This window comes from Candidatus Edwardsbacteria bacterium, assembly GCA_031082425.1.
Classification (GTDB): Bacteria; Edwardsbacteria; AC1; order AC1; family EtOH8; genus UBA2226.
Map to the genome: position 1 here is coordinate 115,343 of JAVHLB010000004.1, position 57,671 is coordinate 173,013.

The 57,671-nt window shown below is 53.6% G+C and carries 53 protein-coding genes, 5 tRNA genes and 2 riboswitches (1 of these 60 cut by a window edge); of the genes, 22 read left to right on the top strand and 36 right to left on the bottom strand.

What is annotated here, in order from left to right:
* Window positions 1–88: 88 nt before the first annotated feature.
* From kbl to RDU76_05385, 15 genes are all read right to left on the bottom strand, one after another.
* Window positions 89–1,336 carry a glycine C-acetyltransferase gene (kbl, locus tag RDU76_05315; protein MDQ7798347.1) on the bottom strand — a complete coding sequence of 416 codons (1,248 nt, stop codon included), beginning with the start codon at window positions 1,334–1,336 and terminating at the stop codon, window positions 89–91.
* A gap of 63 nt (window positions 1,337–1,399) precedes the next feature.
* The gene (locus RDU76_05320) at window positions 1,400–1,657 is read right to left on the bottom strand and encodes an acyl carrier protein (GenBank protein MDQ7798348.1); all 258 of its coding nucleotides are present in this window, start codon (window positions 1,655–1,657) and stop codon (window positions 1,400–1,402) included.
* Between the two features lie 266 nt (window positions 1,658–1,923).
* Entirely contained in the window at window positions 1,924–3,624 is a 1,701-nt protein-coding gene (gene acsA, locus RDU76_05325; protein ID MDQ7798349.1) for an acetate--CoA ligase, read from the bottom strand.
* A gap of 11 nt (window positions 3,625–3,635) precedes the next feature.
* Window positions 3,636–4,001 carry a holo-ACP synthase gene (gene acpS / locus RDU76_05330; protein MDQ7798350.1) on the bottom strand — a complete coding sequence of 122 codons (366 nt, stop codon included), beginning with the start codon at window positions 3,999–4,001 and terminating at the stop codon, window positions 3,636–3,638.
* A gap of 335 nt (window positions 4,002–4,336) precedes the next feature.
* Window positions 4,337–4,924 carry an acetate uptake transporter gene (locus RDU76_05335; protein MDQ7798351.1) on the bottom strand — a complete coding sequence of 196 codons (588 nt, stop codon included), beginning with the start codon at window positions 4,922–4,924 and terminating at the stop codon, window positions 4,337–4,339.
* Window positions 4,925–5,263: 339 nt separating this feature from the next.
* Window positions 5,264–5,632 (bottom strand): hypothetical protein, encoded by a 369-nt coding sequence (locus tag RDU76_05340; GenBank protein MDQ7798352.1) that lies wholly within the window; start codon window positions 5,630–5,632, stop codon window positions 5,264–5,266.
* Between the two features lie 127 nt (window positions 5,633–5,759).
* The gene (locus RDU76_05345) at window positions 5,760–6,125 is read right to left on the bottom strand and encodes a hypothetical protein (protein MDQ7798353.1); all 366 of its coding nucleotides are present in this window, start codon (window positions 6,123–6,125) and stop codon (window positions 5,760–5,762) included.
* Window positions 6,118–6,405: a hypothetical protein gene (locus RDU76_05350; protein MDQ7798354.1), complete on the bottom strand. Its 288-nt coding sequence runs from the start codon at window positions 6,403–6,405 to the stop codon at window positions 6,118–6,120. The genes RDU76_05345 and RDU76_05350 overlap by 8 nt, the downstream gene beginning before the upstream one ends.
* A gap of 259 nt (window positions 6,406–6,664) precedes the next feature.
* Window positions 6,665–7,780: an alcohol dehydrogenase catalytic domain-containing protein gene (locus RDU76_05355; protein MDQ7798355.1), complete on the bottom strand. Its 1,116-nt coding sequence runs from the start codon at window positions 7,778–7,780 to the stop codon at window positions 6,665–6,667.
* A gap of 41 nt (window positions 7,781–7,821) precedes the next feature.
* Window positions 7,822–8,982, bottom strand: a complete 1,161-nt coding sequence (locus tag RDU76_05360; protein MDQ7798356.1) for a tetratricopeptide repeat protein — start codon at window positions 8,980–8,982, stop codon at window positions 7,822–7,824.
* Between the two features lie 20 nt (window positions 8,983–9,002).
* Window positions 9,003–9,452 (bottom strand): D-aminoacyl-tRNA deacylase, encoded by a 450-nt coding sequence (gene dtd, locus RDU76_05365; GenBank protein ID MDQ7798357.1) that lies wholly within the window; start codon window positions 9,450–9,452, stop codon window positions 9,003–9,005.
* Window positions 9,453–9,515: 63 nt separating this feature from the next.
* Window positions 9,516–12,047 (bottom strand): aldehyde ferredoxin oxidoreductase C-terminal domain-containing protein, encoded by a 2,532-nt coding sequence (locus RDU76_05370; GenBank protein MDQ7798358.1) that lies wholly within the window; start codon window positions 12,045–12,047, stop codon window positions 9,516–9,518.
* A 104-nt stretch (window positions 12,048–12,151) separates the two neighbouring features.
* A complete protein-coding gene (locus tag RDU76_05375; GenBank protein MDQ7798359.1) occupies window positions 12,152–12,535 on the bottom strand; it encodes a 4Fe-4S binding protein in 384 nt (127 codons plus the stop codon).
* A 135-nt stretch (window positions 12,536–12,670) separates the two neighbouring features.
* A complete protein-coding gene (locus RDU76_05380; GenBank protein MDQ7798360.1) occupies window positions 12,671–13,246 on the bottom strand; it encodes a hypothetical protein in 576 nt (191 codons plus the stop codon).
* 12 nt (window positions 13,247–13,258) lie between these two features.
* Entirely contained in the window at window positions 13,259–13,870 is a 612-nt protein-coding gene (locus RDU76_05385; GenBank protein MDQ7798361.1) for a hypothetical protein, read from the bottom strand.
* 165 nt (window positions 13,871–14,035) lie between these two features.
* On the opposite strand from RDU76_05385, the gene RDU76_05390 reads away from it, so the two are divergent.
* Window positions 14,036–15,217 carry a pyridoxal phosphate-dependent aminotransferase family protein gene (locus RDU76_05390; protein ID MDQ7798362.1) on the top strand — a complete coding sequence of 394 codons (1,182 nt, stop codon included), beginning with the start codon at window positions 14,036–14,038 and terminating at the stop codon, window positions 15,215–15,217.
* 92 nt (window positions 15,218–15,309) lie between these two features.
* A riboswitch (SAM riboswitch) is annotated at window positions 15,310–15,422 on the top strand.
* A 97-nt stretch (window positions 15,423–15,519) separates the two neighbouring features.
* Here RDU76_05390 and RDU76_05395 read toward each other — a convergent pair.
* Window positions 15,520–15,969 (bottom strand): hypothetical protein, encoded by a 450-nt coding sequence (locus RDU76_05395; GenBank protein ID MDQ7798363.1) that lies wholly within the window; start codon window positions 15,967–15,969, stop codon window positions 15,520–15,522.
* Here RDU76_05395 and RDU76_05400 point away from each other — a divergent pair.
* From RDU76_05400 to RDU76_05415, 4 genes are read left to right on the top strand one after another with little or no spacing between them, the layout of a single operon-like run.
* A complete protein-coding gene (locus RDU76_05400) occupies window positions 15,952–16,914 on the top strand; it encodes a methylenetetrahydrofolate reductase (GenBank protein ID MDQ7798364.1) in 963 nt (320 codons plus the stop codon). The two genes, RDU76_05395 and RDU76_05400, sit on opposite strands and share 18 nt — an antisense overlap.
* Window positions 16,911–20,159, top strand: coding sequence for a homocysteine S-methyltransferase family protein (locus RDU76_05405; protein ID MDQ7798365.1), 3,249 nt, complete (start codon window positions 16,911–16,913; stop codon window positions 20,157–20,159). The genes RDU76_05400 and RDU76_05405 overlap by 4 nt, the downstream gene beginning before the upstream one ends.
* 56 nt (window positions 20,160–20,215) lie before the next feature.
* The gene (locus tag RDU76_05410) at window positions 20,216–20,746 is read left to right on the top strand and encodes a ferritin family protein (protein MDQ7798366.1); all 531 of its coding nucleotides are present in this window, start codon (window positions 20,216–20,218) and stop codon (window positions 20,744–20,746) included.
* A gap of 18 nt (window positions 20,747–20,764) precedes the next feature.
* Entirely contained in the window at window positions 20,765–21,268 is a 504-nt protein-coding gene (locus RDU76_05415; protein MDQ7798367.1) for a ferritin family protein, read from the top strand.
* A 57-nt stretch (window positions 21,269–21,325) separates the two neighbouring features.
* Here RDU76_05415 and tpiA read toward each other — a convergent pair whose 3' ends face one another.
* From tpiA to RDU76_05440, 5 genes are read right to left on the bottom strand one after another with little or no spacing between them, the layout of a single operon-like run.
* Complete coding sequence (tpiA, locus tag RDU76_05420; GenBank protein ID MDQ7798368.1) at window positions 21,326–22,075, bottom strand: triose-phosphate isomerase; 750 nt, start codon at window positions 22,073–22,075, stop codon at window positions 21,326–21,328.
* Window positions 22,076–22,107: 32 nt separating this feature from the next.
* On the bottom strand, window positions 22,108–23,319 hold the full coding sequence (locus RDU76_05425; protein MDQ7798369.1) for a phosphoglycerate kinase: 1,212 nt from the start codon (window positions 23,317–23,319) through the stop codon (window positions 22,108–22,110).
* Between the two features lie 52 nt (window positions 23,320–23,371).
* A complete protein-coding gene (locus tag RDU76_05430) occupies window positions 23,372–24,004 on the bottom strand; it encodes an MBL fold metallo-hydrolase (GenBank protein MDQ7798370.1) in 633 nt (210 codons plus the stop codon).
* Window positions 24,005–24,029: 25 nt separating this feature from the next.
* Window positions 24,030–24,560 carry a hypothetical protein gene (locus RDU76_05435; GenBank protein ID MDQ7798371.1) on the bottom strand — a complete coding sequence of 177 codons (531 nt, stop codon included), beginning with the start codon at window positions 24,558–24,560 and terminating at the stop codon, window positions 24,030–24,032.
* 21 nt (window positions 24,561–24,581) lie between these two features.
* Window positions 24,582–26,204, bottom strand: a complete 1,623-nt coding sequence (locus tag RDU76_05440) for a hypothetical protein (protein MDQ7798372.1) — start codon at window positions 26,202–26,204, stop codon at window positions 24,582–24,584.
* A 155-nt stretch (window positions 26,205–26,359) separates the two neighbouring features.
* On the opposite strand from RDU76_05440, the gene RDU76_05445 reads away from it, so the two are divergent.
* Together RDU76_05445 and RDU76_05450 are read left to right on the top strand one after the other, a co-directional pair.
* Window positions 26,360–26,503, top strand: a complete 144-nt coding sequence (locus RDU76_05445) for a hypothetical protein (GenBank protein ID MDQ7798373.1) — start codon at window positions 26,360–26,362, stop codon at window positions 26,501–26,503.
* 115 nt (window positions 26,504–26,618) lie between these two features.
* The gene (locus tag RDU76_05450) at window positions 26,619–27,341 is read left to right on the top strand and encodes a hypothetical protein (protein ID MDQ7798374.1); all 723 of its coding nucleotides are present in this window, start codon (window positions 26,619–26,621) and stop codon (window positions 27,339–27,341) included.
* A gap of 1 nt (window position 27,342) precedes the next feature.
* Here RDU76_05450 and RDU76_05455 read toward each other — a convergent pair whose 3' ends face one another.
* Entirely contained in the window at window positions 27,343–28,179 is an 837-nt protein-coding gene (locus RDU76_05455; protein MDQ7798375.1) for a hypothetical protein, read from the bottom strand.
* A gap of 61 nt (window positions 28,180–28,240) precedes the next feature.
* Entirely contained in the window at window positions 28,241–29,518 is a 1,278-nt protein-coding gene (gene larA / locus RDU76_05460) for a nickel-dependent lactate racemase (GenBank protein MDQ7798376.1), read from the bottom strand.
* 183 nt (window positions 29,519–29,701) lie between these two features.
* Between larA and RDU76_05465 the strand changes: the two genes are divergently transcribed.
* Window positions 29,702–29,777, top strand: a tRNA-Lys gene (locus RDU76_05465).
* A 105-nt stretch (window positions 29,778–29,882) separates the two neighbouring features.
* On the opposite strand, the gene RDU76_05470 is transcribed toward RDU76_05465, so the two are convergent.
* Window positions 29,883–30,428 carry a hypothetical protein gene (locus tag RDU76_05470; protein ID MDQ7798377.1) on the bottom strand — a complete coding sequence of 182 codons (546 nt, stop codon included), beginning with the start codon at window positions 30,426–30,428 and terminating at the stop codon, window positions 29,883–29,885.
* 245 nt (window positions 30,429–30,673) lie between these two features.
* Window positions 30,674–31,666, bottom strand: a complete 993-nt coding sequence (locus RDU76_05475; protein MDQ7798378.1) for a hypothetical protein — start codon at window positions 31,664–31,666, stop codon at window positions 30,674–30,676.
* Between the two features lie 167 nt (window positions 31,667–31,833).
* Here RDU76_05475 and RDU76_05480 point away from each other — a divergent pair.
* The 11 genes from RDU76_05480 to RDU76_05530 all read left to right on the top strand — a co-directional run bounded on the left by RDU76_05480 (window position 31,834) and on the right by RDU76_05530 (window position 41,273).
* Window positions 31,834–31,910, top strand: a tRNA-Arg gene (locus RDU76_05480).
* Window positions 31,911–31,917: 7 nt separating this feature from the next.
* Window positions 31,918–32,379, top strand: coding sequence for a tRNA adenosine(34) deaminase TadA (gene tadA / locus RDU76_05485; GenBank protein ID MDQ7798379.1), 462 nt, complete (start codon window positions 31,918–31,920; stop codon window positions 32,377–32,379).
* A 27-nt stretch (window positions 32,380–32,406) separates the two neighbouring features.
* Window positions 32,407–32,500, top strand: a tRNA-Ser gene (locus tag RDU76_05490).
* A 430-nt stretch (window positions 32,501–32,930) separates the two neighbouring features.
* A riboswitch (cobalamin riboswitch) is annotated at window positions 32,931–33,128 on the top strand.
* Between the two features lie 91 nt (window positions 33,129–33,219).
* Complete coding sequence (locus tag RDU76_05495) at window positions 33,220–34,119, top strand: cobalamin-binding protein (GenBank protein MDQ7798380.1); 900 nt, start codon at window positions 33,220–33,222, stop codon at window positions 34,117–34,119.
* A complete protein-coding gene (locus tag RDU76_05500) occupies window positions 34,109–35,074 on the top strand; it encodes an iron ABC transporter permease (protein ID MDQ7798381.1) in 966 nt (321 codons plus the stop codon). Before RDU76_05495 ends, RDU76_05500 begins: the two co-directional genes overlap by 11 nt.
* The gene (locus tag RDU76_05505; GenBank protein MDQ7798382.1) at window positions 35,071–35,835 is read left to right on the top strand and encodes an ABC transporter ATP-binding protein; all 765 of its coding nucleotides are present in this window, start codon (window positions 35,071–35,073) and stop codon (window positions 35,833–35,835) included. Before RDU76_05500 ends, RDU76_05505 begins: the two co-directional genes overlap by 4 nt.
* A 15-nt stretch (window positions 35,836–35,850) precedes the next feature.
* Window positions 35,851–36,054: a winged helix-turn-helix domain-containing protein gene (locus RDU76_05510; protein MDQ7798383.1), complete on the top strand. Its 204-nt coding sequence runs from the start codon at window positions 35,851–35,853 to the stop codon at window positions 36,052–36,054.
* Between the two features lie 19 nt (window positions 36,055–36,073).
* Complete coding sequence (locus RDU76_05515; protein ID MDQ7798384.1) at window positions 36,074–37,990, top strand: TonB-dependent receptor; 1,917 nt, start codon at window positions 36,074–36,076, stop codon at window positions 37,988–37,990.
* 99 nt (window positions 37,991–38,089) lie between these two features.
* Window positions 38,090–38,716 carry a phosphoribosylglycinamide formyltransferase gene (gene purN / locus RDU76_05520; GenBank protein ID MDQ7798385.1) on the top strand — a complete coding sequence of 209 codons (627 nt, stop codon included), beginning with the start codon at window positions 38,090–38,092 and terminating at the stop codon, window positions 38,714–38,716.
* 1 nt (window position 38,717) lies between these two features.
* Window positions 38,718–40,292, top strand: a complete 1,575-nt coding sequence (gene lnt, locus RDU76_05525; GenBank protein MDQ7798386.1) for an apolipoprotein N-acyltransferase — start codon at window positions 38,718–38,720, stop codon at window positions 40,290–40,292.
* 384 nt (window positions 40,293–40,676) lie between these two features.
* A complete protein-coding gene (locus tag RDU76_05530; protein ID MDQ7798387.1) occupies window positions 40,677–41,273 on the top strand; it encodes an energy transducer TonB in 597 nt (198 codons plus the stop codon).
* A gap of 63 nt (window positions 41,274–41,336) precedes the next feature.
* Here the strand turns inward: RDU76_05530 and RDU76_05535 are convergent, their stop codons facing one another.
* The 11 genes from RDU76_05535 to RDU76_05585 all read right to left on the bottom strand — a co-directional run bounded on the left by RDU76_05535 (window position 41,337) and on the right by RDU76_05585 (window position 53,285).
* Window positions 41,337–42,170: a zf-HC2 domain-containing protein gene (locus tag RDU76_05535; GenBank protein ID MDQ7798388.1), complete on the bottom strand. Its 834-nt coding sequence runs from the start codon at window positions 42,168–42,170 to the stop codon at window positions 41,337–41,339.
* A complete protein-coding gene (locus tag RDU76_05540) occupies window positions 42,167–42,703 on the bottom strand; it encodes a sigma-70 family RNA polymerase sigma factor (protein MDQ7798389.1) in 537 nt (178 codons plus the stop codon). Before RDU76_05540 ends, RDU76_05535 begins: the two co-directional genes overlap by 4 nt.
* 103 nt (window positions 42,704–42,806) lie before the next feature.
* Window positions 42,807–42,900: transfer RNA gene (locus RDU76_05545), tRNA-Ser, on the bottom strand.
* Between the two features lie 228 nt (window positions 42,901–43,128).
* A tRNA-Ser gene (locus RDU76_05550) sits at window positions 43,129–43,216 on the bottom strand.
* Between the two features lie 149 nt (window positions 43,217–43,365).
* Complete coding sequence (locus RDU76_05555; GenBank protein ID MDQ7798390.1) at window positions 43,366–46,230, bottom strand: M28 family peptidase; 2,865 nt, start codon at window positions 46,228–46,230, stop codon at window positions 43,366–43,368.
* 57 nt (window positions 46,231–46,287) lie between these two features.
* Window positions 46,288–47,142 (bottom strand): zinc metalloprotease HtpX, encoded by an 855-nt coding sequence (gene htpX, locus RDU76_05560; GenBank protein MDQ7798391.1) that lies wholly within the window; start codon window positions 47,140–47,142, stop codon window positions 46,288–46,290.
* Window positions 47,143–47,166: 24 nt separating this feature from the next.
* Window positions 47,167–47,529, bottom strand: coding sequence for a response regulator (locus tag RDU76_05565; GenBank protein ID MDQ7798392.1), 363 nt, complete (start codon window positions 47,527–47,529; stop codon window positions 47,167–47,169).
* A 41-nt stretch (window positions 47,530–47,570) separates the two neighbouring features.
* A complete protein-coding gene (locus RDU76_05570; GenBank protein ID MDQ7798393.1) occupies window positions 47,571–49,196 on the bottom strand; it encodes an ATP-binding protein in 1,626 nt (541 codons plus the stop codon).
* A 19-nt stretch (window positions 49,197–49,215) separates the two neighbouring features.
* Window positions 49,216–50,178: a radical SAM protein gene (locus RDU76_05575; GenBank protein ID MDQ7798394.1), complete on the bottom strand. Its 963-nt coding sequence runs from the start codon at window positions 50,176–50,178 to the stop codon at window positions 49,216–49,218.
* A 60-nt stretch (window positions 50,179–50,238) separates the two neighbouring features.
* Window positions 50,239–52,389, bottom strand: a complete 2,151-nt coding sequence (locus tag RDU76_05580; GenBank protein ID MDQ7798395.1) for a UvrD-helicase domain-containing protein — start codon at window positions 52,387–52,389, stop codon at window positions 50,239–50,241.
* 47 nt (window positions 52,390–52,436) lie between these two features.
* A complete protein-coding gene (locus RDU76_05585) occupies window positions 52,437–53,285 on the bottom strand; it encodes a hypothetical protein (GenBank protein MDQ7798396.1) in 849 nt (282 codons plus the stop codon).
* 192 nt (window positions 53,286–53,477) lie between these two features.
* Between RDU76_05585 and RDU76_05590 the strand changes: the two genes are divergently transcribed.
* The 3 genes from RDU76_05590 to RDU76_05600 all read left to right on the top strand — a co-directional run.
* A complete protein-coding gene (locus RDU76_05590) occupies window positions 53,478–54,980 on the top strand; it encodes a sigma 54-interacting transcriptional regulator (GenBank protein ID MDQ7798397.1) in 1,503 nt (500 codons plus the stop codon).
* Between the two features lie 261 nt (window positions 54,981–55,241).
* On the top strand, window positions 55,242–55,511 hold the full coding sequence (locus RDU76_05595) for a hypothetical protein (GenBank protein ID MDQ7798398.1): 270 nt from the start codon (window positions 55,242–55,244) through the stop codon (window positions 55,509–55,511).
* Between the two features lie 44 nt (window positions 55,512–55,555).
* Window positions 55,556–57,671, top strand: partial view of a T9SS type A sorting domain-containing protein gene (locus tag RDU76_05600; protein MDQ7798399.1) — the 5' portion only. The gene runs 1,457 nt beyond the window's last position; 2,116 of the gene's 3,573 nt are visible here — the first part of the coding sequence; it begins with the start codon at window positions 55,556–55,558; its stop codon lies beyond the right edge, outside the window.

Consider the following 57,671-nt stretch of genomic DNA (forward strand, 5'->3'; position numbering starts at 1 on the left):
GCTCTCCCCTTTTTAGGGGAGACTCGGGCCAGCGCAGGTTAAGTTATAAGAAAACCCTTTGTGTCTTTGTGCCTTTGTGGTAGAAAGTTTACAACCCGTACTTGGCTATGATCTCGTCTTTCTTCAGCCCCAGTATCCCGTACTTCTGGCCGATCTTGGTGAAGGCCGCCAGGGCCTTGTCCAAATGCTCCATCTCGTGCCCGGCCGAGATCTGGGTCCTTATCCGGGCCTGGCCCTGGGCCACCACCGGGAAGAAGAAGCCCGTCACGTAGATGCCCTCGTGGTACAGGTCGCGGGCGATGTCCTGGGCCAGCTTGGCGTTGTACAGCATCACCGGGACGATGGGGGTGTCGCCCTGCTTCAGGTCTAACCCGGCCTTGGTCAGCCCCTCGCGCCAGTACTTGGTGTTCTTCTCCAGCTTGTCCCGGCGGTCGGTGGACTTGGAAAGAAGCTCTAAGACTTTTATTGATCCGGCCACCACCGCCGGAGGCATGGTATTGGAGAACAGGTAGGGACGGGCCCGCTGCCGGCACATCTCGGCGATCTCCTTGGGTCCGGAGACCGAGCCGCCGGTGGCGCCGCCCAAACCCTTGCCAAAAGTGGTGGTGATGATGTCCACCCTTTTCATCACGTTGTGGTACTCGTGGGTGCCGCGGCCGGTCTTGCCGATGAACCCGGTGGCGTGGGAATCGTCCACCATCACCATGGCATCGTACTTGTCGGCCAGGTCGCAGATCTTGTCCAAGGGCGCGATGTCGCCGTCCATGGAGAACACCCCGTCGGTGATGATCATCCGCAGGCGGCAGCTCTGGGCCTCCTGCAGTTTCTCCTCCAGGTGGGACATGCTGTTGTGCTTGTAGTTGAACATCTGGGCCTTGCACAGCTTGAGGCCGTCCACGATGGAGGCGTGGACCAGCCGGTCCGAGATCATGGCGTCCTCCGGGGTCAGCACCACGTCGAACAGCCCGGCGTTGGCTTCCATGCAGGAGGGGAACAGGCAGGTGCCCTCCATCCCCAGGAACTCGCTCATCTTGATCTCCAGCTCGTTGTGGATGTCCTGGGTGCCGCAGATGAAGCGGACCGAGGACAGCCCGTAGCCCCGGGAATCCAGGGCCTCGTGGGCGGCCTTGACCACCTCGGGGTGGCTGGACAGGCCCAGATAATTGTTGGCGCAGAAGTTCAGCACCTGCTTGGGTTCGGCCCCCTTGGGGTATTCCACCTTGATGCTGGCGGCCTGGGGCGACTGGATGTATCGTTCTTCCTTGAAGATCCCCTTGTCCTTCATCCCCTGGAGCTCTCCGGAATAGAAATCCCTGGCTTTGGAACTGTAGGCCATCTTACCTCCCTTATGATCTGAATACTGAATATCGAATTCAGAATTTTGAATTAGTAATTTAATTTAGACCTTGGCTCCGAATTTCTTGATCAGCTCGATGATGTTGTTGACCGAGTCAAAGGCCTCGGGGGTGGCGTCCTCGTCCGGCAGCTTGATCTGGAATTTCTTCTCCAGGTAGGTCTTCAGGGAGACCATGGAGAACGAATCCACGATCCCGCTGGAGATCAGCTTGGTGTCCTCCTTGACCTCCTGGTCGGAATCCTCGTCCAGGTATTCTTTTTTGACGTATTCGATGATCATTTTCTTGATTTCGTCGGACATTGTAGTCTCCTTAGGTTATTTATTATATTCTTTGATTTGATCGTTTTGGTCTGTCATTCCCGCGCAGGCGGGAATCCATACTTTTTAACCTGGATCCCTGCTTTCGCAGGAATGACCCTGGCCTGAATTATTTTCGCGCTTTTTAGCGTGTTTCGCGGGAGGGTTTCCTTTGCCCACTAAAAGAACTAAAAAAGAACTAAAAATTCTAAAATAAATTTGAACCAAGAATTTTTCGTGTTCTTTAGTGTATTTCGTGGGGAAGGTTCCTAGTCGTTTTCCAGGGTCGAGATATCTCCGATCTCCTCGCCCCACTCCTTGGCCCGCAGCATCCGGCGCATGATCTTTCCGCTCCGGGTCTTGGGCATCGAGGCCATGAACTCTATCTCCTGTGGCATGGCCAGCGGCGACAGCTTCTTGCGGATGAAGTTCATGATGTCCATCTCCAGGTCGCTGGAAGGCTCGAAGCCCGGCTTGAGGGCGATGAAGGCCTTGACCACCTCCATGTTCAGGGGGTCGGGCTTGCCCACCGCGGCCGACTCGGCCACCGCCGGGTGCTCCAGCAATGCCGACTCGATCTCGAACGGACCCACCAGGTGGCCGGCGGTGTTGATGACATCGTCATCGCGGCCCACGAACCAGTAGTAACCGTCGGCATCTATGCTGGAGCGGTCGCCCGAGAGGTACCAGCCGTTCTTGAACTTGCCGTCGTAGGTCTCCTGGTTGTTCCAGTAGGCCCGCATCATGGAGGGCCAGCCGGGCCGGAAGGCTATCAGCCCCACGGTGCCGGGCTTGTCCACCGGCTCGAAGGTCTTGGGGTTGACCACGCTGGCGGTGATGCCGGGGAAGGGCTTGCCCATGGAGCCGGGCTTGACCTTCATCCCGGGATAGTTGCAGATCATCATGGCCCCGGTCTCGGTCTGCCAGAAGGTGTCGTAGAATGGCTGGCCGAAGGCTTTCTCCGACCAGATCACGGCCTCGGCGTTGAGCGGCTCGCCCACGCTGCACAGGTGGCGCAGGGAGGAGGTGTCGTGCTTTTTGACCGCCTCCACCCCTTCCTTCATCAGCATCCGGATGGCGGTGGGGGCCGAGTACCACATGGTGACCTTCATCCGCTCGATGAAGGCGTACCAGTTCTGGGCGCTGAAGCCGGCGTCCAGCACCACCTGGGTGACCCCGTTGGCCCAGGGCCCGATGATGCCGTAGGAGGTGCCGGTGACCCAGCCGGGATCGGCGGTGCACCAGTAGATGTCGTCGTCCTTAAGGTCCAGCACCCACTTGGCGGTGATGTACTGGGCCACCAGGGAATTGTGGACGTGCTGGGCCCCCTTGGGCTTTCCGGTGGTTCCCGAGGTATAGTGCAGCACCGACGGGGTCTCCCGCTCGACCTTGACAATGTCGAACTTTTCCACCCGGGGCAGCTTTTCCATGGCAAAGGCGGCCTCGCCGGCGTTGAGCGGCTTGTCATCGGCGTCAACGATGATGATGGTGGCCAGCTCCGGCAGGTCCTTGCGGATCCGGCGCACCTTGCCCGCATGTTTTCTGGTGGTCAGCACCGCCCTGGTCTTGGCGTCGTCCAGCCTGGTGATCAGCGATTCTTCGCCGAAGGCCGAGAACAGGGGCTGGGCTATGGCCCCCATCTTCAAGATCCCCAGGAAGCAGATATACAGTTCGGGGATCTTGTCCATGAACAGGCAGACCCGGTCGCCCGGCTTGACCCCCTGGTCCTGGAGGAATTTGGCGGTGGTGTTGCTGTAGGCCCGGATGTCGTCATAGGTGTACTTCTTGACTTCGCCGGTGAATCCCTCCCAGATCAGGGCCGGCTTTGAGCCCAGGCCCCTTTCGCAGATCCGGTCGCTGCAGTAATAACCGATGTTGTACTGCCCGTTCTTCCCGTACTCCAGCTCCTGTTCCGATATCTTCCAATCGAAATTTTTATAACGCTCCTCGTATGACCCTATGTTGCTCATGCCGATCTCTCCTACTTGTTTATATTTTCAATTATTACATAGGCTACTGCGTATTCACCGGTCTCCGATACCGAGACATGGATGGAATGGCCGCCTACATCCGGCAGGAATTCTAGCAGCCGGCCGGAGAGGCTCACCCGGATATCCTCTGTCACCCGGATATCATGCCAGTAAGACCCCCGGCTGAGGCCGCACCCCAGGGCTTTCAGGGTGGATTCCTTGACGGCGAACAGCGAGGCATAGAACAGGTCCCGGTTCATCTTGGGAGCGCGGGACAGTTCATCGGATGAGAGGAACTGAGCTAAAAATTCCTCCTTATCCTTGAGCTTTTTGAACCGTTCCACGGCCACGATGTCGGCCCCGATGCCAAGAACCATCTTACTCAAATCCTAAGCGAAATTCCAAGCCCTAAACAATGTCTAAATGCGAAGGGATAATTCCCAAAACTGTTTTGAGTTTGGGATCTCGGTATTTGCGCCTGTTTAGTATTTAGGGATTAGCCTTTAGATATCATTCCCCCTGCTCCTGGGGCGACTGTGGCCGGAAAAGTATAGCATCTGTGGATTTCAAAGTCAATGCGCATTTAACCTGCCACGCCAGACAGATAGAGTGACTACTGGGCACCAAACCACAGAAGCACTGAAAAAATGAATCCACGAAAATATCTAAATATTATCCCCTGTTACTTTTCGAAAATTCCGTGTTTCCGTGGTTAAGCGGCTTTCACCGGGCCCAGCGGCAGCACTACTTTCCCGTGCATCTCATTATAGACCTGGGCGATGGCGGCATACATGGCCGAAGCGCCGCAGATGATGCCTTCATATCCGGCGATCTTCATTATGCCTGCATTGCCGGTGGCCTTGCCGGCCGCCAGCAGGAAGAACAAGATGACCAGCGTTCCGAATACGAACTGCAGGGCCTTGTTCAGCCTTAAGGTGCCGATGAACAGCAGCAACGAAAAGAATCCCCAGACGAAGAGAAAGCTGGCCCACGAGGCCGGGGACGGGGCCTCGGTCCAACCCAGCTTGGGCATTACCATCAGGCCCACCAGGGTTATCCAGAAGGCGCCGTAGGAGGTGAAGGCCACCGTGCCGAAGGTGTTGCCCTTCTTCCATTCCATGATGCCGACTATCAGCTGAGTGATGCCGCCGTAGAACAGGCCCATGGCCAGAATGGCGCTGTCCAGGCCGAAGAACCCGGCATTGTGGAGGTTCAAAAGGATGGTGGTCATGCCGAAACCCATCAGGCCCAGCGGTGCGGGATTGGCGGTGGTATCCTGGATCTTGGTGGCGTTGTCCATTCAGTTTCTCCCAAGAAGTTTGGTTTTATGGTTTTATGTTGTCGGTGATTTTACCATTCGGGGACGCAGACTTCAACGTTGGCTCAGTCGAACGATAAACGCAGATCGTTATATTTTTAATTAAATTTTATCCTGTTGATCTGCGTGAATCCGCGTCCAAAATAAAGGGCTGCCTGGTTTTAAAAAACCCGCCGAACACGCGAAAATCATCGTTAAGATGAGAATGAATATACGGTTTTCGTGTATCAGGCGGATCAGATATATCCGTTAACGGCTATAATGATACCAAAAATCACCTGCTTTATGCAATACGAAAAGAACCTTTCTTTTGCATCGTTTTTATTTAGATGTGCCCCTGCCCGACCGGCAGATGACGCAGTTGCAGAATCCGTGATAGATGGCGCAGACACCGCCGAACAGGCAGAACAGCCCCCAGAACAGGGGCAGGCCCAGGATATGGGCCAGGTCCGGCTTGGCATGGGGCAGCAGGTAGATGCCGTAGGTGATCAGGAAGCATCCGCTGGTGACGATGATATGGCCCATTATGATCGTGGCCCTCCGCCCGCCCCGCCAGCCCAGGTAGACCAGGGAAAAACCGATGACCAGCGGGATGAACTTGGCCGGGTTCTCACTGGCGATGATGCCCCAGGCCCCGAAGGCGGCCAGCAGGATGCCCAGGGTAAAGCTTATCGGCGATTTGATCTTCATGATTATAAACCTTTATAATTATATAACATACGTTATGGTAACAAAATTTAATAACTGCTCAATAAGTGTAACAAAAAAGCGCCCTAAACTCACAGGACGCTTATGATTATTACATTATAGTAACCCCTTAAAAAGCAGCATCACCAATTATATCATCCAATATTTTATCTAATCCATATTGTTTTTCTTGTATAATAAGATATAAATTAGAAAAGGATTCGTACGCTTCCCTTGTTTTTATTTCACTTGTCTTATATGTTATAAAATCAATTGATTCCCAATCTCCCCCGTCTATCGCAGAAAGTTCATAGATATCAAATTCCCCTGGATAAAAATGCAAAATATAGTCGTTTGTTTGCTTAACGATGGACCAATAGTATTTACCATCGTATACAAAATAATATTCTTCTTGATTTATATTTGATTTTACAACCGTACCAATTTTATCGGGCCGTGATACCATAGCATTTATTGCAGTTATTATTTTACTCATGATCGCCTCCTACTAAATGACCTATATCGTCAATGGATATAAATTTTAATTGTTCCCGTATTTGTGATACTATTGCCCTTTTTTGCGGTTCGGTTATTTGTTTTTTCCCATTTATAATAGAGTTGATTTTTTTGATAATTTGAACAAATCGTTTATACAAATATGGATTACCATTTAATTGCCCAATAATTTCACTAAAAACATTTATTGCTTCTCTTTTACCAGAATCCTCATCAGCATTTATATCATTAAGGCGATCAAGTTTTCTATTTATTTCCAAGACCACTATCTGCGAAGAAAAATTTAATAAAACCTGAATTGCGGATTTAATAGTTTTTCTTTTTGTCCAAAAAATATAAATCCCGATCAGCGATATTATTATCGTAAATAGGTCAGATAGAAGTGTCGTATATTGTGAGACTGTATCCATCAATAAATTATAAATAGTTTGTATGTCTTGTACTGAATAATAGCAGATATAAATTCATTATGCAACAAAAAAGGCATAAAATTATTTATGCCTTTTTATACTTAATTACCTATTTTATCTCCATTCTCTTCCTGGCCGCCTCCAGCTCCTTGGGATCCGGGAACAGCACCGCCTTGCCGCACTGTCTTGGGTTTCCCATGGCCGCGTCAAAGCCCTTGGCATAGTCCTTGAGCTCGAACAGATGTGTGACGATGGGCTTGATGTCTATCCGCCCCGAGGCCAGGAAGTTCTTGACCCGGTACCAGGTGTCGAACATCTTGCGGCCGGAGATGCCGTTGATGGTGATGCCCCGGAACACGATGCCGTTGGTATAGTCCACCGGCAGCGGCGAGATGTTAGGCACCCCAAAGGCGCTGTAGCGGCCGCCCTTGCGGATCGCCTTCATCCCCTCCTCGATGGCCGAGGGCGCACCCACCATGTCCAGCACGATGTCGGTGCCGTAGCCTCCGGTGTGATCCCGGATGAACTCCAGTCTGTTGACGGTCTTGTCGCTGATGTTCAAAATATGGTCGGCTCCCATGATCTTGGCGATGTTCAGGGCGAACTCCGACATCCCGACCACAAAGATCTGGGTGAGCCCCGAGGCCCGGGCCAGTCCCACCGAGAACAGCGCGGTGGGGCCGTCCCCGAAGATGGCCACGCTCTTGCCGGCCACGTCGGCGGTCTCGCCCAGCAGGGCGTAGCAGGCGTTGCCCATCGGCTCCTGGACCGCGGCCAGCTCCGGCGGAATGCTCTTGTCGTTGACCCAGCAGACCGATTCCGGCAGGGAGAAGTACTCGGCAAAACAGCCGTTGTGGTCCACCCCCAGTATCTTCATCCGCTCGCCGATGTGCAGCTGACCCAGCATGGCCTGCAGGTCGCCGGGATCGTAGATGTGGGTCTCGGCCGAGATGTAATCACCCACCTTGATCCGCTTGCAGTGCGACCCCACCTCCACCACCTCGCCGGCCACCTCGTGGCCCAGGATCTGGGGAAGGTTTTTCGACCCGATCCGGTCCTGGGACCATTTGTTCCATTCGTAAATGTGGACGTCGGTGCCGCAGATGGAGGTGGCCAGAACCTTGACCTTCACCCAGTCGGGCTTCGGCTCCGGGATCTCGACCTCCTGCCACTCCGCCCCCAGCTGGGGCCTGGTCTTGACCACCGCCTTCATTTTTTGAGGCATGAAATGAACTCCTTGATTGTATATTTTATTGTTTTTGGTGGTCAGCTTATGCCGGAAAGGGTCCGGGCTATTTCCGAATCCACCGCTGCCTGGTCGGCACCCTGCTCCAAGGCCACCCGGGCATAATTCTGGGCCGCCTGCCGGGCCGATTCCATCTGGCCCAGACGGGAATAACATTCCATGAGATAGGCCCAGCTGTCCTTCAGTTCCAGTGGCAGGTTCCCGGCCTGGGCCAGTTCTATCCCCTTTTTGATATCGGCAATCCCTGCCAAGGTCCCGTCCCTGAAGACCCTGGTCCTGCCCAGACAACTGTAACCCCGGGAAAGAAAAGACGACTCTTTAATCTTTTGCGACAGTTCGATCAGCCTTAGTAAGCAGGCCTCGGCCCGATCGTATTCCCCGGCGGCAAAATGGAATAATCCTGCCTCGCCGTCCCGGTAGGCCCACAGGTGAGAATCAGTGATTTTACGTTCCTTCATGATCTGATCGGTCTGGCGGAGCTGCTCCCTGGCCCCGTTATAATCACGTTCATCGGTCAGGATCCCGACCTGCATCAACAGATTGTTGATTATGCCGCGGTAGTCCTGCACCACCTGACGCAAGGCCAGCGAACGGTTCAGCAAGTCCTTGGCCTGGGCGGTGTCCTTGAGAGCCAGCACTATCTGTCCCATGGAATACAGCACATGGGCGGTACGGAAGAGGTCGTTTTGCCGTTCGAAACATTCCAGGGCCTGCCGGTATAACTCAAGCGCCCTGGTGTAATTGCCCTGAATGTTATGGATATTTGCCAGATTATTCCGGACGATCCCCACCGATGTTTCCATTTCCATTTTTTGATATTGGTCCAGGGCCCGTAGGAACGAATGCTCGGCCATTTCAAAACTGCAGCACCGCAAGTGAATGTTTCCCGCTGTATTCCAGGCGCTGGCCAGAATTTCGGCGTGCTCCGCTCCGCCCTCCGATATTACCGCCCGGGTCAGTTCCAAACCTTCATCGAGTTTGCCCCAGAGATAGTAAAGAGATGCCTTTTCGGATAAGGCCCTATGTTTCAAATTTCCCTGCTCGAACCTTTCGGCCAGGCCTATTGCCCTGTCCAGCCGCGATTCCGCCTCCGGATAGTCAACCAAAAGTTTAAGGACCAAAGAGCTGTTTACCAATAGTTTTACTACTTCTTCGGCAGTTATTTTGATTCTGACTCGCATCTGCTTGATTGATATATGGCTCAGCAAATATCCCGGGAATCTATGATGACGGTCACCGGGCCGTCGTTGTTGATGCTGACCAGCATCCTGGCGCCGAACACCCCGGCCTGCACCTCTATACCGGAAGACTTAAAAGCATCAATAAGTCTTTGATAAAGCGATTGGGCTTTTTCCGGAGCGGCCGCATCGGTGAAGGAGGGGCGCCTGCCCTTTCGGCAGTCGGCATACAGAGTGAACTGGGAGACCAGCAGGATGCCTCCCCTGACATCCTGCAGGGAAAGGTTCATCTTTCCGGCATCATCCTCGAACACTCGAAGATTTACCGCCTTTTCGGCCAGCCTGGCGATGACCGTCCCGTCGTCCAGATGTGAAAATCCGGCCAGGATAACTAGACCCTGGCCGATCTTCCCGGTAAGATTATTTTCGACGGTTACCGAAGCCGAAGAAACGCGCTGTATGACCAGTCGCATGATTTCACAAACTTAAATATAAAAAATCAAATACAAAAACCCAAGTCAGTTGATAAAAGCCCACTACTTCTTGGAATTTTTCACCGGCTTCCTGGCGGCTGCTTTTTTAACGGCCTTTTTAACCTTCGCCTTTATTTTTCTGATGATCCTCGTGGCCGCTTTTTTCTTGGCAATGACCTTTTTAGCCGGCTTCTTTTTCACCTGAATCTTTTTGATCGTTTTGACCTTCTTGGGGGATGGCTTGGTTTTTTTGACCGCTGCTTTTTTATTTTTGGTCTTTGGTTTAAGATTTTTTGCAGAAGCCTTCTTTTTAATCTTTGATTTTTTATTTTCCTTCGGCTCGGCCTTCTTTGTAGCCACATAGGCCGTCCGGACCTCTTTGACCTCCGCCTCCGACAGGTGCGGCAGCACCGTGGCCACCACCTCCGGAAAATCTATGCCGTTGCGCTTTAAAGTCTCCAGGGTGGGGATCCCGTTGGAGGTCCAGCCCCGCCGCCGGTATACCGCATCCACCAGTTTTTGATAACGGTCCTCCCGGTATTTGCGGTGCAGGGCCATTTTCTCCTCGATGGACTTTCCGGCCGGATCTATGTTCATCCATTCCTTGACTTGCTTGTCGTAGCGTTCCTGGCGGGACTCATATTCCTCCCTGGTGACCGGACCCATGGCCCGGTAGGGCGGCTGGTCGTATTTCCGGGTTCCCTTGCCCATCCGCAGGTCGAACACCCGCTGGAACTGGTAGACCCGTTCCGACATCTTGATGATCTCCTCCTTGGTGATCTCCCGGCCGGTGACGCCCGAGAACAGGTCGACATAGTTCTGGACATGCTCCGGCACCTTGGCCGCGTCCATGGGGGCGTTCTTGGTGCGGTTGTCGCCCGGCTCGATGTCGTTCCAGGGCAGCTTGCACAGGCCGTTCAGCCCGAACCAGGTGCGGAACATGGGGAAATAATACAGGGCCTCGGCCTTGTCCTCGAAGCTGGGGATCTGGTTGTTGACCATGTCCATGAAGATCACCCAGGCCTCGTCGTGCTGGGGCCCCTTGTTGGTCAGGTAGTAGCCGCCCTGCTGGGCCAGCGATTCCTTGGACATGTATTCCGACTGCTCCAGCCCCTTGCCCTCCAGGCCGATGTCGTTGAGGAAGGCGTAGTCCCCCCAGCCCTGGTCGGAGAATATCTTCTTCATCCGCTGCACCCCCTGACCGGCGATCAGACCAAAGCCCTCGCCCCGGGCCATCTGGTGCATCAGCTCCAATTGGGATTCCCCCTTGCCCCAGCTCATGTCCAGCCCGCCGGTGCGTTCAGGCGTCAGGATGCCCCTCTGCCAGCACTCCATGATGAAGCCGGTGATGGTGCCGAAGCTGATGGTGTCGATGCCGTAGGTGTCGCAGTAGAAGTTGCATTCGATGACCCACAGAGGATCGAATATCCCGCAGTTGGAGCCGCAGCCGGCCGCGGTCTCGTATTCCGGCCCGTCCACCACCACCTTGTGTCCTTTATAGGGGCCGGTGCGCAGGGCGAACTCGTCCACCCCGTGGGCGCAGGCCATGGAACAGCCGTACCAGCAGCCATCCGGGATGCCCTGGGTGAACTGTTTGATCCACGTCGTCTTGTCTATGTTCTTGGTGTCGGGATGGCTGCCGTACTGGAAATTCATCACCGGCAGCAGGTCGTAGGCATCCATCACGCTGACGATGTTGGTGGTGCCCACCTTGCGCATGGTGCACATCTTGTCGTCGAAATCGTGCATCTCCTTGTGCAGTTTGACCCCGGCCCGCTGGATCCGCCCCAGGTCGGCCGGATGATTCATGTCGCCCTTGACCTGCGGCCCGTGAACGACCAGGGCCTTGAGACCTTTGTCGCGGAACACCGTGCCGATCCCTCCCCGTCCGGCCTGCTTCAGCCTGGTCACCTTGCGCCGCATGTCGTAATAGGAGAAGTTCAGGCAGCCGATCAGGCTGTGGGCCGCGGCGGCCCCGGCGCTGACCACCGAAACGTTGCGCAGGTCGGCCTCATCCGAGGCGTACTGGTGGGTGAACTGTTCGGCCGCCACGTGGGAGTCCAGGGATTCCCGGGGCGCGGTCTCGATGGTGACCTTTCCCTTGACCCCGTCGATGACCACGATCACGTCCTCTTTGGCCTTGCCCTGGATCTCCAGGGCGTCGAAGCCGGAGAACTTTAACAGCGGTCCGAAGTAGCCGCCCACGTTGGAATCGATGGGGATGTTGGTGATGGGCGACAGGGCCACCACCAGGGACTTGCCGGCCCCCGGGTACTGGGTGATGCCGCAGATCGGGCCGGGCGAGATGATGATGTCGTTCTCCGGGTCGTTCCACTTGGTGGTGGGCTTGATGGCGTCCCACAGGTATTTCAGGCCGAAGCCCCGCCCGCCGGTGAAGGTCTTTTTCATATCCTCGCCGATCTTCTTCTCGGTGAACTTCAAAGTGCTCAGATCGATGTGCAGGGAGCGGTTGTTGTAGCCCTTTTGCGGCAGGCTGGGGGTGAAAACATACTCGGCCAGCACTTTATGGGCTGCCTTCATCGTTTCGATGCCCTCGGTGTATCTGGTATATTCAAAGACCTTGTTCTCGTCCATGGTTCTCTCCTCGTTATCTGTTGGGGCAATTCATGAATTGCCCTTACTGGTTGTTGGGGCCGGTATACCGGCCCATACGCTACCGGACGGGGTATATCGCGTCCCTACCGTTCCGCTATCTCCAGCGCTTTCTCCGGGCAGGCCCTGGCGCAGATCCCGCAGGCCACGCACTTGAAGGGTTCCCGCTGATCGGGGTGGGTGCGCATGGACAGGGTGGGGCAGTAGCCCACGCACATCAGGCAGCCCACGCACAGCTTCTTGTCCAGCATCACCACGCCCTGGCTGTTGCGCTTGAGGGCCAGCACCGGGCAGACCGCAATGCACTCGCCGCACTGGTTGCAGACGTTGATCTCGAAGCCGCTGTCGGTCTGTTTGACCCTGATGGCCGATTTTCCCGGGTCCTCAACCTTGAAAAAGGCTTTGGAACAGGACTTTTCGCAGGCCTTGATCCCCTTGCACAGGGATGGATTGGTCTTCAGATACTTCATACCCGCATCCTTTATATTTTTAATGTTTTATTATTGGCCCGAGGGGTAATTTTAGCACCTATAAAAGTCAAAATCAAGGATAAAAAGGACAAATAAAAAAGGAGCGGCAACTCCGCTCCCTGAAATGACTTGCGCTTATGGCGTTTTTGCCGTATCCGGCAACTCTTCGGAGAAAATATAATACGCCGCTGTTGAGGTTATGGGAGCGAAGGCAAATGTGATTAGGGTTGGATTTTCATTGAATCTGGAACTATTAGAAAATAACACTGTGGGCCCAGCCACTGTCAATACCGGTAAAACCGTTCCTGCCAAAGCATGCCAATATGAGCCTTTTCTATACTTTCTGCCAATTATGTATGTGCCCATACTGCATCCGAAAATGGCACCAGATCCGCCGCCAACAATAACAGCACCTATAGGATCCCCCAATAAGCACCATCCAATACCCAGACCTGCAAGAAATCCGCCGCCACTACATAATGCACTACTAAGTGTGGTTTTAAAGATCGATGACTTTTTAGGTTGACTTTTTCTATGTGCCGGATTTTCGCTGTTAAACATTTTGCTTGGGCTAATCTGCGAATCAATGGCCGTATCCGTCTGGGCATACTGCCGGCTGAACAGCTCGGCATTTCTCAAGGTGGTCACCGGCTGGGTAAATGCGACTGTTGCAAAAGTTGACAAACCAAATAGCAATAAATATCTTCCCATTAAATTCATCCACTATTTTTGTTTTGCCGTATCCGGCAATTCTTCGGAGAAAATATAATAAGCCGCTGTAACCGACAAGGGCGCCAGGGCATACGGCAATGCAGCTAAAGTTGCCGATCTTTTCGAACTGTATAAATCCTTTGCAATTTGCCCGGCTATCATGTTATGGATAAAAGTTGCTCCCAAGGCAACCCAAAAAGATCCTTTTTTATACTTGCGGCCCGAAAGGTGTACACCATAGCTACAGCCCAAAGCGCCGCCCGTTAATAGTCCTATGCCGGTAAAGGCGGCCGTTGCTAAGCCGTAAAATTCCTCTCCGGGTTCCATCTCCAAAGCTCTCCCGATCCCATATCCTATAGTGCCAAAGGCTGTTGCCCCTATAGCCATGCCCGCATATCCGCTCCCGATGGTCCTAAGCCTGCCCCTTGGTACGCCTTTGTTTTCTTTTGCTACAAATGAAAAATTACTGTTATCCATCGAGATATTGTGAATTGCAGGATCTGTCTGGGCATACTGCCGGCTGAACAGCTCGGCATTTCTCAAGGTGGTCACCGGCTGGGCCTGGGCGGGCAGTGAGACAACTGCGAAAAGCAAGCCGCATAAAACGGAAACCGATATTCTCATGGATTCATCCTCAGGATCATTTTATAGTTTACATGATATTACAGCACTATATTGCTTGTCAATAAAATAATCTGTGCCCCTGCCTTGCCGGGGCTTAAAATGCTTGCCATAACAATGCCGTTTCGTGTATAATTAAACGTCACTAAAATTACTCAAGGAAGCAAAATGGATATATTCAAAAAATGTTACGATTTTAAAGAGGCCCAGCTGGCCCGCCAGGCCGGGCTGTACCCTTATTTCCACCCCCTGTCCTCGGCCCAGGAGCCGGAGGTGATAATAGACGGCCAGAAGATGATTATGATCGGCTCCAACAACTATCTGGGACTGACCACTCATCCCCGGGTCAAGGAGGCGGCCATCAGGGCCATCGAAAAATTCGGCACCGGCTGCACCGGCTCCCGGTTTTTGACCGGCACCCTGGACATGCACAATGAGCTGGAGGCCAAGCTGGCCAAATTCCTCAATAAGCCGGCGGCCCTGGTGTTCTCCACCGGCATGCAGACCAACCTGGGCGTCATCTCCTGCCTGGGCACCAAGGATGACATTCTGATCACCGACAAGTTCGACCATGCCTCAATATTGGACGGCTGCCGGCTATCATACTCCATGATGCGCCGCTTCCAGCACAACGATATGGAGAGCCTGGAAAGACTGCTGAAAGGGCTGGACCATCATAAGGGCAAGATGATCATCGTGGACGGCATCTACAGCATGGAGGGCGACATCGCCAACCTGCCGGAGCTGGTCCGCCTGGGCAAGAAATACAACGCCCGGGTGCTGGTGGACGACGCCCACGGCCTGGGAGTGCTGGGAAAGCACGGCCGGGGCACCGCCGAGCATTTCGGCCTGGAGAAAGAGACCGATCTGATGATGGGCACTTTCTCCAAGAGTTTTGCCGCCATCGGCGGAGTGGTGGCCGGCGATTTCGAGGTGGTGGATTACGTCAAGCATTTCGCCCGCAGCATGATCTTCTCGGCCGCCCTGCCGCCGGCGTTGACCGCCGCCGTCTCGGCCGCAGTGGACGTTTTGCAGGACGAGCCGGAGCTGCTGACCAAACTGTGGCGCAACGCCGACAGGATGCTGGCCGGCTTCAAGGAGATGGGCTACGACACCGGGGTGGCCTGCACCCCCATCATCCCGCTGATGATCGGTTCGCGCGAGAAGGCCTTCGCCCTGTGGAAGCACCTGATGGCTCACGGCGTCTTCGCCAATCCGGTGATGTCCCCGGCGGTGCCCGAAGGCCGGGAGATGATCCGCACCAGTTTTTCGGCCGCCCACACCGAGGCCCAGCTGGACAAGGTGCTGGAGGAGTTCCGCACCGCCGGCAAGGAACTGGGTCTGATCTGAATATCTCTTGGTTATTTTGGAGGGCGCCCTGGCGCCCTCTTTTGCTTTAGGCTTGACAAACAAAACTATTTTTGTTAATATCCCAATTGACATTATCATCAAGAGAGGTGGAGGGACAGGCCCGGTGAAGCCTCAGCAACCTGCGGATGAAAGATTCCACAAGGTGCTAATTCCTGGAGTGATGCACAATCACTGAAGATGAAACAGAGGTTTAAAGACCCTTTTCTGAAGTGCATTCGCTCCAGAAAAGGGTTTTTGTTTTAAGGCATCCAGATTGCCTTCTTGAGTCCATCGAATGAAACTCATCGTTGTGTAACTCCCGGCGGGCTCCGAATAAAAATCCAACCCCGGTCTTTGTTGCGTTGTCTGGATGCCAGATTGGGAAAGTCTGATAGTTCTGCGGCCAGCTCCAGGGTCGCATCAGCGCTGTTGCTTGGCAAAAGCTGCCGTGAAAAATGTTTTGCCTGCGAGTGCCCTGTTTCGTGGTCAAGACATTTAGGCAGCAGGATATCATAAACTTCCGGGCAACGGTGCAGCGACAGTTCTTCCGCCACCGCAGGTAAATCCATATAGGCGGATCCGCCTTTGGCGTGACTTTGTAGCTTTCTCTTCAAAGAGAAAGCGGGGGAAAGGCTAACGTGACTTACCGGGCCAACATACTTTGGAAACAATATACAGATCAACCTACGCATTTCTTTAAAATCAGAATATTCACTACTAATAAGAGAACTTACATGCACGTAACCCAGCATCTGGAACAGCGAAAGAAGACCCTGGTCTCACTGGAGATCACCCCGCCCGAGAAGGGCCACAGCATCCAGGTGATCTACGATGCCATCGACCGGCTGATGCCCTACAACCCCTCCTTCATCAATGTCACCTACCACCAGCAGCGGATCGTCTACGAGGAGGTGAACGGCGTCATCGTCAAGATACCCAAACGCAAGAAGCCCGGCACGGTGGGCATCTGCACCGCCCTGGCCAACCGCTACCGGGTGGAGACGGTGCCCCACCTGATCTGCGGGGGATTCAACCGTTACGAGACCGAGGATGCCTTGATCGACCTGCAGTACCTGGGCTTCGAGAACCTGTTCGTCATCCGGGGCGACCCCCCGCCCGATTACAAGGGCTTTCTCCCTGAGCCTGAGGGGCACCACCATGCCTGCCAGCTGGTGGAGCAGATTTCGCAGCTGAACCGGGGCCAGTATCTGGAGAACCTGGACGACGCCATCCCCACCAATTTCTGCGTGGGCGTGGCCGGGTATCCCGAAAAGCATTACGAGGCCCCCAACCTGGCCGATGACATCCGGAACCTCAGGGCCAAGGTGGACAAGGGCGCTTCGTATATATTGACCCAGATGGTGTTCTCGGCCGACCTCTTCGAGTCGTTCGTCAAAAAGGCCCGGGAGGCCGGCATAACCGTGCCCATCATCCCCGGCATCAAGGTGATGGTCAACCGGGACCAGCTGACCAGCATCCCCAGGGATTTCTACGTCTCCTTGCCGGAAAAACTGGTGGACACCATCAAGCAACATGACGACAAGGCCGCGGCCCGCCAGGCCGGGATCGATTTCACCGCCCGGCTCTGCCAGGACCTGATCGATCTGGATGTCCCCTGCCTTCACTTTTACACCCTGGGCAAGACCTCCGCCACCGCCGAGGTGATGAAACAGCTCAAGGAGAAAGGCCTGATATGAGCGCCCACCCGGACATTCTGCAACAGGCCCAACAGCGGATATTGATATTCGACGGAGCCATGGGAACCTATCTCAAGGAGCTGGGGATTACTGCAGATGATTATAATGATCATCCCGGCTGCAACGAATATCTGGCGGTCAGCCGGCCCGACCTGATAAGCCGGGTCCACCGTGATTACCTGTCAGCCGGAGCCGATATCATTGAGACGGATACTTTCGGCGGGGCTCCGCATATCCTGGCCGAGCACGGCCTGGCAGAACAGGCATTCGACATGAACAAAACAGCCGCTTCACTGGCCCGCCGGGCCGCCGACGAATTCTCCGGACCCCAGAAGCCAAGATTCGTGGCCGGCTCGATGGGGCCGGGTTCCAAGATCCCCAGCCTGGGTCAGGTCGGTTTTGATGGCCTGAAGAAAAGCTATGCTATCCAGGCCGAAGGCCTGCTGGCCGGGGGAGTTGATTGTTTTCTGGTGGAGACCTGCCAGGACATCCTCCAGGCCAAGGCCGCAGTTGCCGCGACCAGAGAGGTCCAGGCAAAAATATCTTTGACAAAACCGGTCCTGGTCCAGTTCACCATCGACCAGAGCGGACGCACCCTTACCGGCAGCGATATTTCAGCCCTTATGGCTTCGATGGAGAACTGGGAGATCGATGCCATCGGGCTCAACTGCAGCCTGGGGCCCGAAGGACTGGCCGAGGCGGTCTATTATCTGGGCCATAACTCGTCGAAGCTGCTCTCACTGGCTCCCAATGCCGGTCTGCCCAGGATGAAGAACGGGCAATTGTATTATGACCTGGGGCCGGAGCAGTTCACCCGCAGCATGGAGGACTTCGCCCGGAACCCTGGTTTGAATTTCGCCGGGGGCTGCTGCGGCACCGGTCCCAAACATATAAAATTGCTGGCCGAAAGGCTCAAGGATATCTCTCCCCGCCGGCCGGCAAAAATGGCCGCCCGCCTCTCCTCGCTATATCAGTCGCAGGAGATCGCGGTGTTCCCCAAGCCCCTGCTGATCGGCGAACGCACCAATGCCTCGGGGAGCAAGGTCTTCCGCGAACTTTTGGAGAAGAATGATTTTCAGGGGATGACGGACTTGGCCTGCTCGCAGGAGCATGAAGGGGCCCATGCTATAGACCTTTCGCTGGCCCGGCCCGGCCGGGATGAGGCTGACGATTACCGCCGCCTGGGCCCTCTGCTGAACACCCGCTGCCGCCTGCCGGTGATGATCGACTCCACCGACCCTGAAGCCGTAGAGGCAGCCTTGAAGAATCTCTCCGGGCGCTCCATCATAAACTCTGTCAATCTGGAGGACGGCGGGGCCAAGGCCCGAAAGATCCTGGCCCTGTGCCGGCGATACGGGGCCGCCTTGGTCTGCCTGACCATCGACGAAAAAGGCATGGCCCATACCGCCGCCCGGAAAGTGGCCATAGCCAGGCGGCTGGCCTCCCTATCCCTGAAGCATGGCCTTTTCCACCAGGATCTTTTCTTCGATACCCTTACCTTTACCCTGGGCAGCGGCGACCGGTCGCTCAGCCGGGCCGGGCTGGAATCGCTGGAGGCCATCGCAGAACTGAAAAGAATCTTCCCCGACTCCTTCACCGTCCTGGGTGTCAGCAATATCTCCTATGGGCTGCCCCCGGAGGCCCGGAAAGCCCTTAATTCGGTATTCCTGCAAAGGGCCATAACCGCCGGGCTGGATGCCGCCATTATCCATCCGGGGAAAATAATGCCCCTTAATCGGATCCCCCGCCAAGCGGTGGAGTTATGCGACGACCTTATCTTTGACCGCCGCACAGGACAATCAATCCCGCTGGAACAGATGTTGAACTATTTTTCCGGCAAGCCTGAATCGATGAAGCCCAAAACAAAACCCCGGAAATTGACGCCCCGGAAACAGCTTCAGCAAAATATTATCAGGGGCGAAGAAAGGGACCTCGAGGATGATATCAGCTTTCTGCTGAAGGATCACGATCCGGTGATGATCATCGACCGGATATTGCTGCCGGCCATGGACCGGGTGGGAAAGCTTTTCGGCCGCGGCGAGCTGCAGCTGCCTTTTGTGCTGCGATCGGCCGAAGTGATGCAGAAAGCGGTGGATATCCTTAAGCCCCATCTCAAGGGTCGCAAAACATCCCGCACCGGGACCATTGTGATCGCTACGGTCCGGGGCGACATCCATGACATCGGCAAGAACCTGGCGGGCTTGATCCTGGCCGCCAACGGCTATAAAGTGGTCGACCTGGGCGTCAGGCAGACGGCCGAGGACATTCTTTTGGCGGTCAGGAGGCATAAGCCGATGGCCATTGGCCTTTCCGGTCTGCTGGTGGAATCGGCCCGGGCCATGTCGGAATATCTGGAGGTCTTCTCCGGGTCCGGATTGACCATTCCGGTGCTGTGCGGCGGAGCGGCATTGAATGAGTCTTTCGTAAAGAAAGAGCTTCAGCCCCGCTATCAGGGCAAGGTTTTCTTTGCCGGGGACGCCATGGCCGGCCTTAAGATAGTGCAATCGCTGGATAAAGAACAGGCCGGCAGCAACGAAATATCCAAAACCAAATCCCGAAGGATGCCAAAAGACAGTATAACGGTGGTCAAAAGGATCCCCCTGGCCGAACTGCTGGGTCTGTTGGATAAAAAAACGTTATTCGAAAAACGCTGGCAGATGGTGTCAAAGATGTCCCGTGACAAAAAAAAGGAGCTACAGCTTGTCGAAGCCCAAAAAAACTTTGACCTTCTGGTTAATGGCTGCTTGCGGGGAGAAATCTTTGAACCCAAGATGATTTACGGTGTTTTTAAGGCTAAGTGGGACAAGCCGGTTATAAAATTACAGTTTCTAAAAGGGGCAAAACCCCTGGAACTGATTTTCTCGGCCAAATTTGCAGACAGAATGATGGGAAATAACAATGGCCGGGATTTCACAGTGGGATTGCAGGTGGTTACCCTGGGAAATAAGCTCAAAAGGGAATTTGCCCGGCTGAAAAAACAAAATAAGATCCGGGAACAGTTTTTGTTGTACGGCCTGTCGGCCGAACTGACCGAGGCCCTGGCCAAATGGGCCCAGGAAAAGACTCAGAGGGCGATGGGGCTTGCTGGATCCAAAAGACTCAGCCCCGGCTATCCGGTATGGCCGTCCCTTTCGGAACAGAAAAAGGTATTTCGTCTGTTAAAACCCCAACGGATCGGCATCAGGCTTTCCCCCGCCTGGCAGATGGATCCGGAATTCTCCACCAGCGCCATGGTGATAAAATAGCTTGCATCTGCCTTTTTTTAGGGGTAAAATGTCTGCAAATATTAGAAAGGACTTTTATGAGCATTACGGCATCCTCCGATCAAGCCATCACAGCCCTTAACAAGGCCATCAAGGGCGAGAAGACCGGGCTGGAAAGCTATTTGAAATTCGCCCGCAGCACCAGGTCGCAGTCGGGCAAGGATATGTTCATACGCCTGGCCCAGGACGAATTCGGGCACATGGAGCTTCTGGAGAAGGAGCGAAACCGTCTTCAACAGGGTAAAAAATGGATGGGCATCGATATCGCCCCCTCCGACATCGAGGAGGTGGTCCCCAAGCTTTCCTCCCAGCAGGACAGAATCAAGGCCGAACAGGGCACCTCGGATGATCTCACCGCCCTGAATATCGCATTGGACCTGGAACGCAAGGCAGCCGATTTTTACATGCGCCAGGGCAATAGGGAGACCGATGTCACCGCCAAGCAGATATTTTTCCGGCTGGCCGAGATGGAGGAATCCCATTACAATCTGATCCAGGCCGAGATCGACAGCATCAATGACATAGGTTTCTGGTTCGGGGTCAGGGAATTCTCTTTGGAATCAAATTAAACCATAAGGAGCACCATCATGGACCAGACCATCGAAATGCTCAAACTGGCCATCCTGGCCGAACAGGACGGTTATCATCACTATCTGACCGCTTCGGCCATCACCACCGACAAAAAAGCCCAAGAGGTTTTCAAAGCTTTGGCCCGGGACGAGGAACTGCACCGCAAGACCCTGCTGGACGGGATCGCCTCCTACGGCCGGGACAAGAAATGGAGCTTGGCCGCTATAGACGGCAGATCGAAGGTATCCGCCGCCGGACCCAGCCCCATATTTTCGGCGGATTTCGTCAAGCGCATCAAGGACAAGCATTATGAGATGTCGGCCCTGTCCATCGGAATACTGCTGGAGCAGAATTCTATAGATTTTTATTCCAAGATGAAAAGCAGGGCCAAAAATGCCAAGCTTAAAACCCTGCTGTCCGTTCTGATAGCCTGGGAGAAAAAACACCTGGAGGCGCTGGTCAAGCAACAGAAGTTATTTATGAGCGCCTACTGGGAAGAGGCCCGTTTCCAGCCGTTTTAGGCTAAAATATCACAAGCCCGGATCCTGCGATCCGGGCTTTTCTGTTGGGCGGTGATCTTAAAATTTTATGATCCTGGCAAAAGATTCTGCCTCCAGGCTGGCGCCGCCCACCAGGGCTCCGTCGATATCATCCTGGGCCATCAGTTCGGCTGTGTTGTCCGGCTTGACGCTGCCGCCGTATTGTATCCTTATCTGCTCGGCTATTTCGCTTCCCCACAGCCCGGCCAGCAGGTCGCGGATATACCGGTGAGCCTCCTGGGCCTGCTCCTTGGTTGCCGTGACCCCGGTGCCGATGGCCCACACCGGCTCGTAGGCCATGACCAGCCTTTCCGGGTCGGTTGCTGATATCTCCTGCAGGCCGTGCAGCACCTGGCGTTTCAGCACATCGAAGGTTTGTTCCTTCTGGCGCTCCTGCAGGGTCTCCCCGATGCAGAAGATGGGGATCAGCCCTGAGGATAGGACTTTTTTGATCTTCTTGTTGATCAGGGCATCATCCTCGGCAAAATACTGCCGCCTCTCGGAATGCCCTATGATCACAAATTTGCATCCGGCATCGATAAGAAAGGCCGTGGATATCTCGCCGGTAAAGGCGCCTTTATCCTCGAAATGGCAGTTCTGGGCGCCCAATTCAACATTAGATCCTTTTATTGCTTCAGCCACAGCCACCAAGGCCGTAAAAGGCGGACACAGCACTATTTGAACCTTTTCAACCTTTTGAGCCTTTTGAACAATGCCTTCCGCCAAAGCTTTGGCCTCGGACATATTTTTGTGCATTTTCCAGTTTCCGGCAATTATGGGTTTGCGCATTCTATCTCCTTTTATGATCAAATCCCTTGATGTTATTTATCAGTCAGCGCCGCCACCCCGGGCAGTACTTTCCCCTCCAAAAACTCCAACGACGCCCCGCCCCCGGTGGAGATATGCGATATCTTTTCGGCCACCCCGGAAAGATGCACCGCCGAGGCGGAATCCCCCCCGCCGATGATGGACTTGGCCCCCGATGCCGCCACGGCTTTGGCCACTTCGAAGGTTCCCTTGGCGTATTCCGGGGTCTCGAAGATGCCCATCGGTCCGTTCCAGACTATGGTCCTAGCCCCGGAGATGGCCTTATTGTACTCGATGATCGTCCGGGGGCCGATGTCCACACCGGCCAGGCCCCGGGGGATTTCTGCGACCTCTTTGGGATTGACGAAGGTGAAGGTCGGCTTTCCTTTCTTATCCGGTTGGCCTTCTTTTTTCTCGGCTGCAATGTGGTCTATCGGCAGTAGGAATCTGATCTTTTGGGATTTTTGCAGGATATCCTTGGCCATATCCAGTTTGTCCTTCTCGACCAGGGAGGAGCCGACCTCCTTGCCCTGGGCCAGCAGGAATGTGTAGGCCATGGCCCCGCCGATCAGAACGGCATCGGCCTTGTTCAACAGGTTCTCTATCACCGCTATTTTATCGGATACCTTGGCCCCGCCCAGGATGGCCACAAAGGGATGCTCCGGGCTTTCCAGGGCGGCCGACAGATAATCTATCTCCTTCTCCATCAGGAAGCCGGCGGTGTTCTGCTTGAAATATTTCGTCACTCCCTCGGTGGAGGCGTGGGCCCGGTGGGCAGTGCCGAAGGCATCGTTGACATATATTTCCCCCAGTTCCGCCAGCTGTTTGGCAAAAGCCGGATCGTTCTTCTCCTCTTCGGCATGGAAGCGCAGGTTCTCCAGCAAAAGGACCCCGCCCTCCTTCAGTTCCTGGGACAGTTTCAGTATCTCGGGACCGATGCAGTCAGCGGCGAACTTGACAGGTTTCTTCAGCAGTTCCGCCAGCTTGTCTGCCACCGGTTTCAGGGTGAACTGCATATTCACCTGACCCTCGGGGCGGCCCAGGTGGGACATCAGCACCACTTTGGCCCCATGGTCTAAGAGATAGTTGATGGTGGGCAGGGCCCCCACCATCCGGGAGTCGTCCTTGATGGCCCCGGTCTTCTTGTCCTGGGGAACGTTGAAATCCACCCGGACCAGCACCCGTTTGCCTTTCAGATCGAGATCGCGGATATTGAGTTTTTTCATGGAAATCCTCCTCTGCGGCAATTTGAGATTCAATATTTGATATTTTCAATTTTCACAGGAACGGGTTCTCTTTCCGCTCTTGCCCAATGGTGGTCCTGGGCCCGTGGCCCGGTCGGACGACAGTTTCATCGGGCAGCTTTAAAAGCTTTTCTTTGATTGAACGGATGATGGCCTTTTCGTCTCCGCCCGGCAGATCGGTCCGTCCCACCGATCCCGCAAACAGGGTGTCGCCGGAGAAAAGCGTGCCATCAACATAAAGACAAATACATCCTGGCGTATGGCCGGGAGTATGGATCACCCTTATCGATAGCTTTCCTAGCTGCATAATTTGGCCGTCCTCCAACTGCCGGTCGGCCGGCGGAGAGACGACCTCTTTCCCGAACATGAACGAGCCGTTCATGGTGCCCGATCCAATCATGTCGGCATCACCGGAGTGAATGAGCAGTTCGGCTCCGGTGGCCTTTTTGATCGGTTCGTTGCCGGCTATGTGGTCGATATGGCCGTGAGTGTTCAGGATATATCGGGGTTTCAGGTCATGCTGGCCGATAAGCCCCAGGATGGTCCTTGCTTCGCCCGGGTTGAAAGCGCCGGGATCTATTATCATCACTTCCCCGGTTTCCGAGCAGGCCAGCAGATAGCAATTGGTGTCCACCAGACCCTTGGCCACCACGGTCTGATATATCATGGGTTTGTTTGGATCGGTCAATTTATCACTTCCCCTGGGCCTGAACCCTGAGCTGAAAATCCTTCCAATTAGCCACCAGGCTGCCCTTCATATAAAGATTGATGACCATATATTTGTCGTTTAGATCGGCATAATACAAGTGGGTCATCTTCTGGATGAAAGTGACCGCCTCCTGGAACATTGCCGGCAGATCGTCCTGGGGGTAGGTGAACTTTCCCGCACCCAGGTAGCTGGCCTTGTCCTTTTCCTGAAGTTCCAGGTAGCAGTTCAGCACCAGGCTGTCCGGCCAGGCCAGCGCCGTTATGGAGCTGCTGATCAGTTTTCCGCTGATACCCTGGGCCCGGCTGTTGTAGGCGGTCATTTTTAATGCGATCAGGTCGGCCACCGTGAATACCGCCTGCTTGTCGTATGAATCGGGAAGATATTTATAAAGGCCCTGGGACGATGTTTCCTCGGCAGCCGCCTGGTCCTTTTCCTTGTCGCTCTTTTTATCGGCCGGCAGGGAGGAAGCCAGCAGCAAGGTAATGAACAGCGCTAATGATAGGCGTCTTTTCATCTTTTTCTCCTTAGTGTATGTTCAATCCAGAATGGAGTCGGGAAGTTTGTCGTCCCGCTTTATCCGCTCCGCCATGCTGTCGCTTATTTTTTTACGCAGTTCCATTATCGGGACGTATTTCTTGAAATTGATGCGATCGGGGCCCACCATCTCCTCGTCCATCAGCATCTTTTTCAGGGATTCGTACAAGGCCCGGATCTCACCGTGTTTCTTTCCTTGGAGCCGCTTCAGCTGGCGGGCCAGAGCCTCCTTCTGCATTTGGTCAGGGGCCTGGTTTATCCTTTTCTTCAGATCCTGCTCATCCAGCACGTATTTCATGGCCAGCGGCTGGGCCACGGCTTTCTTGACAGCCACCAGAACGGGATCAACCATTCCTTTGTCTCCCTCCGTCCTTGGGTCTGATGGCTGGGGTTCGTCACAGGTGGCATTCACCTCGTAAGCCCTTTCGTGGGCTATCTTCATGGAATCTTTCATCAACTGGACTATCTGGGGGTCGATGGATTGGATCTCCATCAGCTGTTCCGCCTTAAGGTCGTGCAGCCAGAATTGGACCGTCTGGATGGCCGAGTTGCGCACCGCCTCAAGGTAGATCTGGACGCTCAGGGGGTTCATATTAAGGTATTGAAGGACCGATTCGTCGGTCGGCGTTTCCTTGCGATCCAGTCCGGTATATACTCCGGAGGTGATCTCGAACCCCTGCCCCAGGCAGATGTAATCCTTGGTGTCGTTGAAAAAAAGCCGGCCCATAAAATATTTGGTCTCGTCGGCCGGCCGGTATTTGACCAGCACATGGGTGCCCTCCAGCAGGCCGGATTGCCCGTCCTTTATTTTCAGCACCTGGCGCAGGTCGAAATAACGATCGTTGCCATCGGAGTCCTTGAGCTTGGGAAGCAGCTTGGCCAGCTCCTGTTTTTGCTCCCTGCTCAGCTGGCTGAGGTTCTCCGAGGGGCGGTACCTCATGGCCCGGCGGTTGACCTCGTCGTATTCCGTCTTCAGCCGTTCCATCTCCTCGGAATGCTGGGCGATGGAGATGCTGTCCTGCAGCAGCGCCTCCAACTGGTCCACCGTCTGCTCCAGGTCTTTCTTCTCGTTTTCGATGGCCAGGATGGTCTCCTCGGCCATCTTCATGGCTTCCTCGCGGGCCTGGCTGACCTGCTGCTGGTTCTTCTCCTCGCTGACTCCGTTGTTCTTCACCTCCAAAATCTTGGCGGTGAGCAGACCGATCTTGTTCCTCTCGGACTCGTAAAGGTCCTTAAGCCTGGCTATGGCGACAGTATGGTCGCGCCTTTCCTTTTCCAGCTTCATCAGCCGCTGGGCATACACTTTGTTGGCCACGGTGATGGCCCGCTCCTTGTCGCCGCTGAAGGCGGTGGGGGCGTAATAGACCAGGGTGTCGGTCTTATACTGGCCGGCCAGTTCGATCTTGTCGCCCACCAGGTTGGCCACCACCTCGGAGATGTCTACCATCAGAGCCTCCTTGGCGCTCATGGTCATCTGTGGGCTGCCCCCGAACATCTTCATAACGGTTTTTTCCTTGTCGCGCAGATCCTCTATGGTCAGGATTATGCTCGGTTCCATCACTTTGCCGTCAGGCATTATTACCATTATCTTTCCCTGGGGGGTCTGTTTCTTCCCTGCGGTCATATCAGCTGTTTTTTGGTTAAAGGTTCAGATATAATGTGTTAATTTAACATAAAACGTTATCAGATTTCAACCACTATATACCAGTAAAGTCGCCGTCGGGATTTTCTTGCTTTGTCGGTCGGCCGCCCATTCGCCGGGCAGGTGAAGGATGGGACATGCGTCGCGCCGATGTCCGGTGCAGTTCTAGTAAAAAGGCTCCATCGGGCAAGTTGAGGGTCAGCCAGCACCGGGTCGCCGGCTGTGTCCACGAGCGAATCAGCGATACCAGCTGCCCCGTAAAGTTAAGCCTGAAATTGTGATGCATCAAGGAAGGATCGGTGGTTTTAATATCCGTCGTTTTTGCTTAAGGTTGACAAACTGATGTTTGGTTGTTATCATTGTCCAGATCCAACAGACCAAAAACAAAGGAACTCCATGCCAAAAAAAATCATTCTAATATTGCCCCTGATGCTATTGGCCGCCGGATACTGTCTGGCCCAAACTAACTGCCCCTTCGGCCTGACCGACGATCCCGCTCCGGGCCAGTGCAGCCGCTATGTTGACGGCAATGGGGACAGCCTCTGCGATCTGTCCCAGGACCTTACTCAATCGGGCGGAGCCTCGGCCGGGGAACCGGGAGATGCTGTCCAAAATGAAAACCCCGGGCCGGCTGAAGAATCGACCGATAGCGATCAAACCGAACAGGGATCGGGATTGGAGGTTGTTCCACAGCCGGATCCCCAGAATATTCCCGAGATCGCTCCGGAGGAACAGCCGGAAACAATAGCCATCGAACCGGCCGAAGGGAAATCCCTGAAATTAAACCGCCCCAATTATCACCCATGGCTTCTGCTGTTTATGGTCTCAGTATTAGCTGGTGCCGGGGAGGTATGGCAGCGACGGGACCCCAAAAAGATCATTATGATCCAGACCGTCTGGAATTGGCTGCTGCTGGCCAGTTTTTTTGCCGGTTCGCTGACCGGGCTGTATTTTATCCTGCCGCTGGAATCCCGGCCCGTCATCACCTTCAATTTGTCCTACTGGCATAGCGTCACCGGATTGATATTCATTTACATCGGCCTATACCATGCCATCCGCCGGGCCGCCTGCCTCGTCCGAGGGGCCAAGACCTGTACAAGAAAAACACCCTGTTGCTGAGCTAAGGCAACGGCGGCACCACCCTCTTTCCCTTGGCCTTGCCGGGGGAGTTGTCAAACACCTCTATCACATGGTAGACCGCCACGATTGATTTCCTGGGGGCCGCCCCGTGGAAATAATCATGGATGCCGTTTACGTAGTCCGCCATCTGCCTCTGATATCCGGAGAGCTCCGGATCATTGGGATCGATCAGCTGGGCTATGGCCCGGACCTCGAAAGAGGGAATATCCAGAAATACGATGGATACCGCCGGATCGGTCATCTGGTTCAAAAAGGTATGGGTGGCAAAATCCGGCTTGGCATACAGTTCCAAAGAGACCTGCTTGGTATCATCCAGCAGGTCCTTCCTCTGGCCATAGAGATTCATCAGCCAGCTCAGTTTATAGTTCATTGAGGAATCCGCCGAAGATTGAAGCTCATCCAGCAGCCCGCCAATGGCCTCCGGTTTGGGAAGAAAGCCCATCCCCTTTACCGCATTGTTGATGATGATCCGGCTGTCCCCGCGGCCGGCTCCGTGACTGGCCACCATTCCGCTGTGCGGCCCGGCAAAACCCGGCATCTCCCGTTTTTTGATGCCCTCCAGGGTTTTAATCCTCTCCTTAAGGTTCCATTCCATGAAGCCCGGGGATAGATGCTGGATGGCAAAATCCTGCCACCGCCCTTCCACTTTTGCCCGGAGGACCCCCTGCTCGGCTTTTTTCAGATCGATATTATCCTGCCGGCAGTATTTGCCGTCCCTCCAGAATTCAGCGCCCTGGGGCGGTTTGTTTTTCCCGGCGGCAAAAAGATTGGCCGACAAAAAACAGACAGCGGTGGATAAAACAATCTCCTTGAACATATGCCTCTCCTTATAATCGGGTTGATATCTAATGCTAACAAGACGGCCGCGGGATCTCAGGTTATGGCTGCCGCCTCTCCAGCATGATGGAATTGGCCTGGGGCGCCAAGTAACATTTAAAATCCGCCCCATGTTTGAGCTTCAGATAGTCCAAAGCGCTTTGGCAGTCTGGCATGAACTTGAATTTCAGTTCCTGGGTCTTGGATTTCTCGATGCTGCTTATAAGCAGAACCTCGCATTTGTCCATCACCAGAGCTGTGGCAAAGGCCCGATGGGCCTCGGCGGTGATATTTTCTTCGGGAGTAGATAATATTTCTTTTATCGAATACCTCTCCATCCAGTGGCCGAACCCATCTTGTCCAACCCCCTCCCGGCACTGGCCCACCAGCACTATGGTCCCGCCCGGCTTTACGGCGCTTTCCAGGTTATTGAGCAACCTCTGCATTTGGTAGAGGTTGATGTCCAGCGGATATCCCCCGGCCGAGGCGATGATGCAGTCCGCCAATCCCTCATATTCAGCCGACCACAACTTGTGGCACAGATCTACTCCTGATTCCCAGGCCCTCTGCCAGTGCCCGGCAAATAGGCCGGCGATTTCATCTTCCGGGGTGGGTACTACGTTAATCAGAAAGTCAATTCTTGCCAGCGAAGCGGCTTCGGCCATTTCAAGGTGGATGGGATTATCCTTAAGCCGGCCAGGACCGTTCTTGCCCCGGGCGACCATGGCGTGGTTGGCGGCAATGGAGCTTCGTGAGGCGCAGCCCGGCATGACCGCCTTCCGGCCGCCGGAATAGCCCGCCAGGTAATGCGGAGTGATCTTGCCGGTGGCGATAATGAAATCGCTCTCCAACAAACGCTGATTCACCTCCACCTCACGGCCGTTTGTCAGCCGGCTTAGGGCGATGCAGTTTTGATCGCAGTTATGGGCATACAGGTTCAGCCGATCAAAGGCCTTTGGTCCATACAGGGCCTCCCGTTCCTCGCAGCTGGGCGCCCGGTGATTTCCGGTGGCGATAAGGAGATCGGCCCGATTGGATCCGATCCCGGCTTTCTGAAACTCATGCAGCAGACGATCCAGGATCAAGGGATAATGGGGAACCACCCTGGTATGGTCGCTGGCGATTATCAGGGGTCTTTGGGGTTTGATTTTTTTCAAAAGTTCCCAAAGCGGGGGTGATCCGATGGGTTTTAGCATTGCCTTGTCCAGAGCGGCGGTAACGCCGCTGATGGCCTCTCTTCCTGAAACCGAAAGGATTCCGAGCAGGTTCTTTTCTGGCATATCAATTTTAAGGCAGGTGTCTCCGTAGGCCAATTCAATATGTCTTGTTAGCAGTGCCATAAGCACTTAATAATCAATAAATTAAAAATATAAACAGGCTGGAATGATTTGTAACTATAACCCTTATTTGGGCGCCTAGTCAAGGATAAAATTCCGCCGTCCTTCATAATCTTTTGGAGAATGAAATTAAAAGACTCTTTACATTCTGGCAAAATTTTAGTATAATGATTGTCTTGAAAAAATGCGCCATTAGCTCAGTTGGTAGAGCAGCTGACTCTTAATCAGCGGGTCAAAGGTTCGAGTCCTTTATGGCGCACCAGAATAGAAGAAAGCCGTCATTGAAATGATATGACGGCTTTATATTTTACCTATTGGATTTTAAAAGAGCTGTTGGGCCCCTGGCCAGATTCTTTGCCTGGCGTGGTCAATTTTTATCATCATGCTCAATCATCGATTCTCCGCCAGCTACTGTCTGGATATCAGTTTCGGCCTTGGCAGCTGGGAAATTAACGGGCTGTCCTAACTTATTGACGATATCCTCCAGCGTTTTTTGAAATTTCGGAGAATTTCTGACATTATCAAAATCCGGGTCTGCTTTGATATGGTCTAGGTCAGTAAAACCTTCATCCACCGCCTGCTTCAAATACTTGGCTGCCTGTTTATCATTGCCAGTCTGGCTATAACAGCAGGCCAGGTTATACAGGTCATCGAATTCGCTTTTGCCGGTCTTTGACAATAAATGATAAAAAGTGATGGCGTCCTGGTAATTTTTTTTCCAAAAACTTACCTTGGCGCTTATCTCCAACTTGTCAGCAATGCAAGCCAGGCGCTGGCAAAGAGTTTGAGTTTGGATTGTCTTATCCACATGGGTCATATTATCTTTTTTGTCTATTACCCTTTCTCTTGTGATGCCCAGGGAAATCCCCGTAATTGTGAACAGGGAGACAATCAGCAGTGTTGTTTTTTTCATGGGTTTACCTCCAATTTTATATTCATTTCAAAATACGTAAGCTCTTACGCATTAGTTTCATTATTTTTGTTTTTTATCCATCTCTATGGTATTTATTGTGTTGCCTGGCAAGATTTAAAGGCCTTATATAAAATAGCCGCCCCTTGATATCGAGCGGCTATGGTTATCTTTCTCGCTTTTCTTACTTTAACATATATTCTATTTCCTTAAAATTGGCGCCACTGGATATTTTTTTATCTTTATGATCAATGGCTTCCGCTAAATTCCTGCTTAATCCACTCGGCGATCTTGGAGGTATCTTTCATTTTTTCTTTCCATTCTTTATCCTGGTACATTATTCCGTCATGGCGAATAGTGATCGCGTCATCCAATGATTTGAACTGCTTTTCAACCGGATATTTATCGAAGAAAAAGAAGGGATAATTATACCTGTCATCCAAGCAGGCCATCTCATCCCGGCTGAGCATGTTCAGCACCGCCCCGGCCAAGGCGGTTTGATGAAGGAAGATACGCTTTTTAACATCTTTCTTGCATTCCCCCCGATAGAACGGATCGGAATAGAGTTTTTCGTAGGATACCGGCCATTTTCGCAGAATCCCCCGCTCGGGCCTGACTATAAGTATCCCGGCATTGAAATAAGCCCTTATCTGAGCGCTATCCACCGGCGTGGTTACGGGAAAGATCGCTTTCGGTTTTACGGAGAGTTTCACGTACAATCGTGACCAGAATTCGTCGGGCGGCTCATTATAGGCCGAACCGATCAGTTTGAGCATCACCGGCCGCCAGCCGAAGCAAATCCCGTCTTTTAAAATGAAATCCTTCGGCTCTTGGGCGATGATATTATCGGCATCCAGCCAGGCCAGTATCTTAAAATTCCCGGCGGCGGCCCCTTCGGCAGTGCCGGCGGCGAAGGTCTTGCCGGAATAGTAGTAATCCCTGGCCGCTTCGGGGGTGGCGGATGTCCGCACCTCGATATTCAGAGGGGAAGATCTAGGACCGATCCTCCCCGGCAGTTCGGATGATTCGGCCGGAAGATACAGCCAGAATGGCGCCTCTTTCATATCTCCGCCATAAGTCCGCAGGCTCCTGGCCAGCACCAGAGCCTGTTCCAATTCGGATTCATCCTGGGCAAAGGTGGCAAAAACGATATTCTCCATATTTTTCCTCCCATAGGCTGTGATGGTAAGCACATACATCAGGAGAGCTGACAGCAGAAATATTTTAGGGCTTATTTTCATAGGTCTCCTTTCCTGACAGTAAAATAACCTTTATTCTTTATATAATATACTATAATTTTTTTAATTTGACAAATATTAATTTCAAAGTAAATATATATGCCGGCATATCCCCCTCATCAAACATCTTGACTTGAAGGCCATTTAATGGTTATAATTGCTGTTGAAGTGCGCCCGTAGCCCAACTGGATAGAGCAACGGACTACGAATCCGTAGGTTAGAGGTTCGAATCCTCTCGGGCGTACCATTTTATTATGGAAAAGAAACGCGGCGATACATATTTCATGCAACGGGCACTTAAGCTGGCCCAAACGGCGGCCCTGATCAACGAAGTCCCGGTGGGGGCCGTGGTCGTTCATGATCATAAGATCATAGGAAGAGGCCGGAATCAAGTGGAGGCTCGTAAAGACGCCTCCCAGCATGCCGAGTTGACAGCCCTCAAACAAGCTGCTAAAAAACTGGGTCGCTGGCGTCTGGGCGGATGCACCTTATATGTGACCCTGGAGCCCTGCTCCATGTGCGCCGGAGCCATGGTGCTGTCGAGGATTGACCGGCTGGTGTATGCAGCATCGGACCCCAAGGCTGGGGCCTGCGGCTCGGTTTTCAATATAGTCGAGGATAAGCGTCTCAACCATCTTGTCACTGTGGAGGGGGGATTGCTTGCCAAAGAGGCCTCGCAACTATTGAAGGATTTCTTCAAAAAACGCCGATCTTAAAATCTGATAACATATATATCTGTTAGCGGAGAGTTGGCCGAGCTGGTCGAAGGCGCACGACTCGAAATCGTGTATTCCGTGATGAGCGGGATCCGGGGTTCGAATCCCTGACTCTCCGCCAGTTTATTATAAGAACCCCGGATCAACGCAGTTGAGGGGTCCTCCGCCGGCAGTAATACCTGTTGCATAGCGGCGGCGGATGCGCCTAAGGAGCAGAATCCCTGTCTCTCCGCCAATACGCCCAACTAAGCGAAAATATCCGGCAGGCTTAGTCTGGCGAGCCAGAATTTATTGTTCCCTGATGCCGGAGCTATTTCCGCCTTTAGCCGACGAAATCCGTTATGTTATATACCAGGCTAAAAAAGGATGTGGTCGGCAGACTGCGCCCAAAGGGGTCTACATATTAAACAGGTTGCGTCTGGCAGGCCGATACTGCCAAGTGGGCAAATATACAAAGCCGGCTTTCGCCTGCATCCAAAACCATAGGATTGCGGCGGACTGATCGTATGTAGGGTAATTTTAGCATACTTGACATAATTTAAAATTTCTTATATAATCCAGCTTGTTAAGGTGCTCCCGAATTTTCGGGAGATAATCGGGAATCCCGTGCTCTAAATTTTTAGATAATCGGGAGCTGCCCCGCAACTGTAAGCCCAAATATTGGATCCAAGCATATCGCCACTGTTACCACGGGAAGGCGCTTGGGATCAGGGCAAGCCAGGAGACCGGCCTTAATGGAATCTTCACCGGACCTTCGAGGGAAAAGGTCGGGCTTGATTTGTTATAAGGTCAAGGCTCGAATCTTTTCATAAGGTTCGAGCCTTTTCAATATGGAGATATATGAAAAAACCCTTTCCCTACATCATAACCGCCCTCCTTTTTATAAGCTGTGGCCAAAAGGAAACCCCGCCGCTTTATTCCGGTAAAAAATTGACCGTAACCGACGATATCGGCCGTACAGTTATATTATCCAAAGCCCCGGACCGGGTGATCTCCCTTGCCCCCAATATCACCGAAATGATCTACGCCCTGCAGGCCGAGAACAAGCTGATCGGTGTTACCGCCTGGTGTAACTATCCGCCACGGACCAGGGAAAAGGAGATCGTCGGCGATGCTGCCACTGCCAACCTGGAAAGGATTCTATCCCTAAAGCCCGATCTGGCAATTATGGTGGGAACCAGCAACACTCCCATCCTAGCCAAACTGGAAGCCCTGAAGATTCCCGCTTTGGTACTGAACCCCGCCAGCCTTGAGGATATATCCAACGACATTCGGCTTCTTTCGGTCGTTTTCAATAAGCAACCCGTGGCCGATTCGCTGTTGACAGTTATCTCCACCGCCTTGAATAAAATAACCTCTTCCCTGGAGATGATCCCGCCAGGCAAAAGGCCCAAGGTCTATGCCGAGATATCGTCCCAACCATTGATGACCGCCGGCCAAACGGGACTGGTGGGTCTGCTGGTAGCTCGGGCCGGGGGTGAAAATATCATGTCCGACATCGGCCGGGATTATGCCGTCATCAACCCGGAGCTCGTCATTCAGCGACGGCCGGATATTATACTGGTCCTTCATCCCCAGACCGACAAAAAGCAACTGGCTGAAAGGATCGGCTGGCAGAACATCCCGGCGGTCAAAAATAAAAAAGTGTTCGACCATCTGGACCTGGATATTATTCTGCGGGCCGGACCCCGGTCTGTTATGGGATTAAAAGAGCTGAATAGAATATTTTATGAAAAGTAAGCCTTTGGTCTGGCTGTCGCCGCTGGTACTTTTAATGGCAGTTTTAGCCGGCCTGGCCTTCGGCCCTGGCGGGTTCGGACTGTTCGTCAGCCCGGAGATAGCCTCCATCCGGCTGCCCCGGGTCTTGCTGGGAGCCCTGGTGGGAATGGGCCTGGCGGTTTCCGGCGCCGCCCTGCAGGCGGTTTTGGGCAATGCCCTGGCCGAACCATATCTGCTGGGGGTTTCCGGCGGGGCGGCCTGCGGCACGGCTTTGGCCCTGATCCTGGGCCTATCGTCCGGCCTGGCCGGGGTTTTCACCATGCAGTTTTTTTCTTTCTTTTTCGGAGTGGCCGCCATCTTTTTGGTCTACCGGCTGGCCCGGGTCCACGGGCGGCTTCCTTCAGAGACCATGATATTGTCCGGAGTGGTGGTCAATGCTTTCTTCTCCGGTCTGATAATGCTGCTGATGTCGCTGGCCGGAAGACAGCTGCAGGATATGATCTACATTTTGATGGGCAACCTAGGCATCCTGTTCACCCGGGATACTGTTTTCCTGCTGGCCATGGCCTCGGTGCTGGTGATGGCGGGGTCCATCTACCTATGGATCCAGTCGAAAAACCTGAACCTGCTGACCCTGGGGGAGGCCCCGGCCCAGAGCATGGGGGTTCCGGTGGAACGGCTGAAAAAGACCGTTTTCTTCATCATCGCCCTGATGGTGGCGGCCCTGGTTTCCCTGGCCGGGGTGATCGGTTTCATCGGATTGATGGTGCCCCACCTGGGCAGGATGCTGTCCGGGCCGGACAATAAACGCCTGCTGCCGGTCTCCGGCCTGTTGGGTGCCAGCCTGTTGATCCTCTCGGACACCCTGGCCAGAAGCTTTGGAAATTTCGAGATCCCGGTGGGCGTCATCACCGCCCTTTTGGGCGTGCCCTTCTTCATCTTCCTGCTGTGGAGGAAAAAATCGCAGAAGATATGATAGCTGTTAACCATCTCACATACCGCTATGGAACGATCCCAGCCCTTCGCGATGTCAGCTTTCAGGCCGCTTCGGGAGAGACGATCGGGTTGATCGGACCCAACGGTTCGGGCAAAAGCACCTTGCTGTCATGCCTGGCCGGATTAAGAACCGATTTTTCGGGCCGGATAATGATCAGAGGAAAGGATATCTCCGGATTTAATTCTCAGGCCCTGGCCCGGGTGATCTCGGTGGTTTTTCAGGATAATCATTTTCCCTTCGATTTCACCGCCTACCAGATCGTGGCCATGGGCCGGAGCCCTTTCCTCAAGGTACTGCAGGATGAAACCGCCACGGATCACAGGATTATAAAAGATGCGATGCAACTGAGCGACTGCTGGCAGCTGAGGGAACGGCCCATCACCGAACTTTCGGGCGGCGAGCGCCAGCGGGTGATATTGGCCCGGGCCCTGGCCCAGCAGCCCAGGGTGTTATTGATGGATGAGCCCACCAATCACCTGGACCTCAAGCACCAGCGCCTGATCCTGGGAACGGCCAGAAAGCTGAGCTCCCAAAGCGGAATTTTGGTCATGGCAGTCCTGCACGATCTGAATCTGGCCGCCAGTTTTTGCGACCGGATCATACTGCTGCATCAGGGAGCCATTGCCGCCGACAATCCGCCAAAAGAAGTGCTGAGAGAGAACGTTCTTAAGCCGGTCTATGAGACCGATATCGATATCGTATTGCACCCCAAGACAAACAGACCCCAAATCCTTATTTGAAAAGGGAGAAGATCCATGTGGGGAATCAAGATCGGGGAAAATGCCGGAGCGATCTGGCGTGAGTTGAATGCCAAGGGCGAGCAGAATATCAGCGCCTTAAAAAGAAGCACCGGGCTGGACGATAAAAACCTTTATCTGGCTCTGGGCTGGCTGGCCAAGGAGAACAAAATAATATTTTCTCGGAAACAAAGACAGATCCTGATCGGTTTGATCGGATAACAAACATTAAGGAGAATAGATGCTGACCGCCCTGATGCTTAGCCTGGTCCTGGCAGCCTCCCCCGGGGACTCCCCAAGCGGCCCAAATGCCACCGGCAGCGGCTCCAATGAGTCCCTTGACACTTTGACCGAAAATGATGGTATCAAACCGGCAGCGCCGGCCGACAGCCTCCCGGTTTTCGCCTTAAAGGGCATCGTGGTGACCGCCACCCGGACAGCCCTGGCCCAGTTGGCGGCCCCGGCCAGCGTTTCCATCATCGTCCCCGACCCCGGCGACCCCGGCCAGGGAGCGATAGCCGCCTTCTCCCAGGTGCCGGGAACCAATTCCGGTCTCTATGGCGGGTTGGGAAGCATGGCAAATTTCAGCATCCGGGGTTCCTCTGCCGAACAGGTATTGTTCCTGCTAAACGGAATGCCCTTGAATTCCGCCCTGAATGGGGGGTATGATCTGAAAAAACTGAACGCCAATATAAAACAGATCGAGATCGTCAGGGGTCCGGCCTCGGCTCTTTACGGGGCCAATGCCCTGGCCGGCGTGGTCAATATAATAACGGCTGACGATGCGCCGGAAAAGCCTTATTCCAGAATAACCTATCAATACGGCAAGCATAAACAACAGAGCATGTCGGCCGTCCTTTCCCGGCAGCTGAACCGCTTTACGGGCATCACCTTTTCGGCCGACTGGAAAAGTACCGACGGCGAAAGACCAAATTCGGATTACAGCGGCAGCAACTATCTTCTGGGCTTGAAAATCAGGCCGGACAGCCTGATCCGAATCGGGATGGAGTATCAATCCTATCAATCTATCGGCGGATCCCCCGGGAGCATATCTTGGCAGACGGCCAATGACCGAATGTCCGATGATCAGCAGGATTATTATGCTAGCCTGGAATATTCCGACCTTGTCAAATTCAAGATAGGCCAGAGCCAGATCAGTACCTTTTATTATTACGAATACAACAATACCGCCCCGGAGAATTTTTCCCGGCAAAGCAATGCCGACATCCAATTTACCTATGGATTCTGGCAGGGGTTCAACACCGTATGGGGCGGCGCCTACCAGCAGATCAAGAGCGAAAGCGACAATTCCGGAAGTCACCGGACCAATCTGTATTCGGCCTTTGTGAATCAGGAGTATCGCCCCTGGCACCCATGGCTGATAGTGGCCGGGCTGCGCTATGATAAAAATTACGGGCATGATGCCCAAACATCGCCGAACATCTCCAGCAGCTGGCAGTTCAATGACCGCTGGACTATCTATGGGAACTACGGCCAGGCCTATCGGGTGCCCACCATCAATGAACTCTACTGGAATGAGCCCTATACCACCGGCAACCCTGATCTGGTCCCCGAAAAATCTCAACAATATGAGCTGGGCACAAGATATAAAGAAGACTCCTACAACATATCCTTTTCAGCCTATCAGCGCAAAACCAACGACATGATAAGATGGTTGTACGATATGAACACCTATCTGCTCACTTGGGCCAATAATCTGGATGTCAATACCTCCGGTGTTGAATTGACTGGAGGGATATCAATATTGAAATATCTGGTTTTTGACCTAAACTACGGCCTCTGCGTGGCAAAGGTGACATCGGATAGCAGCCGGGAGTTGAATTACACCCCGGCCAATTCCGCCAGCCTGGCTCTTTCCTTCAGGGATTTTCCCGTCACCGACCGTCTCTCTCTCAGCTGGCAGTTTAACACCCAGTACAAGGACCGCCAGATGGTCAGCCCCCCCGATGAATTGGGCCCCGGTTTCGAACTGCCGCGTTATTTTGTATCCGGCCAGACCCTGTCTTTGAAGATCCGGGATGCCGTCCTGTTTTACAAGATCGACAACCTGTTCAATGCCGAATACCAGGTGCGGGCCGGCTATCCCATGCCCCGCCGGAGCTATGCCTTAGGCATATCCCTGGAGCTGTGGGACTGATGGTTCAAGTTTTTACCCGCCAAAAGCCCGATCCCCTCGGGCTTTTTATATTTGACAACCGCCATCACTTAGTATAAAATCCCTTATATGGATCACAAATTGAAAATAGCCTGCCTGGCCTCCGGCGGCGGAACCAATCTCCAGGCCATCATTGACAATATCGAATCCGGCCGGCTGGACGCCCGGATAGTGGCCGTCATCTCCAACGTTCCCGGCGCCGGCGCTCTGGCCAGGGCCCAAAAGCACCATCTCCCCTGGTTCGTGGTAAATAACAAAGAATTTGCCACCCGCCAGCTTTTTGACCGGGAAATGGCCGCCATCATTGACCGCCAGGAGGCCCAATTGATCTGCCTCTGCGGATTTATGCGCATTTTCAGCCCGTTCTTCATAGACCATTACCCGGGCCGCATCATTAACATCCATCCCGCCCTGCTGCCGGCCCATGGCGGCAAGGGATTCTACGGGCACAAAGTGCACCAAGCCGTGCTGGCCTCCGGCGAAAAAGTGTCGGGCTGTACGGTCCATTTTGTGGACCAAGAGGTGGACCACGGACCGATCATTTTGCAGAGGACCGTGCCGGTGCTGCCGGAGGACACTGCGGATACCCTGGCTGACAGAGTGCTGAAAGAGGAGCACCTGGCCTATTCCCAGGCCATAGCCCTGATCGCCCGGGGCGAATTGAAAATCGGCCTTAACAAAAACACCCCCTTAAAGATGCGGCCCTAAGATGAGACGCAGCTTTATTTTAGCTTCCATAACCAGCCTGTTATTATTCCTGACATTCCCCCTCTTTTCCCTGTGGCCCTTGGTCTTTGTCTCTTTGATCCCCCTGTATTTCGGCATTGAAAATCTCCCGCTTCGCAAAACTTTCATGACCGCCTGGCTGAGCGGATTCTTCTTTTTCTGCGGCCTGCTGCATTGGATCGTATTCAACCCGGCGGTGGAAAGCTGGGTCCGCCCCTTGCTCTATCTGGGGGTAGTGTTGATCGCAGCCTATCTCTCTATTTTCCTGGCCGCTTCCTTTACCCTGGCCAAATGGCTGGCCGGCAGGCTGAATATGCCGTTTTGGTGGGCGGCCCCATTCGGCCTGGTGCTGCTCGATTTCATCCGCAGCCACGGCATCCTGGGTTTCCCCTGGGGCTCGTTGGGCTATAGCCTGGCCCGGTGGACCAGCGCCATTCAGATGGCCGCTTTTACCGGTGTCTATGGTGTTACCTTCTGGATCGTCCTGGTGAATGGGTTGATCTACGGGCTTATAAAATATTTCATTGCCCGCCGGTCCTTCCGGTTGACCACTCCAGCTGTTTTAAGGATGTCGGTGCTGCTGCTGATCCTTGGTGTGCCGCCGCTGACCGGCAAACTGATGCTATCCCTGGTAAATAATGAGATGCGAAAGGCTCCGCTGCTGAACATCTCCCTGATACAGGGAAACATCCAACAGGGCTTTCGCTGGGACCGGGAGTTCCGGGAATACAACTGGCAGACCTATGACTCTCTTAGCCGGCAGGCCGTAAAACAGCCGGTCGATCTGCTGGTGTGGCCGGAGACCGCCCTGCCCTTTTATCTCCGCTATGAGCCGGAATACTACCTGAGGGTCCTTTCCCTGGCCAATGATTTGAAAAGCAGCATCCTGACCGGGGTCCCGGACTTTTCCTACGAACCGAACCGGCAGACACAGCTTTATTATAATTCGGCTTTTTTGATACGCCCCATCTACGGGTTGACCAACTCTTATGCCAAGAGCCACCTGGTGCCGTTCGGCGAAAGGTTTCCCTACAAGGATAAGGTACCATTTATCAGAAACGTTGATTTTGGCGAGGGCGAATGGACCCCGGGTGCCGACAGCATTATTTTCAACATGGGTGGCATAAATTTCTCCTGCATGATCTGCTTCGAATCCATCTTCCCGGAGATCGCCCGCCAGCAGGTAGGCCGGGGGGCCCGGTTCCTGGTCAACATCACCAATGACGGCTGGTTCGGGCGGTCCGGGGCGGCCCGCCAGCACGCCGAGATGGCCGTCTTCCGGGCGGTGGAACAGAGACGGGCTATAGCCCGCTGTGCCAACTCCGGCATCTCCATGTTCATCCTGCCCACCGGAGAGATCATCAAGCCCACCCCCCTTTATAAACAGATGATAATAACCAATGCCATCCCGCTTTTGAACAACCGAACCTTTTATCAGAAGCATGGCGATCTCTTCGTTCTATTTGTCCTTATCGCCTGGCTGCTTCCCCTCCTGGCCCTACTTGTCAAATTGCTCCCTTTCAATCTGCCAAAGAGCCTTTTACCACGGAAATACTGAGTTTTGGAAGGATCAATTCTAAGCGATCAGGTTAAGGCCCGGGTGCGCTGTTTTTGCAACGATCCTGCAGCCATTGGCATCACCTCAATGTTATTTTTCTCCGGCTGTCTGGGAATAAAGTTCCTCCCTTTGCAGTATATTGGGTAAAAGGAGGAATAGAAGATGTCACACTATATCTGGTTGTTCCCGATGGCTGGAGTCCTGTTAGGATTCGCCCTTAGCTCGGCCTTCCTGGGTTTAAAACCCGCATTCGCAAAGGGGTATACCCGGAACAACTATGGATCCATTGAGAGCAATGACCTGAAGCTTGGCCTGTTATTTACGATTTACGGGCTGATCATGATTATGCTCTCTACGGCGGGATACTCTGTGTATCGGAATATCATGCAGGCTCGAAATGATTCCGGGAAATTCATTCCGGGGGGCGATATCATAAGGATTCCGGTAGGTTTGATCCCGCCGCCCCCGCGGATTGACGGCAGACCTGACGACCCTGATCTCTCGGGGACGAAAACGGTTGACGCCCCGATGCCCGGCATCCCCACCCCGGTGCCTGATGCCCTGGCCGCGGATGACGGCGGCTTTTCCCAAAGGGATCTGAACAACGCCATGGCGGCCAATGCCGTCAACCCCGATAGCATCAAAGGACCGGTTGAATTTGTTAAAGACGGCGATATCCCCGTATCCGGCGCCTACCAGGAGCTAAGCCAAGCGCCGGAATTGATCAAATCAGTCAAGCCGGTTTACCCCTCGATCTGCATCGCTGCCCAGGCCGAAGGCCGGGTTTTCCTGAACCTGCTGCTTGACTATGACGGCCGTATCATGAAGGTGGAGATCGTAAGAAGTTCGGGCAATCCGGCCCTGGACGAGGCGGCCGTCACGGCGGCTGAACAATTCATCTTCTCACCGGCCCTGGCCTCCTCCGGCAGGGCGGTAAGGGTCTGGCTGGCCTACCCCATCACCTTCAGCCTGGGAAAATAACCGCCGCGGAAAACAAAAAGGGGGAAAGCGCAAGCTTTCCCCCTTTTTTGATACTCCCGGCCCTCAGCCTCCGTTGGGAATGTCTATCTCGATGGCGGTGGAGATCTCCGGCGGCTGGCAGGGCGAATCGCCGCCCGGCAGACATATGACTATTGTTTTTACCTCATACACCATATGAGGCATCGATGATGCCGATGGCAGTTTTTCCCCGGCCGCGTCGGCCGCCTGGCTTGTTTCTTTACCGGGAGCGCCAGCTGCGGTGTTCGTCTTTTTTGCCCGGGGAGGTATCATTGCAACCGGAGCCCTAACCTCCATAAAAGCAGTTTCCTCCAGCCGGGATTTCTTTTCTGGAGTCCGGGATCCGTCATTATCCCCCTGCTTTCGGCCGGCAACCAAACCAATTGTGATTTCTTCCTCTTTTACGGCGGCTGCCATTGTCAGGGATTTCTTTTCCGGAGACTTGGCCAAGGTCGGCTCTTCGTCTTTGGCCAGGCTGACGGCTTTATCAAGCTCTGCTTCCCGGGGGCTGGAGAATTCTCCGGAGTAAAACAGGTTGACGGAAATGACCAACAGGATGACCAGCGAAGCCGCGGCGGCGATCGGCATTCCACCCCAGTTAAAAATCCCCCGCAGGGATTTTTTCTTCCGGGCCATCTTTCGCTGGGCGATGCCGCCGGCCACCCGGGAAGCCAGGGTTTCAAAATACCCCTGGGGGACCGATGGGCATTCTGCATCACTAATGGCCCGCTCCAGCTCATTCAGTTGAGAGACCAGCCCCCGGCATTCCGGGCAATGGCCCAGATGGGCGTTCACCGCTGCCCGATCTTTCGGATCCAGCTGCCCGTCAACATAAAGCTGCAATTGCTCCAGATCTATTTCATGTCTCTCTTTATTCATATAACATCCCTCAACCTTTCCATCAGGGTCTTTCTTCCCCGGAACAGCCGGGACATCACCGTCCCCAGGGGTATCTTCAGGGCCCGGCTGATCTCTTCATAGGAAAGCTCCTTGTCGACCCTTAACAGGATGACCTCCCGCTGGTCGTTCGGCAGGCCGTCTATCTCGTCCCTGATCCTTTGGCAGGAATCTTTCTGGATGGCATTCTCCAGGGGATCGTCGGAGTCCGACAGATGGTGATCCTCCTCCAGGGCCACGTAGCGCTGTTGTTTCTTGGCCGCATCATGGCAAAGGTTTATGGTTATCCGCACCAGCCAGGTATAGAAGCGGTACTGGCTATCATACGTTTTAAGCGAAAAATAGGCCTTGATGAATGTCTCCTGGGCCGCTTCGTCGGCCGCCGCATGGCTTCTTAAGTACCTGGCGGCAGTGGAATAGATGGCCCGCTGGTACCTTTTCACCAGCTGGCTGTAATGGGCGTCCTGGCCGGACAGCACCTTTTCTATCAGCTCCTGGTCGCTGAGTGTTTCCAAATTATATACCGCTTAAAACCATGCTTTATTCCCCAACAATAAAAGGCGGAACGCTCCGCCTTTTATTGTTGGTATTTATATTTACTGTTGACCATATTTTTTATGGCGGAGAGGCAGGGATTTGAACCCTGGATACAGCTTTAAGACCGTATAACGGTTTAGCAAACCGTCGCCTTCGGCCGCTCGGCCACCTCTCCGCATTAATAATCACACTAATTATAACGTTTTTTGGCATGAAATTCAAGACAGCACTTCCGGACAACCTGCCCGCCGGAGACCTAGGGGTTTGAATGTAGGTGAAGACTGCTGATTATTTTTGCCCGTTTATGTAAAGTCCGGCTGGCCAGGCGGCTTGTCCGCCGTAATCCTATGGTTTTGGATGTAGGCGAAAGCCGGCTTAATATGTCGATCCCTTGGGCGTAGTCTGGCGGAAGCGAGAGGATTTGAACCCCTGGTGCCTTGCGGCACAACGGTTTTCAAGACCGCCGCCTTCAACCACTCGGCCACGCTTCCGATCAGGATATTGCCATTATTGAGTACTGATTTTAGCATCTATATTTATTGATGTCAACCTAAATATTCGTTATGGTATGGCAACAATTTGAAAAATTGGCATTAAAAACAGGCCGCCTTACGGGCGGCCCGTTGATCGGCTTATTCCTTTACTTTAGGACAATCATCTTTCGGCTTTGGGTATTATCGCCGGCGCTCAAGTGATAGATGTACACCCCGGCGCTGACCGGCTTATTATGGTTATCTTTCCGGTCCCAATTGAGGGTATAGCTTCCGGCTGGCTGATCACCACTTACCAGTGTTTTCACCAACTGTCCGGCTATGTTGTAGACGCTTAGCTTGACCGGTCCGGCCTGCGGCAGCTGATATTTTATGGTGGTTTTATTATTCAACGGGTTGGGGGCATTTGGGAACAGTCTGAAGGCCGTTATCCGTTCTCTGTTATCCGGCTTGCCGGCCACTCCGCTGGGCTCCCCGAATTCCGAAAGCACCTTCTGAGCCGCCAGCTTGACCTGCTCCTTATCCATAAAGTACAGCGGGAAGCCGAAGAACACTGTTTTGCCTGAGTCCCTCACCGCGCAGGCCTTGCCTTCAAAAGCGCTCCCGTCGTTCTTCATGTCGATCACATAGATGGTGTCCCCGGTTCCCGCCGGGGTCAAGGCCTCTACGTTCCGCAACACCTTGCCCCAGGTGGTCGAGGGGTATTTTAAGGTATCCACATTTATAACCGGATACCCTTTTAATCCGGTTGCCGTTTTGAATGAATCGGTGGTGCCGGAGAGCTCGGAGTGGCTTATCTTAAAATGATCGTAAGATATATCTCCGGCGGTATAATCGGCCGGATAGGTGATGCTGTTATGCACGTTGCTGGAAGGTTTCCAGCCGGCAAACCACAATTTGCCGCCTTTATCAAGATAGCTCTTCATGTCGTTCACTGCTCCCGATGCCAGCAGTGTGGCATAGTCATCGGCCAGCCATACTACCGAGGAATATGGCCCGAAGTCTGCTAATATAGGCTTTTGCGGGGATGATCCGTACTCGTGTTGTTCATATTTATAACCCGCAAGGATATAGTTATAAAAACTGTCCTGTTGGGCATCCCGGGGAAAGCTCCCGGCAGTCCAGTTGTTGGTCTCGTCAACCATCAGGATCCCCTGATCAAGGGTGATGGGGCGGCAATAGATCGAGTCGGAGAGCAAACCCTTGTTGCCGTCGGTATCTTTGGCCTGTATTTTGTAATAATACCTGCCGGCTCCGGATAACGATTTATTCAGATACACTGTATCCGCAGTGCTGGTTAAACTGTCGAACGAGCCGTTATCTATTTTACGATATATATCATATCCCGCCAGGTCGAGCTCCAGGTTTTTATTCCAACAAAGGGTGACGCCAGAATCAACCGGGGTCGCGGTCAGCCCCGATGGCGCCAGGGGTGCGGCTCTCGGAATGCCGGCCATTTCGTTTATCAATGGGCTTTCTTTGCCGTCGGCATCTAGCGCCGATAATCCCACATAGTACAGACTGTCGGCGATCAGGCCGCCGATGGTGTCCGCGGTCCCGGCGACCTGCAGGGAATCGGTATAATTGCCGGAGCTTTTTCCCCAGTAGATTTTATAACCGTTAATATTGACGGCCTTGTTCGGCTGCCACTGAACATACAGCTGGGAACCATTCCCCACGTCGTTGACCACCAGGCCGCTGACTTTTTGGGGATAGTTGGCCATAGTGGTCAACAATCCCACGCCAGCCTTGATATTGCTGGTACAATAACGCATGTTCATGTAGCTGGTGCTGTCATTGGTCTGATGATAGACCGGGCTGAAATTATATTCTTCGGAATAGGTGACCGGAAAACCCCGCAGATAGAATTCCCAGCTGTCGCTGCCGTTCAGATATACGCTATTATAGACCGGTACCAGGTTGGTATCGGACGTTCTTCCGTACCAGACGGCCATCAGTCCCAAGAGATGGGCATAAGTTTCGGATCCGGGATACAATTTGGAGACGAACAGACTGTCGTTGCCGATGCTGCCGATCATATCGTAATTTAACATGCACTGCACTTTCATCCCCTGGGAAAGTACCTGGGCTGCATAATGCTCCGCCCCATACAATCCCCATTCCTCGCAGTCCAGGGCGACAAGCTTGACCGTGGTGTTGGGTGGATTGGCTGCCAATATTCTGGCAGTTTGCAGGACAGCAGTGGTGCCCGAGCCGTTGTCATCCGCCCCCGGGGCCCAAGGATTATAGGGCCATACCGAGGTGTCGAAATGCCCGCCGACGACATAGACCGATTCCGTGTCCAATGCTCCGGGTATAGTAGCAATGACATTCCTTATCTTGTAGGTTTCGCTGTTGCTAAAGTAGGATTGAGTATAGCTGGTAAAGCTGGGATCGATAAAAGAATCAATCACCACGTCGGTTATTCCGTAGCTTAAAAATTCATCCCTTATCCACTCGGTCACCTGTTGGTGATTGGGGGCCACGGTGGAACGGGTGTTAAAGGCCTGGAGGGATTCCACATCGGCGGCGACCCCGGCAATGTCTATCAGGTGGGTCAGGGTGGCTATCGAGGAGTCCCTGGCCAGGGCTGTGCCCAGCACGTTAACATTGGCGTTGAGCCGGATAGGCTCCCCGGAGAAATCCTTGATGATAAAAGCCTCGTTTCCCCTGGCGGATGATTGCTTGATATCGGAAGCCTCCAGCAGATAACTTCCATTGTGGAAGAAAATGCTTTTTTGAGCGGGGACGGCAGCGGAGAAACCCTTTCTTTGATAGGCCCACTTCAGGTTTTTCGAATCGCCTTGGTATATCCTTTCGGCGTTGGCAACCGGCCTGCCGGACACCAGCAGCTGTTCCTCCATGGCATAAAATACCTCCCAGCCTTTATCGGCGGCATAGCGGTAGGCGTCGGTGCCGGGGGCGAGTTGGATTTTATAGACCTCCACCGGCTTGGCAAAAAGGGAAGCAGCCAGGATAAGAACCATTGCGCTTAGAGCAGCTATTTTTTTCATGGTCAGATTTCCTTAAATTTAGTTTCCATATATTATACACCGGTTTGCCTCCAAAAGCTATCCTCTGGCCATGGCCCTCAATTTTGCCACCCTCTCTTCAGTCGGGGGGTGGGTGGAGAACAGGCTCATCAGGCTTTTCCCGGAAAGCGGATTGACGATGAACAGGTGGGCCGAGGAGGGATTGGCCTGGATGGGCCGCAACTGCACCCCACTTTGCAGTTTCTCCAGGGCATCGGCCAGCCCGTAGGGGTTCCCAGCTATCCTGGCCCCTCCGGCATCGGCCTCGTACTCCCGGGTGCGGGAGGTCCACATCTGCACCAGCAGGGCGGCAATCGGAGCCAGGATGGCCATCAGGATGAATCCTATGGCCCCCCCACCGCTGTCACGGTCGTTGTCCCGCCCCCCGTAGCCGCCGAACATGGCGGCCCATCCGGCCATCCGAGCGATCATGGTGATGGCTCCGGCCAGAGTGGCCACTATGGAAGCGATCAGGATATCCCGATGCTGGATATGCGCCAGTTCATGGGCTATCACCCCCTGCAATTCCTCGCGGTTCAGAAGGCTCATTATCCCTTCGGTAACCGCCACGCTGGCATGCTGCGGATTGCGCCCGGTGGCAAAGGCATTAGGAGAGGATGATGGAATGACAAAGACCTTGGGCATGGGTATTCCGGCCCTGGTGGCCAGGCCTCTGACTATTGAGTGCAACTCCGGGGCCTCGGCCTCGGACACCTGCCTGGCCCGGTAGCTCATCAGGGCCAGCTTGTCGGAGAACCAGTAGGCGAAAAGGTTCATCCCCCCGGCAAACACCAGGGCCATCATCATCCCCTGCCGGCCGCCCATTTGCCCCCCCACCAAAACCAGGATCACCGTCATTGCGGTCATTAAAAAAATGGTCTTCAGTATGTTCACAATTTTAACTCTCCCGAACAGTATTTATTTGTTTTCTTTAAGAAGCCTGGCTACGTTCTCTTTCAGTTCATCCAGGTTGCTGGATTTTACGATATAGGCATCGGCCAGCCAGGAGGAGAAATCAGTCTTATAGGCCGGATAGGCGGTGTTGATGATGATGGGGATCTTGCGGTTGGCCTCCCGCATCCAGCGCAGCATCTCCAGCCCGCCGTCCTGGGCGGTGAGTTTAAGGTCCAGCACCACCAGGTCCACCTGGTTCCGGGAGAATCCCTTCTTGGCCTCATCCAATGTCGCGGCAAGGATCACCTGGTAGCCGGAAGCGGTAAAATCCTGCTGGTATAAAATGCGGATATTCTCCTCATCATCGACCACCAAAATAGTTTTCATGATGCGCTCCTTTTTAAAGGTTACGGGCCCCTGACAAAGCACTATGTTAACGGAAGGCTGATGGTGAAAGCGGTCCCGCCTTCCGGCCTTAACTCGGCTCCTATCACTCCCCGGTGGCTGTTGATGATCTTCTTGCTGAGGGCCAGCCCTATGCCGCTGCCGTTGTTTTTGGTGGTGAACCGGGATTCGAATATCCTGTCTATATGGTCGCTGGATATGCCGGATCCGGTGTCGGAGATCGTTATCTCGATATTTTTGGGTTCGGTTTCTCTGGTTTCGACCCGCAGCAGGCCGCCGGACGGCATGGCATGGACGGCGTTTTTGAATATGTTAAAAAAGACCTGGGGCAGCTGCAGTTTATCCAGCCAGATCAGATGTTCCGGGCAGTTATAGCTGGTTTGTATCTCTATTCCCTTGTCTTCAAATTCCGGCAGCAGCAGTTTAAGGCAATCGTCGATGATGGCATTGATATCGGCCCGGACCAGCTCCGGGTCTTTGAACCGGGCCATCTCCAGGGTGTCGGACAGGACCGCCTCCAGGCGTTCGATCTCGGAGCCTATTATCCTCAATTGCTTTTCAAAGGGCCGGTTGTCCGGCTGCTGCTTGGCCATGGAGTTGATGAAGCCGCCGATGGATACCAAAGGGGTCCTCATTTCATGGGCCAGGGTGGTGGCGATCTCTCCGATGGAGGCCATTTTCTCGGCTTTTATCAGCCGGTCCTGGCTCTGGCGCAGTTCCTTCATCTTCATCTGCAGCTGCTGATAGAGCTTGGCATTGCGGATGGCGCTGGCAACCTGGCCGGCAAATATCTCCAGCAGGGTCAGGTCGCCTTGTTCTATGGGCGCCCGGGTGATCGAGTTGTCCGCCATCAAAACCCCCAGCGGTTCGTTCTCGGCAATCAGGGGAACTATCACGAAATTGCTGACCTTGAGAACGGCGGCAAAGCCCCTGGCTCCCGGGGTGGTCTGGGCGTCGCTTACCAAAAATGGTTTTCTTTGGCTGATGGCCCTGACGGCCACGTTGTCGTAATCTTCAACCGGAACTTTTATCTCCCTGACCAGCCGGTTGACATACTCGTTGCCGTCTATTTCCTGATGGGGGCGCATAGCCAGTTCCTTGAAGCTGGCGGGGCTTTTTTTAAGTTCGTCCCAGATCTTGGTGGCTTCCTCCGGACCGGTGGGGCCGACCGCCATCTCTCCCACCAGGTTCCTCCGACTATCGTCCAGCAGCAGCAAAAAGGCCCGGTTCAGCCTTAATATTTCCGCCGCCGTGACCCCGGTCAGGATTATGTGCAGGGTCTGCTTCAGATCCAGGGTGGACTGCAGGGCCTTGGTCACTTCATTGAGCATGGCCAGATTTTGAATATTCTCGGTCAGGGCCCGGTTTGATCTGGCCACCTCTTCGTGAAAGGAGCCCATCTCCTCCATCAGTTTAAAAATGGTGTCGGACATCAGATGGTCGTCCGCCCGGCGCCCGGCGCCCCTTTCGATGATGCCATGGAAATGGCTGCAGCTGCGGCAGTGCCGGTACAGCCGTTCTCGGAACGGCAGATACTGCCCGTCAAAGCCCGGCCGGGGTTCGCTGAGCCAGCAGTGCTTGCCGCCCCTCCGCCGGACCGGGCATTCTTTCTGCAGACAATTTCTGTCTTCCCAGCACTTGGTACTCATGGGCATAGATGATATTGTTTTATGTGGCCTTCACTATCCGGTCAGAGGGACCGCCCCCGGTATCGTCCAACTCCTGGTGCCAGCCGTTCTCCAGCCCAAATTCCTCCGCCCACTGCACCGCCTGCCGATATTCCTCCCGGGTGATGCTCCTTCCCAGCTCGGCCGTTTGGTTCGCCCGGTGGGCCGGAAAGAACTGGGACATCAGGGACAGATGCACCTGGGGCGATATCTCACCAGCCAGGAACTTCAAAGCCTCCCTGGTCTGCGACAATCCGTTGGGCAGCACCAGATGCCTTACCAGCATTCCTCGAAGCGCTATCCCCCGGTCGTCCAGCTGTAGTTCGCCCACCTGCCGCCACATCTCCTTTAATGCCGCCTGATTGACCGCCGGATAATCCCCTGCTCCCGAATATCTCTCCGCCGCCCCGGGATCGGTGTATCTGATATCCGGCAGATAAATGTCTATCACCCCCTCCAGCAGTTTTAAGGAATCCAGCGAATCATACCCGCTGGTGTTGTAGACCAAGGGCAGATCAAACCCTTGCCGAACGGCTGTCTCCAGCGCCATCAGTATCTGGGCGGTCATATGGGACGGAGTAACCAAGTTGATATTGTGGCAGCCCCTTTGCTGCAGCTCCATCATCATCCCGGCCAGCCGTTCCGCCGTGACCTCCCGTCCCTGGCCCAGTTGGCTTATCGGCCAGTTCTGGCAGTAGCAGCAGGACAGGTTACAGCGGCTGAAGAAGATGGTTCCCGATCCGCGGGTCCCCGATATCGGCGGCTCCTCGCCGTGATGGATGTTATAGCTGGAGACCGTGGGCAGCAATCCGGACCGGCAGTAACCAAGCTGGCCCTGCAAACGGTTTACTCCGCAGTTACGGGGGCAGAGGGTACAGTGGGATAGAAGATCGCCGGCCTCCCGGCTCTTTTTTCCCAGAGTTCCCGTTTTATAAAGCTCTATAAAGCTGGGCTTGATCTCCATAGGAAATATACTAATAACTGCCATTAATTTCAAGCCGGATCATAACTATCTGCCCGGGCTTTATATGAATTCCACGAAGCCGGCCATCACTTTTTTCCTTATCCCGCCCTTGAACACTATGGAGAGCTTCACATCATCTCCCTCTCCCTCTCCCTCGGCCTCCACCACCTGACCCTGGCCCCATATCTCATGATGCACCCTCTTTCCCTTGAGACCCTTAGCCCGGGTTTGGCAAGTCCCCTCCCGGGGCTCCCCGGTGAAATCGCCGGCCGGTTTTTCGATTCTCGGCGAATCGGTATTCAGGTTCTCCCGGGGAAGCTCGGCAATGAAACGGGAGGGGGATGATTGCATCAGTCCGCCGAAATGGCGGCGGGACATGGCCGAACAAAGCGTCAGTTTGCTTTGGGCCCTGGTGATGGCCACATAGAACAGCCGCCGCTCCTCCTCCAGTTCTTCAACGGTATCCAGCGATGCCCGATGCGGCAGCAGCCCCTCCTCCAGGCCGACGATGAACACCTGCGGAAACTCCAGCCCCTTGGCGTTGTGAATGGTCATCAGCGTAACCGCCTCGACGGAATCGTTCCAGCGGTCGATATCGGCCACCAGGGAGACCTCGGCCAGAAAAGCGGGCAGACCCTTATCCTCCGAGCGTTCGCAGAATTCGTTGGCGGCCGAGGCCAGCTCCTGAACGTTCTCGGTTCGGCTGTCGGCCTCGACCTTTTCCAGATACTGGCTGCCGATGAACTTTATATAGCCGGATTGTTCGATGACCTTTGTGATCAGCTCCTGGGCGTTCAAGGATTCTTTTAAGGCTATCAGCTTTTCCAAATCCTTTACCAACCCGCTGACAGCCGATTTTATGCCCGGCCCCAATCCGGGCACCTGGTCGTTTTCCTTAAGGGCCTGGAACAGGGAAATAGCCCTTTCGGCGGCATAGGATTCGATCCGGGACAGGCTGGCGTCTCCGATGCCCCGGGGCGGAATATTTATGATCCTTTTCAAGCCCACGGCATCCGCCGGGTTGACCACCACCCGCAGATAGGCCAGAACATCCTTGATCTCCTTGCGTTCGTAGAATTTCAGCCCGCCCACTATCAGATAGGGCACCGCTGCCCGCCGCAGGGAATCTTCCAGCGCCCGGCTCTGGGCGTTGGTGCGGTAAAGTATCACGCAATCCTTCAAAGAGCCTTTGGTCCAATGCTGCTTGATGGCCCGGCAGATCTTTTCGGCCTCATCTCGTTCGTCCCAGGCGCACCACAGCGAGGCATTCTCCCCTTTGGGATTGTCGGTCCACAGTTCCTTGCCCTTGCGGCCGGCATTGTTCTTGACCACCTGATTGGCGCATTCCAGAATGACCTGGGTGGAGCGGTAGTTCTGCTCCAGGCGGACGATCTTGGCCTCGGGAAAATCGCTCTCAAACTCCAGGATATTCCGGATGTCGGCCCCCCGGAAGCCGTAGATGGACTGGTCGTCATCGCCCACCACGCATAACTGGCGGTGGCTCTGGGAAAGCAGTTTTACCAGCATATACTGGGCGCTGTTGGTGTCCTGGTACTCATCGACCAGGATGTGCTGGAATTTACGGCCGTAATCGTCCAGGATCTTTTTGTTGCCGGACAGTATTTTTACGGCATTGAAGATCAGGTCGTCGAAATCCATGGCCTGGTTCTTCAGCAATTCCTGCTGGTAGAGGTGGTAGATCCTGGCTACCTCCTTCTCAAAGAAATCATAGGCCATCTTCTGGTATTCCTCCGGCCCCACCAGGCTGTCCTTGGAGCTGGAGATGCGCGATATCACGGCTTTTACCGGCACCCTGCGTTCCGGAATGGCCAGGTCGCCCATTACTTTTTTCATCAGGGCTTGTTTGTCATTCTCGTCGTAGATGGTATAATCGCGCTGGTATCCCAGGAGATATCCCTCTTGGCGCAGTATCCTGGCGCAGATGGAATGGAATGTTCCCACCCACAGGCCATCAACGCTGCGATCTATCAAACGGCCCACCCGGTTTTTCATCTCCCCGGCCGCCTTGTTGGTAAAGGTCACCGCCAGTATGGCCCAGGGGGCGCAAACACCCCGCCCCACCAGGTAAGCCAGGCGGTGGGTCAGCACCCGGGTCTTTCCCGAACCGGCCCCGGCTAGAATAAGCAAGGGTCCCTTAAGGTAAGTAACCGCTTCTTTTTGTTCGGGATTTAGTTTGGCTAAAAAATCCATAAAAATCTTCCTGCAGTATGGTGCCTTCCAGGCGGGGTGTTTTTACATTAATTATTTTTCTCATGCAGACTGGCCAGAGGAACCTCCAGAATGATCTCCACTTCGCTATCGCTGATGTAACGAGTGGACCGCACCTGGCTGCCCGGAATGGCCGCCGTGCCGCCGGAGAGGGGTATCTTTTTCAGGGCCAGCGCCAGTTTTTTGTAGGCGTCAACCTTGGCCAGCCTCAGGGCGGTAAGCTTCGGCAGGGCCTCGTAACCCGGCGCATCTATTCTGTTTTTGGTCCGCCCCACTCCCCTGACCAGCATAAAATTTCCCTCGATCCAAACGTCCTTCGAAGTAGCGATATCCGGAAGCAGACTTTCGCCGGTGCTGAAATCCAAGAGGATCTGCTCGATAATGAATCTTCCGTCGCTGATGAAGGGTATGCCCCCCTCGGCATAAAGCAGGATCTTGAATATATTCTGCGGCCCCAGGTAATCTATCCGGCCGTCGTATGAAGTGGTGTAAAGATACTGGGGACTGCGGGATTCCCAAAGGCCATCGCTGTTGGTCGCTTCCCACAGCCTCCAGTTGGGGCTCAGCCTTTTATTGCGGATGGAAAGATCGTCATAGGCGGTTCCATAATTATAGACATATATCTTTAGCCATTTGTTTTTCAGATTTCTGAGGCTTAATCCGGCCTTTATCCGGTCAGTGGCGGCCGGAAGCTGGAATTGGTAGACTGCCGCACCATAGGAAAAGAGTCCCTTCAGCATTGCCTGATCGCCGGATACGCTGGTTTGGCGGGATTCTCCGGAATAATCTTTCCCCTTGATCGTTTTATTTTCCCGGGCGGCCAACGGGGCCGCCGCCAGTAAGGCGGTTAAAATGATCTTGGAAATATTGTTGAACATAGTTCCTCCCTAACGATTCAATTGCAATGATAACACTGTAATTTCGTGCTGTCAACGGGTTTATTCTATGCAATATTTTAATTATATTTTTTACTTGACTTGACTTGTTTACATTGATATTATTTAATTGTATAAGGGTTATATTATAAAATTGTTCATCTTTGACCTTCCGTTATTTTAAGGAGTAATATCATGAAACAGAGTCCTGATTCAAACAACGATTTTGAATTTCTATACTCGCTAAGCAAGGCCTTGTCATCAACCCTGGACCAGACCCAGCTGCTGGATATGATCATTGAGGCAGCCAAGACCCTGACCATGGCTGAAGCCAGCTCTTTGCTGCTACTGGATGAGAATACCCAAAGGCTTCATTTCGCCCATGCCACCGGACAGGTTTCCGAGGAATTAAAGAAGCTTTCGCTTCCTATTGGCCAGGGCATAGCCGGCTGGGTGGCCCGGGAGAAGAAACCGCAGATAGTCAATCAGGCGGATAAGGACAACCGCTGGTACAAGGGTATTGACGAAAAGACCAAATTCATCACCCGTTCGCTGTTGTGCGTCCCTCTGGTGCTGGACGACAAGACGGTCGGGGTCATCGAGGTCTTGAACAAGCTGGAGAGCCAGTCGTTTGACGAACGGGACCAGGAGCTGCTCCTGAAAGTGGCCGAAATGGCGGCCCGGGTCCTGGAGAATGCCGACAAATACCACAAACTGCAGACCGAGAACCTTCAGCTAAGGGATGACATCGCCAGTCGCTACACCATTATCGGAGAAAGCCCTTCCATCCGGGAGGTTTTAGGGCTGGCTCAGAAGGTGGCCTTGAGCAATACCACGGTTTTGCTGCAGGGGGAGAACGGCACTGGAAAAGAGCTTCTGGCCAGGTATATCCACAACCAAAGCCCCAGGCGCGACAAAGCGTTCATCGCCGTAAACTGTGCCGCCATACCCCTGGAACTGCTGGAGTCAGAGCTGTTCGGGCACGAAAAAGGCTCCTTCACCGGCGCCATCAACTTAAGGCGGGGCCGGTTTGAGCTGGCACACCAGGGGACCATCTTTTTGGATGAGGTGGGCGACCTTCCTTTGGCGGTCCAGGCCAAGATCCTGAGGGTGTTGCAGGAGCGCGAATTTGAACGGCTGGGCGGCAGTGAAACCATAAAGGTCGATGTCCGGATAGTCGGTGCCACCAACCATGATCTGATACAATTGGTCAGAGAGAATCAGTTCCGGGAGGATCTGTATTACCGCCTGAATGTTTTTCAGATATTTTTACCGCCGCTGAGACAGCGGCGGGAGGACATACCGGTTCTGGCGGAGCATTTTTTGAAATACTTCTGCCGGGAGACCAAAAAGAATATCATGGGATTTTCGGCCGCGGTGATCAATTCCATGCTGGAATACAGCTGGCCGGGAAATATCCGGGAATTGCAGAATGTCATCGAACGGGCAGTGGTGATATCTTCGGGCAAAGTGATCAATAATATCATGCTGCAGGATATCAGCGTTGGCGGCAAAAAGGAAATGACGCTGCCTTCTAATATTCCCTGGGACGAGGCGCAGAAAATTTTCAAAAAAGAATACCTGATAAAAATCTTGAATGCAAACAACTGGAATCAACGTAAAGCCGCTTCCGCCATAAAAATACAACCCACTTATTTGTCCCGGCTTATAAAAGAACTAAATATAACCAAGCCATAGTTTATACTATTATATTATTACCAACTTATGTAATAGTATAACAATCATAAACCTTGTTAGCATTTAACATTTTATATAATAAAGAGTTAACGTTTTGTTTATGTTGGCATAATAGTTGCATGTAAATCTAGTATTAAAAATAATACGTAAAGGATTTACATGTATAACTCAAAGGACTTCCCCGAGCTCAGCGTTTTCATTAGGGACACGGTCGATTGTTTTGAAAAGTGGAATATCCTTATTCACTATAGCCGGCAGCCCATGGCTCAGGAATCGGTCTGCAGTCTGACCAAGCTGACCGGACGTCCCGAGGAAGCTATCAAGAAGGCTATCGATGACCTGCTGATGCAGGGGGTTCTGTACTCAAATGAGAACAGCCAGGTAAATTATCATCTGTCCTCGGAAAAAGCGCCTATCTTTGAAAAATTAAAAAGCGGCATGACCGATAAATCTGCCAGATTGAGATTGCTGATGGTGGCCGTGGAATCCATAAGGGTAAAAAGCAATTCCGGCAAAGGAGAGAAGAAGTGAAAAAATTAACGTTGACAGCCTTACTTATTGCTGCCTTTGTTTGTATGGCCCAGGCAGCCCAGGATACCTGTAAGATATTCCTGTGGGACAACGATGCCGGCGAGACCGCCCAGGAAGCCCCGGCCGCCGCCATGGACAAGAATTATAACTCCTGTTATGTCTGGGCCGATAAGCGGGATGGAGACTGGAATATCTACGGCCGCCTGTGGGGCCGCAAACCGGAGGCCCTGTCAAAGTCCTTTATGGTGAACCAGGAAGACAAGGTGCTTCGTGACCAGAAGGCGCCGGATGTGGCCGGGAAAACCGGCGAGTTCGTCTTCGTGGTCTGGCAGGATTCCATAAGCAAGGAGCCGTTCTGGCAGATCTATGGCCGTAAGATGCGGCCTTCCGGCGAGCCCATGTCCGATGAGTTCCGGATAAACCGGGTAGTGGCCCGAAACGCCAAGTTTCCCAAGATCGCCATAAACCCCAAGACTCAGGAATTTGTGGTGGTTTGGCAGGATGACCGCAATGGCGACTGGGACATATACGCTCGGGTGTTCGATGCCGACGGGTACCCGCTCACAGATGACGTGAAAATATGCGAGGACCCCGACAAAAAACATCAGGTCCTTCCTGTAATCTGCGCAAGTGAGAAAAGTTATGAAATTGCCTGGCAGGATCACCGGACCACCAGAAGCAGCATCTATATGCGCCATATGAAACCAGACCTAAACCCTTATGCCTCCGAAATAATAGTGAGCAACAATGTAGAAGTCATGCATCTCACTCCGGCCATTGCCGCCTCGGATACCGGTTTTTTCACCATCGCCTGGATAAACTTCACCGGCAACACTGCCGGCAGCATCTTTGCTCAACGCTTCGATCCTGATGCCAAACCCCTCGACAAGAATTTTCAGGTAAATTTATCTCCCTCCGGGGTGCCCTGCAGAATTCCATCGATCACAATGGGCATTGATAACGTATCATTCTGGGTCAGCTGGGCCGATTCTTTTCCAACAATAGACAAATATCAGATCAAAGCCAGATATTTCGATAACTATGAGCGGTGGGAAAGCGTAAAGCTGGTCAACCAGAACCCGGCCAACGGCCAGAGGGCTCCCTCGGTCTGCCGCTTCGGCGAATATTTCTCGGTGGCCTGGCTGGATTCCAGCCGCACCGGGGGATTGGGCGATATCTTCGGCCAGTACTACACCAATTCCATCAAGGCGGAACAGGATACCCTTAAAACCATAGGTATCAATTACAGCATCAGCAGCGACCCCTCGGCCGGACGGAAGATATGGTATCATCCCAAAAAGAATTACGACGATCCGTCCACCCCCGGCTGGAACGAGGACCCCATCGCCGAGCCGGATTCCATATATGTCCCGCTTGATTCGGCCTATGTCCGGGCATTCAACGAGCGCAACATACCAAACCAGCTGTTCGTCCAGATAACCGACACCGACATCCTGGAATACGCCTGGCGCAAGCAGGGAAAACTGAACAGCAGCGATGCCTATGACATGTGCCTGCTTGACCTGGGTTATGCCGAGGACGGCAGTTCCGCTGGGGTGATCCAGGTTGAGCAGTTGGATTCCCTGGAGGATTTTGCCTTGGATACCAATAAATGCTTGTTGGTGACCGGCAACGATTTCGGGGAGATGTATAATACGACAACATTATTCTCGTATTTCGGGTCCGAATATAAAGGCCCCGGCAATACCTCGGAGGTTGGCAATATTCAAAAAATTGAGGGCATTGCCGGCACCTTTACCGAGGGCATGCTTTTTGATTATCCCTTCCAGCAGGGACCTGATAATTCGGTGGATATAATTTCGCCCAAGTTGTCCGGCAGCCAGCTTGTAATGTTGAGCGACGGCCCTGAAAAGATCACCTATGGCCGGGCCACCACCTATGGAAGCTACTACAAGGGAGAAAAAGCTTCCAACCATAATAATGTATATATGACCTTCTCCATCGGATCGTTGAGCAACGGCATTCACCCCAGCACCGCTTCCGAGCTGACCCGCCGGATACTGGCCTACCAGGGATTCAACGTGGAGCCGGAACCGATCATCGATTTGGATTCCATATATTATGCTGTTGAAGGCACTGTACGGTTAACTTGGACAGCCGTCAGTGATGATGCCCTGACCGAAGCCGCTTCAAAATACT

Coding starts and splice junctions, on each gene's coding strand:
- RDU76_05415 (MDQ7798367.1), top strand. CDS start 20,765: ATGGACCAGACCATCGAAATGCTCAAACTGGCCATCCTGGCCGAACAG.
- larA (MDQ7798376.1), bottom strand. CDS start 29,518: ATGGCACTGCTAACAAGACATATTGAATTGGCCTACGGAGACACCTGC.
- RDU76_05455 (MDQ7798375.1), bottom strand. CDS start 28,179: ATGTTCAAGGAGATTGTTTTATCCACCGCTGTCTGTTTTTTGTCGGCC.
- RDU76_05430 (MDQ7798370.1), bottom strand. CDS start 24,004: ATGATATATCAGACCGTGGTGGCCAAGGGTCTGGTGGACACCAATTGC.
- RDU76_05340 (MDQ7798352.1), bottom strand. CDS start 5,632: ATGAAGATCAAATCGCCGATAAGCTTTACCCTGGGCATCCTGCTGGCC.
- RDU76_05500 (MDQ7798381.1), top strand. CDS start 34,109: ATGAAAAGTAAGCCTTTGGTCTGGCTGTCGCCGCTGGTACTTTTAATG.
- RDU76_05400 (MDQ7798364.1), top strand. CDS start 15,952: ATGCACGTAACCCAGCATCTGGAACAGCGAAAGAAGACCCTGGTCTCA.
- RDU76_05375 (MDQ7798359.1), bottom strand. CDS start 12,535: ATGAAGTATCTGAAGACCAATCCATCCCTGTGCAAGGGGATCAAGGCC.
- RDU76_05495 (MDQ7798380.1), top strand. CDS start 33,220: ATGAAAAAACCCTTTCCCTACATCATAACCGCCCTCCTTTTTATAAGC.
- RDU76_05380 (MDQ7798360.1), bottom strand. CDS start 13,246: ATGGGAAGATATTTATTGCTATTTGGTTTGTCAACTTTTGCAACAGTC.
- RDU76_05390 (MDQ7798362.1), top strand. CDS start 14,036: ATGGATATATTCAAAAAATGTTACGATTTTAAAGAGGCCCAGCTGGCC.
- RDU76_05450 (MDQ7798374.1), top strand. CDS start 26,619: ATGCCAAAAAAAATCATTCTAATATTGCCCCTGATGCTATTGGCCGCC.
- acsA (MDQ7798349.1), bottom strand. CDS start 3,624: ATGAGCAACATAGGGTCATACGAGGAGCGTTATAAAAATTTCGATTGG.
- RDU76_05555 (MDQ7798390.1), bottom strand. CDS start 46,230: ATGAAAAAAATAGCTGCTCTAAGCGCAATGGTTCTTATCCTGGCTGCT.
- RDU76_05570 (MDQ7798393.1), bottom strand. CDS start 49,196: ATGAGTACCAAGTGCTGGGAAGACAGAAATTGTCTGCAGAAAGAATGC.
- RDU76_05470 (MDQ7798377.1), bottom strand. CDS start 30,428: ATGAAAAAAACAACACTGCTGATTGTCTCCCTGTTCACAATTACGGGG.
- RDU76_05370 (MDQ7798358.1), bottom strand. CDS start 12,047: ATGGACGAGAACAAGGTCTTTGAATATACCAGATACACCGAGGGCATC.
- RDU76_05355 (MDQ7798355.1), bottom strand. CDS start 7,780: ATGCCTCAAAAAATGAAGGCGGTGGTCAAGACCAGGCCCCAGCTGGGG.
- RDU76_05410 (MDQ7798366.1), top strand. CDS start 20,216: ATGAGCATTACGGCATCCTCCGATCAAGCCATCACAGCCCTTAACAAG.
- RDU76_05435 (MDQ7798371.1), bottom strand. CDS start 24,560: ATGAAAAGACGCCTATCATTAGCGCTGTTCATTACCTTGCTGCTGGCT.
- RDU76_05345 (MDQ7798353.1), bottom strand. CDS start 6,125: ATGAGTAAAATAATAACTGCAATAAATGCTATGGTATCACGGCCCGAT.
- acpS (MDQ7798350.1), bottom strand. CDS start 4,001: ATGGTTCTTGGCATCGGGGCCGACATCGTGGCCGTGGAACGGTTCAAA.
- tadA (MDQ7798379.1), top strand. CDS start 31,918: ATGGAAAAGAAACGCGGCGATACATATTTCATGCAACGGGCACTTAAG.
- RDU76_05335 (MDQ7798351.1), bottom strand. CDS start 4,924: ATGGACAACGCCACCAAGATCCAGGATACCACCGCCAATCCCGCACCG.
- RDU76_05395 (MDQ7798363.1), bottom strand. CDS start 15,969: ATGCTGGGTTACGTGCATGTAAGTTCTCTTATTAGTAGTGAATATTCT.
- RDU76_05405 (MDQ7798365.1), top strand. CDS start 16,911: ATGAGCGCCCACCCGGACATTCTGCAACAGGCCCAACAGCGGATATTG.
- RDU76_05510 (MDQ7798383.1), top strand. CDS start 35,851: ATGTGGGGAATCAAGATCGGGGAAAATGCCGGAGCGATCTGGCGTGAG.
- RDU76_05440 (MDQ7798372.1), bottom strand. CDS start 26,204: ATGACCGCAGGGAAGAAACAGACCCCCCAGGGAAAGATAATGGTAATA.
- RDU76_05515 (MDQ7798384.1), top strand. CDS start 36,074: ATGCTGACCGCCCTGATGCTTAGCCTGGTCCTGGCAGCCTCCCCCGGG.
- RDU76_05385 (MDQ7798361.1), bottom strand. CDS start 13,870: ATGAGAATATCGGTTTCCGTTTTATGCGGCTTGCTTTTCGCAGTTGTC.
- RDU76_05575 (MDQ7798394.1), bottom strand. CDS start 50,178: ATGGAGATCAAGCCCAGCTTTATAGAGCTTTATAAAACGGGAACTCTG.
- RDU76_05530 (MDQ7798387.1), top strand. CDS start 40,677: ATGCAGGCTCGAAATGATTCCGGGAAATTCATTCCGGGGGGCGATATC.
- RDU76_05595 (MDQ7798398.1), top strand. CDS start 55,242: ATGGCTCAGGAATCGGTCTGCAGTCTGACCAAGCTGACCGGACGTCCC.
- kbl (MDQ7798347.1), bottom strand. CDS start 1,336: ATGGCCTACAGTTCCAAAGCCAGGGATTTCTATTCCGGAGAGCTCCAG.
- RDU76_05565 (MDQ7798392.1), bottom strand. CDS start 47,529: ATGAAAACTATTTTGGTGGTCGATGATGAGGAGAATATCCGCATTTTA.
- RDU76_05505 (MDQ7798382.1), top strand. CDS start 35,071: ATGATAGCTGTTAACCATCTCACATACCGCTATGGAACGATCCCAGCC.
- RDU76_05360 (MDQ7798356.1), bottom strand. CDS start 8,982: ATGCGAGTCAGAATCAAAATAACTGCCGAAGAAGTAGTAAAACTATTG.
- RDU76_05585 (MDQ7798396.1), bottom strand. CDS start 53,285: ATGTTCAACAATATTTCCAAGATCATTTTAACCGCCTTACTGGCGGCG.
- tpiA (MDQ7798368.1), bottom strand. CDS start 22,075: ATGCGCAAACCCATAATTGCCGGAAACTGGAAAATGCACAAAAATATG.
- RDU76_05580 (MDQ7798395.1), bottom strand. CDS start 52,389: ATGGATTTTTTAGCCAAACTAAATCCCGAACAAAAAGAAGCGGTTACT.
- RDU76_05425 (MDQ7798369.1), bottom strand. CDS start 23,319: ATGAAAAAACTCAATATCCGCGATCTCGATCTGAAAGGCAAACGGGTG.
- lnt (MDQ7798386.1), top strand. CDS start 38,718: ATGAGACGCAGCTTTATTTTAGCTTCCATAACCAGCCTGTTATTATTC.
- RDU76_05320 (MDQ7798348.1), bottom strand. CDS start 1,657: ATGTCCGACGAAATCAAGAAAATGATCATCGAATACGTCAAAAAAGAA.
- RDU76_05535 (MDQ7798388.1), bottom strand. CDS start 42,170: ATGAATAAAGAGAGACATGAAATAGATCTGGAGCAATTGCAGCTTTAT.
- dtd (MDQ7798357.1), bottom strand. CDS start 9,452: ATGCGACTGGTCATACAGCGCGTTTCTTCGGCTTCGGTAACCGTCGAA.
- RDU76_05445 (MDQ7798373.1), top strand. CDS start 26,360: ATGCGTCGCGCCGATGTCCGGTGCAGTTCTAGTAAAAAGGCTCCATCG.
- RDU76_05590 (MDQ7798397.1), top strand. CDS start 53,478: ATGAAACAGAGTCCTGATTCAAACAACGATTTTGAATTTCTATACTCG.
- RDU76_05475 (MDQ7798378.1), bottom strand. CDS start 31,666: ATGAAAATAAGCCCTAAAATATTTCTGCTGTCAGCTCTCCTGATGTAT.